This window comes from Streptomyces indicus, assembly GCF_900100315.1.
Taxonomy (GTDB): Bacteria; Actinomycetota; Actinomycetes; order Streptomycetales; family Streptomycetaceae; genus Streptomyces; species Streptomyces indicus.
Map to the genome: position 1 here is coordinate 513,854 of NZ_FNFF01000002.1, position 56,552 is coordinate 570,405.

Here is a 56,552-nt window from a genome sequence, read left to right on the forward strand (position 1 = left end):
CGCGTGCGTCGTCATGATGCGGGCTACTTCGGAGCCGACGACTCCACAGCCAAGGAGCGCCACCTTCAGCGGACGCGTACGCATCATCCGACCTCGATTCCCATCAATTTCTGCGGTTGGTCCAGTCTCACCCACCGGACCGGGGTTTCCGGCCCCGGTCCGGATGGTGAGACGTCGATTTCATTTCAATGAGAGCCCCTCGCGGGAAATCCGCCGCCTCCGGCGCCGGACGCGAGGAGTTCTCGTCAGCCGACGTCCAGCGCGAGAAGATCCTCTTCCGTCTCGCGGCGGATGATCACCCGCGCCTCGCCGTCGTGCACCGCCACGACCGGCGGCCGCAGCGCGTGGTTGTAGTTGCTCGCCATCGAGCGGCAGTACGCGCCCGTCGCCGGCACCGCGATCAGGTCGCCCGGGGCCAGGTCGGCCGGCAGGAACGCGTCCTTGACCACGATGTCCCCGCTCTCGCAGTGCTTGCCGACGACGCGGGAGAGCATCGGCTCGGCGGTGGAGGTGCGCGAGACGAGGGCGACGCTGTACTCGGCGTCGTAGAGCGCGGTCCGGATGTTGTCCGACATGCCGCCGTCGACGCTGACGTAAGTCCGCAGTCCCTCAAGGGGCTTGACCGTGCCGACGCGGTAGAGCGTGAAGGCGGTCGGGCCGACGATCGCGCGGCCGGGCTCCACGGAGATACGGGGCGCGCGCAGGCCCGCGCTGTCGCACTCGCGCGCGACGATCTCGCTCAGCGCCTTGGCGATCTCGTGCGGCTCGCGCGGGTCGTCCTCGCTGGTGTAGGCGATGCCGAGGCCGCCGCCGAGGTCGATCTCGGGGAGCTCCACGCCGTGCTCGTCGCGGATCGCGGCGAGCAGCTGCACCACGCGGCGGGCCGAGACCTCGAAGCCGGCCATGTCGAAGATCTGCGAGCCGATGTGGCTGTGGATGCCGAGCAGTTCGAGCCCGTCGAGCTTGAGCGCACGCCGTACGGCCTCCGCGGCCTGGCCGCCCGCGAGCGCGATGCCGAACTTCTGGTCCTCGTGGGCCGTGGCGATGAACTCGTGGGTGTGCGCCTCGACGCCGACCGTCACGCGGATGAGGACGGGCTGGACCTTGCCCAGTCGCTGGGCGATGTGCGCGACGCGCACGATCTCCTGGAAGGAGTCGAGCACGATGCGGCCGACGCCGGCCTCGACGGCCCGCTCGATCTCGGCCTCGGACTTGTTGTTGCCGTGGAAGGCGATGCGCTCGGCGGGCATACCGGCGCTGAGCGCGGTGGCGAGCTCGCCGCCGGAGCAGACGTCGAGGTTGAGCCCTTCCTCGTACAGCCACTTCACGATGGCGCGCGAGAGGAAGGCCTTGCCCGCATAGAACACATCGGCCTCGGTGCCGAAGGCCTCGCGCCAGGAGCGGCAGCGGGCGCGGAAGTCGGCCTCGTCCATGAAGTACGCGGGGGTGCCGAACTCCTCGGCCAGGCGCGCCACTTCGATGCCGCCGACGGTCAGCGCGCCCTGCGCGTCGCGCGTGACGGTGCGCGACCAGACCTTCGGGTCGAGGACGTTGAGATCGGCCGGCGGGGCGCTGTAGTGCCCCTCGGGCAGCACGTCGGCGTGGCGGGGCCCGGCGGGGTGGGCGGAACGGCTCATGTCGTCTGTGTCTCTTTCAGAGGTGTTCGGGAGCGCTGATGCCGAGCAGGGACAGGCCACCGGCGAGCACCGTCCCGGCGGCTTCGGCGAGCGCGAGCCGGGCGCGGTGGGCGGCCCCGGGTTTCTCGTCGCCTTGCGGGAGCACGTCGTACTGGAAGTCGAGCAGTGCGTCGGCGACCACGGCGAGGTGGCGCGCGAGACGGTCGGGGGCGCCGTGCTCCGCGGCCTGGGCGAGGATGCGGGGGTATTCGGCGAGGGCTGCCTGGAGCGGCTTTCCGCTCTCCGCCGGTACGGGGCCGGGCTCGGCGGTGCAGCCCAGGTCCGCGGCGTTGCGGGTGAGGGCGTGGGTGCGGGCGTGGGCGTAGCGGACGCGGAAGAGCGGGTTGGTCTCGATCTGCACGAGGTGCTCGTCGGCCGTCAGCCGCGGGCGGTCGTGGGCCGCGGGGTGCAGCAGGGCCCAGCGGGTGGCGTCCGGGCCGAGCTCCACGGTCTGCTCCGGGGCCGGCACGGGGGCGGTGAACGGGAGGCCGGGGGCGGGCGGGGTGCCGTACGCATCGATGTGCAGACCGAGCGGGGCCCACGCTTCGGGGACCCGTTCCTCGCAGGTGGTGCGGACGAGGGCGCCCTGGGCGCGCAGGATCCGCCGCAGCGCGTCGCACCAGACGGCCGCGCGCAGCTCGCGGCGGAAGTGCAGCTGGAAGACCTGCCCGGTGGGGTCGGCGGCGTGCCCGTAGCGGAGCCCCGCGGCGCGGATCTCCCGTACGACCGACTGATCGTCCTCGAGCGTCAGGTTCAGGAAGCCGGGGCCGGTGATCTCCACCCCGGCGATCCCCGGTTCGCGCACGAGTCCGTCGGCGAGCAGCCGCGCCACCTCGTGCGGCGGACGGCCCGCTGGCCGCGCGAGCTGCAGCGCGGCATTGGTCGCGTAGTCCCCGCGCCCGCCGGGCCGCGGCCGCTCCACGACGATCCGCTCGGGCACGTCCCCGCGCAGCTCCCCCTGCTCGACGGCGCGGCGCACGACGCGCAGCACGGTGCGGGAGAGATCGGCGGGGGTCACGGGACAAGCGTAGGGGAGGTGGGGGGTGGGTATGCGAGTCGGTTTCGTATAGGGAGACGGGAGACAGGGCGGTGCGCGGGGAGCCGGGCCCGTGCGTACGGCGGCGGGCCGGTGCGCGCTGCGGGGCGCGCGAGGGCTCAGACCTCGCCGCCGTCCGTCTCCATCGTCATACGGGCCACGTGCAGCGCCAGATACGAGACCTCGTCCTCGCTCAACTGCTGGCCGAGGCGGAGCTCGACGATCGTGGCCAGCTTCTGGGCAGTGGCCGTGGCCTGCGGGTAGTGCTGGCGGATGCCCTTGCCGATCGTGGACTCGTGGCCCTTGAGCTGCCGGTGCTGCTGGATCCGTACGAAGAGGTAGCGGACGTGGGTGATGAAGCGGGCCGCGTTCATCGACTGCTGCGAGACGTCGACGCCGTACTGCTCCCCCACCACGGCGAGCATCTGCTGGATGACGCCCGTCATCGTGTACGTGAAGGACAGGTCGCCGGAGGCGAAGCCCGCGTTGACCAGGTGCAGCGCGAGGGCCGTCGCCTCGGAGTCGTCCAGCTTCGGGTCCACGCGCTCGTTGATGGCCGCAAGGAGCTGCTCGGCCTGCCGGTACTCGGTCGCGTACAGCGTCTGCGTCTCGGCCTTGAGCGGGTACTCGACGACGATGCCGCGCTTGGCGCGGTCGAGGGCGCCCGCGACGTGGTCGGCCACGGCGATCGCGAGCGTGGGCCGGGTGGACTCGCGCCCCTCGATCCCGGCCTCGCCGAGGGCGATGACCACGGCCCGCAGGACCTCCTCGTCGATGAGCGCGAGGGTCTCGGCCACATGGTCGGGGTCGCGGCCGTCGGCCGGGACGAAGACCCGCACGATCAGCGCGGGGTCGATGGGCTTGCCCTGGCGGGAGCTGAAGCCGATGCCGCGCCCGGTGAGGATGACCTCCTGGCCCTTCTCGTCGCGCGCGAGGACCACGTTGTTGTTGAGGACACGCAGTGCCTCCACCGGTGGCCTCCTTTCCGTCCGTGGTCCTGGTCCGTCCGTACGATCCGTCCGCGGACGGGTGGCCGTCGGAGGCGATCCGTACGGACGGTCTGTCCGAATGATCTCTTATCGGGGCCCCGTCCCGCTCGGGTCGAAGGGCCCCCGTTCACCGACGCGGCGTGCGCGCCCCGCCCGCGTGAGGGAGGACGCGCACGCCGCGTCGGCGCCGGGTGCGGTTACCGCCGTACGGTCACCACGGGCGCGCCGGCCGTGACGACCTGCCCGATGTGCGGCTCGACGGCTGCGAGGTCCGCGGTGTTGGTGACGGTCATCAGCGTGACGGTCGAGTGCTCGGCGGCGCGGATCGCGTCGAGGTCGACCTCGGCGAGCAGGTCGCCGGCGGAGACCTTCTGCCCGGACTCGACGCGTACGTCGAAGCCCTCGCCCTTCATCTGCACGGTGTCGACGCCCACGTGGACGAGCACCTCGACGCCGTCCGTGGTGCGGATGCCGAAGGCGTGACCGGTGTCGACGACGGTGACCAGCTCGCCGTCGACGGGCGCGACCACGTGCCCGTCGGCCGGCTCGATGCCCACGCCCTCACCGAGCGCGCGGGAGGCGAAGACCGGGTCGCCGGCCTCGTCGAGGGAGATCACGCGGCCCGCGACCGGGGCGGTGAGCTCGATGCCCGGACCGGCGGCCTTCACCGGGGCGGCGGCCTGCGCGGAAGCGGCGGCCTTCGCGGGAGCGGCGCCCTCGCCGGCGGCAGCAGCTGCGGCACCGACGGTGACGAGCTCGCGCTCCTCGGCCGGAGCAGCGTCGCCACCCGCAGCGGCGGCCTCGGCCAGGTCACGCTCGGCGTTGACCTCGGCGCGCTCCTCCTTGGTGCGGAAGTCGGAGAAGTAGACCAGGGCCATCGCGGTGAAGAAGGCGGCCGCGATCGCGATCACGTACACGACCATCGGGTCGAAGACGGGGATGGTCAGGAGCGAGGTGAAGGCGAAGGCGTTGGTGTCCACGCCGCCCAGGACGCCGACGATGATGCCGCCGACGAGGCAGCCGACCAGCATGCGCGGGTAGATCCGCTTGAAGCGCAGGTGGATGCCGTAGAGGGAGGGCTCGGAGATACCGCCGAAGAGGCCGGCCGCCAGCGCACCGGTCGCGGTCTGGCGCATCTCCTTCTCGCGGTGGCGCAGCGAGAGCAGCAGCACACCGGCGGTGGCGCCGAAGCAGGCGAAGTTCCACGCACCCATGGGGCCCTGGATGAAGTCGTATCCGAGGGTGTTGATGTTCTGGAGCATCAGCGCGTTCAGCGGCCAGTGCAGACCCAGCGGCACCAGGAACGGGTAGATCAGCGGGATCATGATCGCGAAGACGATCGGGGCGTTGTTGTTCAGCCAGGACAGGCCCTCACCGAGGCCGTTGCCCGCCCAGATGCCCATGGGGCCGATGAGGAACGCCGTCACCGGGATCATGATCAGCATGCTGAAGAAGGGCACGAAGACCATGTGCACGGCCTCCGGGAAGATCTTCTGCAGGCCCTTGTAGACCAGGGCGAGCACGGCGACCATCACCAGCGGCACGAAGACCTGGCCGCCGTAGTCGTTCAGCTGCATCGGCAGGCCGAAGACGTGGGCCACGGACTCGGAGGTGCCGAGGGTCTCGTTGGTGGTCGTGGTGACGCCGGGGATCTTGGAGTTGAGCATCCCCGTGAAGTTCGGGGTCATCACCGCGGCCATCACCGCGGCGCCCACCCACGGGTCGATCTTCAGCTTCTTGGCGGCGTTGTACGCGACCATGATCGGCAGGAAGTAGAGCACCGAGCGCCACATGGCGTCGACGAACACCCAGGTCGCGGACTTGTCCTCGGCCCGGAAGTCGACGAAGCCGAGGGCGTCGAGCACCGAGGCGATCGCGATGATCAGCGAGGAGCCGAGCAGCACGCCCATGAGCGGGCGGAACGAGTCCGAGAGGTACTCGAAGAAGTTGTCCACGAACGCGTACTTGCCGCGGCTCTTGGCCCGCATCTCGGCCTTGACGTCGGCGTCCGACTTCTTCTTGGCGGAGCCGGCCATCGACGGCAGGTTCACGATCGCGGAGTGGACGCGCGCCACGGCGCCGCCGATCACGATCTGGAAGCGGTCGCCGGACTGCGGCACGGTCCCCATGACGCCGTCGAGGGCGTCGAGGGCGGCCTGGTCGACCTTGGACCCGTCATGGAGCTGGAAGCGCAGCCGCGTCGCGCAGTGCGTGAGGCTCTCGATGTTCTCGGGTCCGCCGACGCCGCGGAGAATCTTCTCCGCGAGCACGTCGGTGCCCGACGCGGGTGTGCTCATGATGCTTCCTCGCATCCTCGGGATCTTGCTTGCTTGCTGTCTTGCTCGGTCGGTGACCGCTCCCGGCCGAGCCAGGCCATCCGCCCGAAACGGGACGAACCACCTGCTTCAGGGCAACAAAAAAGACCCGGGCCACGCCGGACATACGGCGTTTCCCAGGTCTTGCCTCCACTCGACGACTTCGACATCGGCATCGATGTCTGTGTCGCCCGAGGAGTAACAACCCTGTTGATCGGGATCGATCGGCGTCACTGTAACACCACGGGTGGCGTACGGCGCAAACTGCTGTTCGTATCGCTTCGCAGCGCTTCGTATCGCTTCGTATCGCTTCGCATGGCTAGGGCACCGAACTCTGCGTCCCTCCGCCTGCTCCGGATTCTTGCGGTGGCGCCTACCCCGAGTCCTTACGGTGGTCGGCGTCCGCCCGGCGGTTGGCGAGGTAGCGGGCCTTCTTCTCGCGGTTCCCGCACGTGTTCATCTCGCACCATCTGCGGGTGCGGCTGCGGCTGGTGTCGAAGAAGGCGGCCCGGCAGGTCGGCGAGGCGCACAGCGCCAGCCGCCCGTCCCGCTCCCCCGCGATGATGCCGATCGCGTCGGCGGCGATCACCCCGAGCGCGTCCTCCACGCTCGACGGCGAGCTGAGCCGCCACTCCCGCTCCCCTTCGGACGTCAGAACCGCCACGGCCCGCCCCTGCGCACTGCGCTCGTTGATGACCCGTACCGCATCCGCCGGCAGCGGCTCCCCGCTCGCGGCCGCGGTGGCGGCGGCGTGCACCGCCTCCCTCAACTCCTTTGCCAGACCGAGCTGTTCGGCGGTGCAGGAATCCACCGCGAGACCGCTCACCACCAGCCAGTCCACGAGCCGTTGCGGGACGGGGATGCGCTCCACGGGGTGGCCGTGCCGCTCCGAGAGCGTCCCCGTGAAGCTGGTCGCCAGCACGGAGCCGAGGCGGAATTCGGGGTACGCGGCGGCAGGCATGGAACCACCATAGCCGGTTGCGATGCTCCGCGGCCGCCTGCTACAACCGAAGTGGGAACCGTCATTGCCGGTTCCACTCCCGTACGCCTCGTACGCCTCGTACGTCCCGTACGCCCATCGAACCCATCCGCCACCCCATCCGCCCGTACGCCCGGACCGATCGCGACGGCCAGGAGGCCCTCATGCCCCGCCCGACCACCGACGCACGAGCCGACACCGACACCGACACCGACACCGGCGCCGACACCGCCACTGACGTCGACGTAGCCCCCTTCTCCTCCCGCGCCACCGACGCCGACCTGGACGACCTGCGCGCGCGGCTCGCCGCGGCCCGGCTGCCCGAGCCCGAGACGGTGCGGGGCGCCGCGGCCGGCCCCCGCCGCTGGGACCAGGGCGTCCCCCTCGCCGACCTGACCGACCTCGTGCATTACTGGCGCACCGCGTACGACTGGCGGGCGTTCGAGCAACGCCTCGACCGGCTGGGCCAGTTCCGTACGACCATCGACGGCCTGGGCATCCACTTCCTGCACCGGCGCTCCGCACGCGCGGACGCCACTCCCCTGCTCCTGACGCACGGCTGGCCGGGCAGCATCGCCGAGTTCGTGGACGTCATCGAAGACCTGGCGGACCCGGAAGCCCCCGACGCCCCGGCCTTCCACGTCGTGGCCCCTTCGCTCCCCGGCTTCGGCTACAGCGACAAGCCGTCGACCACCGGCTGGGGCACCGAAAAGATCGCGGCGGCCTGGGTGGAACTGATGGGCCGCCTCGGCTACGACAGGTTCGCGGCCCACGGCGGCGACTGGGGCGGCAACATCACCACGGTCCTCGGCGGCCGCTTCCCTGACCAAGTCCTGGGCATCCACACCCTGTTCGCGGAGGCGCCACCCGGACTGAGCACCGACGGTCTGACCCCGCTCGAACGCCAATGGGCCGAGGAGACCCGCCACTTCTGGCGGCACCGCGCGGCGTACGCGAAACAGCAGGCCACCCGCCCGCAGACCATCGGCTACGCACTGGTCGACTCACCGGTGGGCCTGCTCGCCTGGCTCCTCGACAAGTTCGCCGAATGGTCGGACACGGAGGACAGCCCGTTCGAGACCCTCTCCAAGGACCGCATCCTCGACGACGTCACGCTGTACTGGCTGACCCGCACGGGGGCGTCGGCGGCCCGCATCTACTACGAGAGCCACAACTCCCTGGACCCCGACCTCCGCGTGGACGTCCCGTCGGCCGTCACGATGTACCCCCGCGACATCGAGAAGTGCCCGCGCCCCTGGGCCGAGCAGCGCTACCGCAACATCGTCCGCTGGAACTCCCCGGCCAGGGGCGGCCACTTCCCCTCCCTGGAAGTCCCGGACTACTTCGTCGGGGACGTACGGAAAGGCCTGGCGGCCGTACTGGCATCGGCCTGACCTCATCCCTGAAACAAGTCCCCTCCCCCAACTCCCCCTAAACTCGGCCCGTGCCCATGCCCAGGACCGACCGCGCCGAACGCCTGATCGCCGCACCCCGGACGAGGGTCTACGACGCCCTCCTGGACCGAAACTCCCTCGAGACCTGGCTGCCACCGGCCGGCATGAGCGGCCGCATCGACCAGTGGGACCCACGCCCCGGCGGCGGCTTCCGCATGGTCCTCACCTACCTCGACCCGTCCGACAGCCCGGGCAAATCCTCGGACGCAACGGACGTCGTCCACGTCCACTTCGCCGACCTGCTGCCCCCGGAACTCGTCGTCCAGCAGGCCGTCTTCACCTCGGACGACCCGTCCTTCGCAGGCACGATGACCATGACGTGGCACCTCACGGCACCTGACGCCGGCTCAACCCACGTCACGGTGACGGCCACGAACGTCCCGCCCGGCATCGACCAAGCGGTCCATGAGGCGGGGATCGCTTCGTCGTTGGGGAATTTGGCGGGGTTTGTCGAAGGGGTGGGCTGAATCATGGACCACAGCGCCAAGAGGCATCAATCTGTTGGGAATCCGGCAGTAGCGCCGGTCTCGACCCGCTAGGCGGGTCTTGAAGTCACTCTGCCCGCGCCGTCCACCACCTCAGCGAGCCGGGTAGCCGATCTCCGCGATGTCCTTTGCGAGTTCGGCCAGAGTGATCTCCGGGTTCAAGGCGGTGACTACAGCCTCGGTCAAAGGCCGGGAATCGAGGATGTGGGAGACGGCTTCCAGTGCGATCGGAACCTCGTAATAGTCCTCGGCCCACCGCTGGAACGCTTCTGGTGTGCGGTCCGTGAGGAGCTGGAACAGGTACTGGGCGCCGTCCGGATCGCCTTCCGGCACCTCAGGAAAGTCGATCGCCCCGGTCTGCCAACAGCCGGCGTCAGCCTCGCGCCACATGCACGCCGTGACGACGGGCATGCCGTCCTCGTCCGAGAACGCAGGCTCCTCGACGTACGCCTGAAAGCAGGCGGGAACCTCGTCCAGCACGCCAGGCCAGAGCCCATCCGCCACGTAAGGGCTCATGGGCGACTCGTGAGCAAACCCGCGAGCATAGGCGCCGGCCGGTGAGAAGACGATCGCGTACTCGTCTCCCGAACCGTCACGCATCGACGCCATGGCTTCGGTCTCAGACCATCGGTGGTCGAACGAGTGGTACCGGTCCTCCCAGTCCGGGCTCAGCACTGCGTCCAACATGGCAAGGGATCGACAGTGCTCACGGAGCACCGCTATCTCGGGCAGCTGCCGAGCGACGTCTTCGATGGTCATGCACACATCCAAGTGCACGCCTCTGACAATGCGCTCGCTGTGCTGATGCAGCGGGCGCGTGACCACGCCGCGGACTGCGAGGGCCCAGGTCGTCCACAGCTCCCGGCCAAACGGTCGCGTCGGCGACACAGAGCCGCACAAGGCCGCAAACGCAAGAAGACCCCACCCCCAGCATTTCCGCTGGTGACGGGGTCTTTAGGCACCTTCTGCGAGGTGCCCCCGGCGGGGGACACGGAACATGGGGACACGGGAAGCCGCTGGTCAAAGGTGGGCAGCTGGTGATCCAGGCCGTCCTCCAGGCGAACCGGTAGGCCTCTCACCCGGTCCCTGTGTCGGTGCGGTCAACTGGTGCGCAGCGACGGCCCCATCGTGGAACTACCGGACAGGGGAACTAGACGTTGAAGCGGAACGCCGACAGCGCGCCAGTCACCGCGCAGACACCATGTCCGGGTATGTAGTCGGCGGGTTCCCTACCAGTCGTCACCGATGTCGAAGTTAGAGGCGATCGGCATACCGGCCTCCTCGAACACGATCAGCAGATAGCGACCCAGGCCAGCGAGATGCGCATACAACCGCTCCGCCACCTGCCAGGTCTCGAGGGAGTCCGAACGCGACCAAACGGTGAGCATCGCGGGAACCTTCTCCAGCGGCCAGCCAGGCTCACCGTCGTCGACGAACAACGACACAAGCCATGCATCGTCGTCGAATCCGTACAGGTAGCCATCCGGGCCGGACGGTTCAGCATGACTGTTCGCGAACGAGACACCCAGAAAATCCCCTACGTCGGCCCACAGGCGGTCACCAAACTCGGCACTGTTCCAAGCCCCCTCCGCAAGACCGACCCTGAACTCGAAGTCCCGCTTTCCGCCACCGTACTGCTCGAACGATTCCATATTTCAGTTTCCACTCTCGCCACAACCGTGCCGGGTGCCTGGGACGGATCGCCCCAGGCACCCGGATTCTTAGTACGCTACAGGTCTTCCTCGATCATGTAGCCCCTGCCGTAGATCACGACCTTCTGCACGTTCTCGGGGGCGCGGCTCCTGGTGAATTGGCGAATTCCGTCCCAGGCGTCGTCCTCGTCCATTCCGCCCTTGCGCAGATCGATGACCACCATGTCCACCTTCTGCTTCTGGTCCGCCTTCTTCAGGTGGTCTCTGAGTCCGTCCGACCGCAAGCTCTTCATCTCCTTGAAGTCCGCCCGCATCTCGTCGACCCAGGCATCGCCCGCGTGCGGGGGCTTCTGCCGGTCGTTCCTGGACATCACCTTGTGTCCGTGGATGGCCAGAGTCAGCGCAATCTGGAATTCCTCGTCCGTATCGAACCCGAAAACGCTTTTCTTGCTCTTGTTGGGGTACTTCCAGGACTCATCGATGCGCTCCATGATCTCTTTGGCATCGGCCTCCTCGTCGGTGGTCAGCCAGTCCTGGATCGCACTGCCCAGCTTGAAGGCCGCACACCCGTCGCGGGCGCCCCGCTTGCAGTTGTCGTCCATCGCCTCCTCGAGGGCTTCCTCCTTGTAGTTCGTCAAGTCGAACTTGCCGTCCAGGATCTGCTTGACCCGTTCCTTGCGCAGCTGAGCGGCGATCTCCTGGTTGGTGAACAGGATCGCCTCCATGGCCCGCCCCATCCTCGGGGATCCCGGGGCAGCGCTCCCGGACCTGCCGTTGTTGTACACAGGCGCGGTGCCACGACTGTTCCGCTGCGTCTGGGCCGCCTTCCGCTCGCGCTCCTCCTTGGTGTCGGGAATGCCTCCAGTGCAGGAGATCAGCCCTTGCAGACACTCGGGCACCGCCATGCCTGTGGGGTCGCTCAGGGTGGCCGGGTTGTTGTTGGCGTAGCTGTAGCCGTTGAGTGACTGGTGCTGGTCCAGGGTCAGCAGCGGGTCGACGCTGATGAACTGTCCGGTGCTGGAGTCGTATTCGCGGGCTCCGACGTGGGTTAGGCCGGTGCCGCTGTCGACGGACTTGCCCAGGAATCCCTTGTCGTCCGGCCAAGTGCCGACGGCGGTGCCCCGGTCGGCACCGAACGGAGTGGTGTAACGCTTGCTGAGCTTCTGCGTGCTGTCACTGGTGACGGCGGTGCCGGACGTCCCGTGGTGGTCGGCGGAGAGGAACGAGAGAGTCTCCGTACCGGACTTGTTGCTCCGCACCGCGATCGTCGAACCCGCTGCGGAGTAGCGGCGGTCAGCCCACTTCTTCCCCGACTTGAGGTGCACCTCGGTGGCGCCCAGGTACAGAACTGTCTCGCCGGCGGACGCGGTGTCCCGGCGGATGAGGAGTTCTCCGTCGGCGTCGTAGAGGTAGTTGGTGTCCGTGCCGGCTTCAGTGAGCTTGGCGAGCTTGCCTTCCTGGTTCCACTTCAGCGCCTGGGCCACTGTCGAGCGGGCCTTCTCGGCCCTGGTTTCGGTGTTGCCCGCGTTGTCGTAGGTGTACTGCGCCGCTGCCGTGTCACAGGCATCCGCCGCCGTCGACGTAACGATCGCCTTCAGCCGATGCTTGCGCGTGGCGTCGTAGCAGTAGGTCGAGGTGACCGGGGTGGCAGTGTTCTGCTTCTCGGTCTTGCGCTGACCTGAGTCGGTGTAGGTGTAGCTCGTCCAGTAGGCGGCGGGGCCGCCCAGGTTGGCGACGGTGCGGCCGGTGGGCGAGCAGTCCGCGGACTTAGGCGTCCACGCATCGGTCAGCCGGCGTTGGCCGTCGTAGCTGAAGCACTGCTGGTCGGCGCCGGCCCCCGTGTCGGCACGGTCGAAGATCGACGTGACATTGCCCGCCTGGTCGTAGCCATACTGCAGGTCCTGGATCGGCCCACGGGTCTGGTCGTCGGTGGACGAGGTGAGCAGCCGCCCTGTTCCCGGCTCATAGGTGCGGGAGATGAACACCCTCTTTGCCGAGGCCGAGGTGCCCAGCTCCAGCTGGTGGACCTGGCCTATGGCCGAGTAGTCCACCCCGAGCAGGTAGCCGGAGATGCCAGACTGCTGTGTGGGCAGGCCTGCGTCGTTGTACAGCGTTTCGACGGTCTCCGCCGGGAGGCCGGCCGCCGCGGGTTCCTTGGTGTTGTTCAGCGTTCCGTCGAGGCGGTACGCCGTTCCGAAGGTCGTGGTGGCGGTGACTGCACCGGAGGTGACCATCGGGTCGTCGGACGGCAGAGTCAGGGTCGTGGTGGTGGGACGGCCCAGCGAGTCGTAGGCAGTGACCTCCTTGGTGTAGGCCTTGCTGTTGGTCTGGTTGACGCCGTTCTCGTAGCGAACGGACTTGTCCGGCAGGCCCTTGAGCAACCCGTCGAAGGTCCACTCGGCGAGCTTGTTCGCATCCGTACGGCTGGTGTGCCACAGACCTGTCTTACGGCCCAGCTCGTCGTAGCCGAAGTAGACCAGCTGCCCTCTCGAGTCCTTGGTGTAGTCGACCTGGTCGAGGGTGGTCCAGCCGGTGGTGACGGTGCCCTTGTCCGGATCGGTGGAGGAAACCTCCCGGCCGTACAGGTCGTACACGTGCGACCAGACAGAGCCGTCGGGTCCGGTGACCGTGAGCGGCTTGGCGTCCCGGGTGTAGGTGGTGGCGACCCGTGTGTACGAGGTGCCGACCGTGGCACCGTACGCCGTGTCGTCGGGCAGCGGTCCCGCGTAGGTACGCGTCTCCGTCGTCCGGCCGAGCGCATCCGTGATGACCCGGGTGGCAGTGCCGCCCTCGACCGCGCTGGTGGCGGTGGAGTCACCGGTGTAACTGGTCGTGGTGTCCCACTTCTTGGTGCCCCACGACGACAGGGTCGTCTTCACGGAGCGGCCGGCTCCGTCGTACACCGTGTCGTTCTGTACGGGGGCCTGTGCGTAATCGACGCCCATGTACGTGCTGTTGGGTGCCTTGGAGCTGTCGTACGCGTCGGACTGTGTTCTGACTGCCAGGCCGCGTGCGTCATAGCGGGTGTCGGTCAGGATGCGCCCGCCGTTGGCCCCCGGGGTCTGGGTCTGGATCTGACGGGCCAGCGAGTCGTAGAGCGTGTAGCTGGTGCTGTAGCTGGTGCCGTCGGCCTTGAGCTTGGCGACCGAGGTCCAGGACGGGGCAGTCTGGCTCACACCGTAGGCAAAGGTGGCCGAGGCGCTGTCACCCCCGGCTTTGGACCGGTTGGGAAGCCAGGTCGCGGTGATCCGGCCGAGCGCGTCCCGTGCGTATTCGGTGCGCTTGAGGTTGGCGTCGAGTGTGTACGTGACCGAGCCGCGCGTCGCGTCGAAGTACGTGTAGTTCTTGTGGGTCTGGCCGTTGGAGGACAGCTTCGGGAGTGTGACGATGACACCGGTCAGCGGCCCTGCTGCGGCCGGGTAGTAGGTGGTGGTGGTGACCCTGCCTTCAGCGTCTGTCACCTTCAGCGGGCGGCCGAGCTTGGCTGTGTCGGTGTCGAACGTCGTCGCGGCGACCGTCCGCCAGGATCCGGCGCCGGGGTTCCGGTCCGCCGTGCCGTTCGCCGCCGGGTATCCGGTGGGCATACCGGTCCATGTGGGCAGCCCCAGGACCGGAGTCTGGTCGGCGGTCCAAGCCGTCGCCGAGGGGTTGTCGAAGACGGTGGCCGCGTCGGACAGCACATCTCCGCGGGTGGCGGTCGAGGTGGGCAGCGTCAGCTTGTCGTCGGTGTCCGCGCAGGATTTGCCGACTGTGCGGGTACGCGAAACCAAGGAGGTCAAACCCTTGGCCTCGTTGCGCGCATACCAGGTGCGCGTGCAGGTCTCGTCGCCCCCGACGCCCCACTCACCGTGGTTCTCGGTCTTGGTGACCATGCCATAGGTGGGGTCGTACGTATGCGAGGTGGCAGCCGTCCGCCACTTCTTCGGGACGGTCAGCCAGGTGTGCTGAAACGTCCGCGAGGTGCGCACGAAGTAGGCCTTGGTGTGTGCGTACGACTTCTGCTGGCTGGCGGTCTGCCGGTCCCACAGGTCGTTGACGCTGAACGAGATCGCGGTGGCCCCGTCGTACGTGACCTCCTGACGCAGTTGGCCCGCGTACTGCTCGTGGTCGGTGACCGTCGGCACGGTCGCACCGGGCAGCGTGACCGGCGCGACGCTCGCACTGCGGGTGGACCCGTCCTTGCGCTTGTCCCCGTGCATGCCCAGGTGGAAGACCTTCACGGTCTTGGAGCGGGTCGCGCCCGCCTCCCCGGTGTACGCGGTGACCTTCTGGTAGCCGCGCCAGACCGACCAGGTGCGCTCCTTCTCCTTGGTGAAGGGGTCGTCGCTGTAGTGCCAGCCCGGCCCGTCGTAGACGTAACCGCTCTCGACAGCGGGATTCTTACCGGTCGGATCACTCGCGATGACCGACGTCACCCGGTACTTGTGGAACCAGTCGAGTGCCGTGTCCCCGCCATTGATCTTCCAGTTCACCGGGTAGCACGACAGGTTGTTGTCGTCCTCGGCCGCAGGCATGGTCGTGCCGCGGACGCATTCCGGGTTGGAGAGCACGACCGTCGTGATCGCGCCCGTTTCCGAGGTGATGGTGGACATGCGAGGCCGGGTCAGCGGCAGGATGTTCGCCCCTCCCGGCTGGGTGCCGCCTTCGACGCGGTTGGGACGCTGCTGGTAGGTGAAGCCGACCGGTGGCAACGAGATGGCGGTGCCGTCGAGGCCGGTGCGCTTGAGCGAAGTCAGGGTGAGGACCTGGTCGGAGCTGTTGCCGATGTCCTGCCCGTCGAAGAACTCCTGGGTCAGCGCGTAGGCATCGACCGGCTTGAACGCGTCCGGCTCAGCAGCCGTGGACCACGCATATGTCTCGATGCCGGTGAGCCGCTTGCGCGTGAAGAACGACGGTCCGGTGGAAAGACAGTCGGTCTCGGTGGCCGAGCAGATGCCGTCGAAGGGGACGTCAGGCCAGTTGTCCGCCGTGTCCTTGTTGAGGGTCTCGCACGACGAGGCGGTGCAGCGCTCCTTGTACGAGAACCCGACCTTCCCCGACGGATTTCCGGTGAACAGGCTCTCCACGCGCTGGCCGTACCGGATCTCGGTCGGGTGACCGCCACGGACGTATGAGGCGAGCTTCTGCTTGTCGCCGTTCTGCGCGTAGTGGTTGGTCTCCTTTGCGTACCAGTACGTGGAGGCGTTGCCGTGCACGTCCTGAACGAGGTCGAGATTCCAGCGCCACGCCTGGGTCTTGGCACGCCCCGCGAACGTGGTGCCCGACGAGTAGCCGGGCTCACCGCTGTCATCGCCGAACACCGGCACGGTCCAGGTGGAGTTCGTGCGCTGGGTGTCGGCGCCGGGGAGTTTGTTCAGACCGAAGGTGTACGTGGTGCCGTCGCCAGTGACGACCTTCCAGTACTCACCCTTGCCGTCGCCCTTGCCGTCCTTGATGTCGTCGCCGTCATCGCCATTGTCCGCGCCGGTGACATGGAACACCTGCGAAGCGTCGTCGTTCTTCAGCCGCCACTGACCGGTCGTGTCGTCCTTGACGAGTTCGGTGGAGGAGCCGTTCAAGACCAGAGAGGCGTTCTCGTACTTCCAGCACTGGTCGGACTTCTCGCTCTGCCCGTCGTCCTCGCAACTGCCGTACTTGCGCTCTATGTACGACTCAGTGAGAGAGAACCCTTCACCGATTAGCGAGCCCTGGTTGTTGGTGTTGGCGGTCCGGCCGTCGATACTGCCGGAGTCGTAGGCCAGGTTCAGCGGGGGAACCGGCCCGGCCACCGCCGGAGGCACGGTGATGGGGTACGACCAGGTGAACGAGCCCGAGGATGCGCCCGCTTCCCACGTCGCGGATGCGGTCAGCGGGGTCGCCTGGTGATCGCCGGCGCCGGTGGGGGACGTCGTGGTGGAAAGCGCCGAGACCGCCAGCACAGTCGGCGCATCGGCAGCCGAGAGGGTCGTACGGGCGGTGACTTCCTCCGCCCGTACGTCATTGACGGACCCCAGCGGCGTGGTGGTGCGGCAGGTCTCCTTCTCGGGGGTGGTCAGCGCACAGGAAGGTAGCCTCACCAGTCCAAGTCGAGTAGACCAGTTGCCGCCGATCATCGAAGCGAACGAGCTGTAGTCCACTGTGACTTCGGCGGCACCCTGCTGCTCGGCCCCTACGGTGAACAGCACACCCGTGATGCCGACCCGCTCGGCGGCCCGCTGATCCAGGACCCGGATGCTCGCCGTCCCGGAGGCCACGGCGCGCGCTTGCCTGCGGGTGGCGTCCTGCGACTCGGCGCTGACACCGATCAACGCCGAGCTGTCGGCATGGGTCGTGAGCTCGGCGCGCGACACAGCGGCCTTGGGCCACTCCGCGCGCCGCTCGCTGCGGGCTTGCTCGATCAGGCGCCGGTTGGCGTCCTTGTCCCTCGCGACGCGGGAGCGGGCTTCCTTCGCGCCCAGGCCCGACAACGTTCTGACTTTGCTGACCCTGCTGTTGGCAGGTTCAGGGGCAGTCGGGGCACTAGCGGCAGCGGCCAGTGACGGCAGGGACGCGGGGACGGCCAGGGCGAGAAAGAGCGCGCCGACCACTGGCAGTCTGCCAAGGCCGCGTCGGTCTCCCGGCGGTCGTGATCTCAACACGGTGTGCCAACTCTCCAGGAAATAGGCAGGGCGGAGCGGCGGCCCGGGGACCGGGCCGCCGCGGAACAAATGAACCGATGGGCCCGGGCGCGGACGGAATCCCCTCCGCGCCCGGAATCGCTCACGCGACGCTGCGTGAGCGGCTGGGCTCAGTCACCGACTACTGCGGACTTGTGGTGGGCGCTCTGCAGTGCGCCCGCCCAGAGCCGGATGCGGTCGACACGGCCGGGCACAAAGCTGGTCCAGGCGCTGTTCAGCCAGCCCTTGCCGACGGCCACACCACCGGTACCCGCCTCAGCGGTGAACTCGGTGGGCTGCCCCTGCCGGTCGATCAGGAACAGGCTGACCGTGCCTGCCTGCGCGTCGTACGAGCCGACCAGTTGAACCTCGGTGCCGAGCACCGCGGCCTCATCGCTCTGCACCGACGTGCCGGTACCGTCAGCGGTGAGCCGCCCGAAGTGCCAGCGCCCCAGGGCCCAGGTCTCCGACTTTGGCTCGCCCGTCGTCTCGTCGATGATCGGGTCGCCGTTCTCGTCGAGGACCTCGTGCCCGGTCGGGTCGACCCCGGTCTTCTCGAACCACAACCCCCATGATGAACCGGTTGCCGTGCGCTGCCCCAGGATCTGGACCGCATGTCCGTTCGGCTTGTTCGCCAGAGCGGCACCGTCGACGAGAGCATCCACCGCCACGGTGAACGAACCGGTCGCGTCGACGAGCGGCGTGTCGGTGAACTCCGCACCGCCTGTGCCGTTCAAGACGACTGATTCGCCGTTCAGGGTTGCTCCGGCTCCGAGCGAGAGGGTCGCGTTGTAGTTCGTGGTGGTGTCCTTGACGGTGGTGCCGGAGGCACCGGACGCGTTGAGGTCCGCGACCAGTTCGAGATGCGGCAGACCGGAGCCGTCCGGGCCGTCCGTGAGCTTTGCCTCTGTGGCGATCTCATCGGCGGACTTAGCAGCCTGCCAGACCACCATCTCGTCGATCTCGCCGGGGAAGTGGTCGACGTACGTGCCCTTGTACTTCACCCGACCCACCTGGAAACCGCCGTTGGATGCCCAGTTGCTCGTGATGGTGTCGGTGCCTTGGAGCTGCCCGTTGACGTAGAGCGACATGACGTTCTTGTCATGGTCGACAACCCCCGCAAGGTGCGTCCAGACCTTGGCCTGCGCCGGGGACTTGCTGTTCACTCGCTGGTTGTCGAGAGCAGTGGCCGCCACGTCCGCGTCCGCCAGCCGCAGGCACCACACCTTCGCGGTCTCGCAGTACCCGAGGAAGAACGGGCTGTAGTACGTGCCGTCCTGCCCAGCCACCGTGAAGTTGTGCCCAGTGGCATCCATCCGGACCCACGTGGACACGGTGTACGAAGCCGCGGTCTCCAGAACGGGTTTGGTGGAGGCTGCATAGGCCGAGTTCTCCAGCCACAGCCCTTGGTCCTGGCCGAGAACTGCCGGTGTGGTCTCAGTGGCCGGAGTCTTGACGATCTCGCCACGGCGCCCGTTCGGGGTACGTGCTGCACCGGACAGGGTCAGGTCGTTGCGCAGAGCCGGGTCCGTGGTCGACCTGTCTACGGCCGCACCGCTGGTCTCGTCGAAGTTCCAGCGGCCGATGGCCTGCGGCCCCTCACTGACCAGGAAGCGGACGATCTGCTCCTCGCCGCCCAGCGGGTACGCGGCGGACTTCGCCTGAACGTGCAGAAGTTTGGTGCCCGACGAGGGCGGGGTGATGGTCGCCCGGTACGTGGCACCGTTCATCCACTGCGACCAGGCCGCATCGGTGGAGAGCTTGTACCGGTAGCCGGTGTTGGTGCTGGTCTCACCGGCAGCGGGGCCGAAGAGGACGGTGCCCGGCTTGCTGGGCCCGCCGCCGGCTGTACAGGTGCCGCCGGAAACGCATTCGCTGTAAACCGTCCAGGAGCTGACAGTCGGCTTCTGGGGGGCCTTGCTGTCGACCAGGAAGTAGCACCACGGAGACGCGGAGCTGCTGAGATGGCTCGCATCACTGTTGTAGAGAGACCAGGTGTAGGCCGCATAGCGATAGAGCTTGCCGTCGACGAGTGGGGTGTCCCAATCCTTTGTCTGCTCCGGGAAGTTCTTCAGGGTGCTGCTGTAGGAGACATAGCCGGTGGTTGGCTTGAGTGATCCGGTGGTCGGTGGTGGGGCATCCGCCCACGTCGTTCCGTTCTTGACGTCGATGTCGAAGTAGACGCGCAGCCGCCCCTCCGCCTCACCTCCCGACGCCGTCTCGGGTGTGGCCAGGAGGTCCGGCTTGGGATCGGTGATCACACTGGGTGCCGTCTCCGACTTACTGCAGACACGGCTCGAACCGGCCTTGATGCCGTACGCACTCGGCACGGCGGGCAGGCTGACGTAGCTGACCTTCAGGACCGCGTCGTCATCGAACCGCTTCCAGGCGACGGTGTCGCTCTCGTCCTTGGCCATCAGCATCAGCGTGAGCCGGGGGAACTTGCCTGCTGCGAAGGACTTGACCGTCGCCGTGAGGTTCTCGTCGGTCTCTTCAGGGTTGTCGTTGAAGTTGATGGGTGCTCTGGGCTGGGACGGAGAGCAGTTGGAACCTCGGCCGGCGGACACGTAGCGGTCGCCCATCTGGTCCAGCTTGGTCGGTCCCGGCCACTTGGATGAGGAGGAGATGTTGTTGGTGCGCTCCAGGTCGACCCAGCGCGCGTCGCACGAGAACGACCAGGTCTCCGTGACGGAGAAGGTGGCGTCGAGGACATGCTTGCCCTTGAGCTTGTCCGGAGCGAACTCGAAGTACATGCGGTTCACATAGCCGTTGCCGCAGTAGTACGAGACCCCACCGATCACCGCGGTACCGCACTTGCCGACGCTCATGCCGTTGGTGCCGCCGGAGAAGTTGTAGAACACGTCCCCGTCCGAGGACAGGACCGTACGCTCGGACTCGTTGAGTTCGACGGACGGGTCTATGTAGAGCGGCAGATCCGCTTCCGCAGTCCGCGCGACGAGTTCGGCGTCCGGGGTCACCTTGACGGAGTCTGCGTCGACGGAGACATCCATGACGGCCGACTCATCACCGGCGCCAGGGCCGTCCAGCGGTTCCCCCTCTTCCGGAGGGGCCACCGCCACCGGTTCACCGGCGTCAGCCGCGCTGGCGCCGAGGGCCCGCACTCCGTCGGTCTGGGGCGCCGGACCGGGGTCTGTGCTGTCACCTGCGGAGTTCCACATCTGCGCGCTCGGCGAGCGGAACACCACTTGGCCGTTGCCGTCAACCGCTTCCATGCTGCCCGCAGCACCCGATCGCACCGCCAGCCCGTCCGCGTCGAGTGCATACTCGATACTGCGCAGTCCGGGATCGGCGGCGGCTTCGAGCGTCTCGACCTCCAGGACCTGCCGGAAGCCCTCGGCCGTCGCCGTCAGGATCAGATTGACGTCAGGACGCACGTTCTCGTAGATGGCGCGGGAGCCGTCCAGTTTGGGCGCAGGCAGCTTGCCCGGCCAGCCCATGGTGACCGACCGGCCCTTCTCGCCGATGGTCACGAGGTTGCTGCCGGCACCGCCTCCTGAGAAGACAACGTCGACAGCCGCTGCCTTGGGAGCAACCGACCCGTCGGCACGGCTGACCAGCGTTGCGTCCGGGGTGGTCCAGCCACCGTCGACTGTGGCCACACGGATCGGGACGATGGACTTCTCGAGCGTGAAGGTCTCACCGTCAGGATTGGCGAACACCGTTTCCCGCTCGGTGCGTTCATCGACGACCTCGACTCGGGCCCCGGTTTCTTCGGCCTTGGCCAGGGCAGCTTCGGACGAAGTCTGTCCGACGCTTTCGGCAGCACGCGCGGATTCGGCCATGGCGGGCGTCACCTGGAGAGTCAGCGCAGCCAACGCCAGGACTGCCAGCGAACCGGACAGACGGGAGGTGCGCCCTCTTCGGGACTTCATGAAAGGCCCTCTTGGCACAAGGCCATCAGGCCAATGGGCAGGGACTGCAGCGTTGACATACAGAAACCGTTTCGCGTGAAGCCGCCAGGAGTTCAGCCCAGGCGGGCAAGAAGAGTCGTACGTGGGGACAGGACGGCCGAGACGGCTGGCGTAATGTGCGCAAAGCCCTGCATGCGAGCATCTCTGCTCGCGCCCGGGTGAAGACGGGCTGTGGTGACTGCCTCGTCCGGGCAGCTTCAGATGCTCTCGCGTCGGCCGGCGTCCGACTGATGCGGACGAGCCTCAGGTCACTCGGCCGGATCCGAGCAGCGAAAGACAGCGCGCCCAGGCCAACTCGGCACGCGCAAAAGCCCCCCGACCCACATGTTTCCCCCACCCCTGAGTCACATGATCTTTACAGGTGGAGCGAGTTAACGTCGGAACGACTTCGGCCGTCAACGTGACGCGCGCCACATCTGACCCCTTCGACAACCCGCTGAACAGGGACTATTTCCGAACCGGAGGTCATCGCTCCGAGATGTCGCCCAGGACAGGCGCAGAAGCGGAATCCACCAACTAGGCGTCGGCTCAAGGAGGTTACGAAGAGACGGGTCGGCAAGTCATCGACGCGCGGCAGCCCCACCAACCCGGGACATGTCCGGCAGCGCCTTCCCCGAGGACTCGAACCCATCAAGACGCATGCGGGACGTTCGGCCGACTCGGTTCCACACCCAACAAGGTGCCGGCACACCTCGACAACATCAGGCAGCAGGCGGCCTATTGAGGGCCGGATCCAGAATCAATGCGCTTGCAGCAGCAATTCGCAACCGCAGCGCGCCGCGCAGCGAGATTCCAACAGGTGCCCCAAATAGGCGCGCTGAAAAACCATCAGGCCATCATCCAACTCGAATGCAACACGGGACACGAAACGGCCGCTCCCCCACTGAGCGGTGTGCAAGCTGAAGTTGCTGGTCACGGGTGTGGTGTGCGTGGGGCTCGGCGTGGTCGTGCTGGTCGGGGGCGGGTGACTTCAGTGATGATCGTCGGTCATCGGGAGACTTCGCGGTTGGTGAGGACCAGCAGGGCCCTGACCAGTGCGGTCGCCCATGTCGGGTCGGTGCGGAGCATGCCGAGCACCCGCCAGTTCTTCAGGTGGGCGAAGCCGTGCTCGACCGGGGCCCGGACGGCGGCGAGGGCCTTGTTCGAGAGCTTCTGCCCTCGGGTGAGGGGCCGGTTCTTCGCGGCCTTGTAGCCGGTGATCACCGCCGGATCGGCGCCGGGATCGTCGATGTCGTCGAGGCCGATGAATCCCAGGTCGGCGATGGCTGCGAGGCCGGACGCCCGCAGCTTGGCGGTGAGTTTGTCGTGACGGCAGGCGGTGATCTCCGAGGTGCGGCCGGGCCGGGCGGCGGAGACCCAAAGCAAGCGCCCGCGGTCGTCGGTGAGCGCGATCACGAGCAGGCCGTGGCATTTACTCTTGCCGGAGTAGTGCTTGCGGTTGTCGCTGCCGGTGCGCCTGCGGGTGCGGATGAGTGAGCCGCCCAGGAGCACGATGCCGCCGCCCTTTCGGGCGATCATCTTGCATGCCCAATCCAGCCTGGGGGCGCGGGCGGCCAGCAGGCCGACGACCTCGCGGACCCAGCGGGTGACGGTGGTGCGATGGATGTTGTTGCCGCCGGCCAGGTCGCCGGGCCGCTGGTCACAGCGCAGGACGGCGAGCACGATGGTGGCGATCTTCCCGGCGGGCAGGGCCCGCCAGCGCGAGCCGATCTTCTTCAGGTGGCCGCGTATCAGCTCGGCGAGGTAGTACAAGGTGGCGCTCGACAGCGGCAGGCGGGCGGTGTAGACAAGGCCGTCAGGGCCCTCGACGGCGTGGTTGTTTTTCTTCACACCAAACTCAACAGCCGCCGGGGGCCCGCCAGTTACGCCCGGTCGCGCCCCTTCCTCCGGCGCGGCCTATGGGCGGACGGTGAACTTCCCGTCGGGCCGTTTGTGCAGCCAGCCTCGATCGGCGAGCTTGGTCAGCTTCGCCCGCAACGGCTCCAGCTTCCCGCGCACCGCCACCTCCAGGCCGAGTTCCTCGCCCACCGCCTTGACCTGCACCGGGCCGTCGCCAGCCCGCACAATCGCCAGAATCCTGCGGTAGTCGCCGGGCAGCGCGGCCTCGTCCGGATTCTCCCTGCGGTACGGGATCAGCAGCACAGCCCGCCCGCCGACCTGCACGGGAACGGCCGCGGGCGCCTCGGCAGCCACCTGCTCGGCCAGCCGCCGCAACACCTTCTCGGCCACCGCCAGTTCCTCACGCTCCGCCCGTAACTCCTCCAGCTGCCGGGCCAACTCCTCGACACGTACGTCCAGCTCGGCCCTGCGGGCCGTGATCCGCTCCAGCATTCCCGCCCCTCACCCGACACCACGCAACCTCGGACGGATCGTAGGAAGCGCACGAAGAGCAGCGGACGAAAACCCGGAAAGCCGCACGGAACCGCAGGACAGACGATCTAGACCGAAGTCACCCGCCCCCGACCAGCACGAGCATTCCGAGCCCCGCGCACACCAGACCCGTGACCAGCAACTTCAGCTTGCACACCGCTCAATCAGAAGCGGAGTTCGGGTTGACGAGCTGATGAACAACGGACTTTCCGCAGCGCACTGCGGCAACTCCTGACGCGAAGGCATTGCAGCACCACACAAGCACCACATAGGTTCACGAGGCTTCATTCCGCGGCGCCCACCAGCGACTTCCGCGTGCAAAAGGATGCAATGAGCCGCGCGTCTTTCAGCCCTCGAACGTCCGTCGCTGCGGCCGCCGCAGGTGCCTTCGCTCTCATCACGGCCTCGATCTTGACGAGCGCTGATCGAGCCGACCCCGCCCCGAAGGCCCGACGCACCTGCACCTCGTCCATCGCGTACACCTCGGGCATCGGCGGCTATGCCACGTATCGCATACCGGCCATCGTCCAAACCCGCGAGGGCGCCTTGCTCGCGTTCGCCGAAGGCCGCACCGATGGGGCGGGCGACAGCGGCAATATCGACGTGGTTCTCAGACGCTCCCACGACGGCGGCTGCACCTGGGAACGCCTCCAGGTCGTGGCAGCCGGCAACGGCCACACGCGCGGCAACCCGGCACCCGTGATCGACCCGCGCACCGGCCGCGTGGTGCTCGTCACCTCCTACAACGCCGGGAATGTCACCGAGACCCAGATCCTGCGCGGTGAGACCACCGCCGAACAGAGTCGCCGCGTCTTCGTACAGACCAGCTACGACGACGGCCGCACCTTCTCGCGCCCCCGCGAGATCACATCGGCCGTGAAACGTCCCAACTGGCGCTGGTATGCAACCGGCCCCGGCCACGCCATCGCCCTCACCAGCGGTGTGCACGCGGGCCGCCTCGTCGTACCGGCCAACCATTCCACCGCTCCACCCCCAGGATCGCCGGACAGCGGCCAGGAACCCCATTACTACGGGGCACACGCCATCTACAGCGACGACGGAGGCCTAACCTGGCAACTCGGCTTCACCGATGACTCCCACGAAGGCGCCAACAACCCCAACAAGTCGACTGCCGCCCAACTCCCCGACGGCAGGATCTACTTCAACGCCCGCGATCAAAACGGCACCAGCCAAGGCAATCGGCTCGACACATACTCCTCCGACGGCAGCACGGCCGAGCGGGCCTATCGCACCCAACCCACGCTCGACGATGCACCCGTTGTCCAAGGCAGCACGCTCCAACTCCGCGGAGAACACGGCAAGCTCCTGTTCTCCGGCCCGTCAGAGCCGAACGACCGAGTCGCAATGGCCATCTGGAGCAGCTCGGATGCGGGCCGCACCTTCACCAAGGAACTCGTCCTCTCCCCCAAGAAGGCCGCATACTCGACCTCGTCCAGCCCGACGCCGGAACGGTCGGCATCCTCTACGAGACCGGCACGACCGCATCCCACGAAACCATCGTCTTCCGCCGCATCCCACTGCAAGCACTGAGCCGATGACCACCCGCCCGCCTCCGTTCTCCGCGCGCGTCATGCTCATGTCGCCGTCGGACGACGCGACGCCCGCTGTCCGACAGGACTCTGGAAGCCCTAGTCGATCGCGCAATTGCCGTCCGCCTTCGCGCACCAGGCAACCAGGCCAGCCCTCAGCAACTGCCTCTGGACTGCACCGCGAAGTCCACGATCTTCACCGTGCCGCCGTCTGCCGGCGCCTTTGTGCCTGTGTCGAGCGTGTCCGACGGGAACGTGCCCCGCCGAACGGCAGCGCCAAGTGCGTGTGCATGTCGAATACGTGGTGCTCCACAACCCGCGGACTTCGCCCCGCCCGGCAGTAATGCGACGTGGCGATGGATGGCGGCGAGAACTGCGTCCCGGTGCGGGTCGCCGCGGGCGATCAACATCGGCTGCCGCCAAAAAGCCAGCTGCCGATACAACGTACGGCGAGCCATGCGACCCTGGCGGGGCAGTCACCTCCGGCGCAGTAGGCCGACCAGCGAGAGACACAGACGGACACCGGCGCAACAGCGTTCCCATGCTCCGGGTGCCCCACGGGCGCCCAGGGGCACACGTACCTGCGCATCCGTCCGCATCGGGTCTGACCTGCGAAAAGACAAAAAGACCGAGGGCCAGTCAGTGAAATCTGACTGGCCCTCGACGAACGGGTCGCCCCGATTAGTGCACTGACCTGCGAAAACTCTGCGCAGGCTGGTGCCCCCGGCAGGATTCGAACCTGCGCACACGGCTCCGGAGGGCGTGTGGAACCCAGGTGTTCGCACAGGTCAGAGCGCTGAATGGTGATCGAGGCCCCAACCGTGTCCACAAGTAGTCCACGGATAAGCATGTCTGACTGTCAGTGGGATCTTCTACGATCCCTGCCATGACGCTACGGGGCTTCCTGCATGAGGTTGGATCCACCTACGACCGTACCCACGGCACAAGTTCACCAACTGCACGGCTACTGCGCTCAGCCCCAGCCACCTTTGAACCTTATGTACCCGGCGGCCACCAGGTTAAGGGAAGCGCCGGCGCGGGAGCGGGGGCGTTCTGCCCATGGGTTGCCTTTTTCGACCCAGACGAGACAACCACGGCCACTCGAGGGATGTACCTGGTCTACCTGTTCGCGGAGGACATGAAGACTGTCTCTCTGAGTTTGAACCAAGGAGTAACCGAGCTGCGAGAGGCTTTCGGCGCAGCGAAGGCCGAACACCGGCTACGCGAAGAGGCGGCAGCCATTCGGGAAGCATTCCCAAGTAATTCCGTAGCGGACCTAGAGAACACCATTCACCTCGGCGGGCGGCCTGGATTGCCGCGAGCATATGAGGCAGGAAATATCCTTGCCATCCGCTACGAGATCGATGCGCTACCAAGCGAAGAAAGCTTGAAGACCGACCTTCAGCGAATGCTTCAACTGTATCAGGACGCTCTTGCTCTACGTGAAGAATTGCGTAGCACCACGCGCGACCTAATTACAACGGTTAAGCAGAAGGAACAAGTTGCCAGCGATCCCCTGCTCCACTTCGCACCAAAGAACGACTCCGAGTACCTCCAAAAGGTAACCTCAAGGACACTCAAGAAGACGCGCAAGCATGAGACATTGGTTGGCCGCTACGGCGCATTCCTGAAGAAGGCTGGATTTACCGCGGGCACAAACGTTCACCCGCGCGATATCGTCGCTAGGCGCGACGGCCACGAGTGGCTAATCGAGGCCAAGGTGGTTCGACGCGGCAACGCCACCCACGCCGTAAGGGAGGCCATCGGACAATTGGCAACCTATTCCTTCTTGCTATACCCAGCCGGCTCCCCTCCGTTGCGCATGGCCCTTTTCACAGAGTCAATCGGGGACGTCTATATGCGCCTCCTAAGCCACTATGGGATCGCATCGGTATGGCCTACAGAAGAGGGGTGGGAAGGGTCACCTGAGGCAGTCGCCGCCGGCCTCGCGGATCGGCAGTTCTCACAGGAGGGAACCGACTAGGGTGGAACCAGAAGTCCTTGCAGCGATAATCAGCACGCCACTCGCCTCCTGGGCAGGGTATGCCGCAGGTAGAGCCCAGGCCGCGGCTGGCCGAGCGCAGGCCCAAAGTCCCCTTGAGGCCATGCGCATACAGGCACAAAAGGAAGCATGTTTGAGCTTAATTGAAAGCTCCCACGCGATGCCCGAAGCGGTTTATCCGGCACTAATACACCTACTCCGGAACGGAATCTCAGAAACACCCCCAGATTTTCTGAAGAACGAGCGAGCCGCTATCCGATCTGCGGTTTCCCGTCTAGAGTTGGAGGGACCCACCGAACTCATTCCACTCGCTCATAGAATCCTGGATGAAGCTGCCGGCATAGACGAGACCTGCATGATGCAGATTCCCGCATTAGAAGCGATATACCACCTCGCTGGCGGTCTCGTCAGAAAGTCGCGTTTCTTCTCCTTCTCGACTCAATGGGCCGAATCGTGCAGCCTCGAAGCGCTCACCCTTGACGAAATACGCTACACCGTAGTTTACAGTGAAGATGCTGCAACCATCTTGGAAGCGCTTCGACCACTCGTCTCCGGGGGCTATCTTTCACAATTTGACGCCCACGAAATCTCAACCTGCGACTGGGATTTCCTCGTAGGAGTAGACGGCGGTATTCACTGCTACCTAGACGATGCCCTAGAAGAATTCACGAAAGCCGCACACTCGTACGTGGTGGAGAGTTCTCGACTTCAGTTTTCGGATCAGAGACGTACTCGATATCGCCTGGCTTTCTGGCGCCGACAGGCGCACGGTGGACGCGATGGTGGAGTTCCTGGGAGTGACTGGCGGACCTCGACTGGACCCGAGTCAAGCGCGAGAAGATGATGCCACGCTGTCGAGCTGTCACAGCGGTTTGGTCGATCTCCAACAGGCGAGCGCACCGTCTCGAGCTCGAATTCCCGTGGTATCTCCCCAGGTGCTGACCGCGGCCTCGGGTCTCCGAGCTGGCGGATCAGCCAAGTAGGCATTCATGCGGGGCCAATCACGCGCTTCGCTAGGAAGCCGCTCGTACCAAGCCACACCGCGGAGGTTGCAGGTCCTGCAGAGCAACCCTCGCACGCAGCGACCGCACGATCCCGCCATGTCACAGCAGGAGTGATCGTGATCCACATGCCAATAGGAGACTCCTTCCATTCCACCGTCTCCCGGATGCAGGCCGCATATGGCGCATTCATCATCCTGCACGCGTAGGATTGCATTCATTTGCCAAATGGTGAGGCCATAGCGCCGAGCTTGCCGATAGGCCACTGTGCAGGTACTGCAGTGCCCCTTGGCCCTGCGAGAACACTCAAAATCAATCGGATCGTCACAAACCTCGCACCAGTACGCATCGTCCATCGGATCTATCTCGCGCCTCTGAACCACAGAACTACCTACCTACGACTGACCGGTCGCTCTATTTCCGGAACCAGAGCCTTCATTTTGCTGCACTTCCGGAGGCTGTTCTAGTTGCAATTCTCGCTTTCGTTGCTCCTCCTTGATCCTCTCGATCTCTTCAGCGAACGCCGCAGCGGCCTGCTCAGGAATAAGATTCTTGTAACGCCGAATACCTAGGTTGAAGGCTTGAACCTCCTGATCAATGCTATCGGCAGTTTGCTGGAGGTTCGTACTCCGCTCTCGAAATTTGAAATAGGAGATGACACCTGCCGAGATACTCACAATGGAACTGAGACCCACGGCGAGCCAACTCCACACCCCCTGCTCGGCCGACGCCGTCGTGGCAACAGAGGTGAGAATAGAGCCAACTATGACTGAAATTTGAAACAGATTGTGTCGGGACCTGTACTTTTCCGCAGCCCGCCTATATCCATCAAGAAGGTGCGGAATGTCATCTCTGTAATCCCGAAATGCCACGGAAGGCAGCGGGCCGGTTTCTTCCGCTCGCGGCAGGAGCTTTTCCCTAAGAGCTTGATGTTGCTTTAGCTCTACTTGCGTGGAGCGCAGATAGTCCCGAGCTGTCCACCAGCAGGGGGGCGCAACTAGTGTGCTGATAATGAGGGCGATAGATAGTGGGTAGTTGAGTGCGCCTCGCCCATTACCGGGCTTCGAAAAATCGATGAGTACGTTTCCGGCGACTAGCGCCAGTATCATGAGTGGGATTAGCCCGAAGAGCCATATCCTTGCCAGTCGCCTCAGAAACATCCTGAGTTCAAGGTCCGACTCGTACTCGATGATTCGCTGCTCTATGTCGATCAGCGTCAGTGTTTCCCTGGTTTCCTTGGCCATGATCACCCCCAATCGGGAAGATTAGCAGCGCTGTAAGGCCGGCGGAGGGGCTTTGGGCTGGAGCTGCTTTGGGGCGAGTGATCATGGCCCCGTAAGCTCATCGCGAGTCGGGCAGTCTGTGGACCTGCCCGTTAAAGCACGACGTTGGGGCCATGATCTTCGAGGCTCGCCCCAAAGTGGCTGCGTAAAGCCGTGGAGCCGGCCGCCCCCGCCGATGGGCAACGACCATGGAAGCGGGTCCGTCGACATTGCACCGCGGCCGCGATCCGGCCTTAGTCGAAGCACAACGCGGTTTTGACCTGCACGTATGGCGCCCCCTTGCCCCCTGTGACCATGTGTTTTCGCCCCCTTGCGGGCGCGGTCGGGCGCCGACGCGCGCCCCCACTGGCGTAGACATGGTGGAGGGCGCGCGTCGGCGCCCGACCGGCGCCGCCGCGCTGTGCGCGGCCCCAATCCTCTGGATTGATCCCTCGGATTTGGATCTACTTCGTTAGTCCTGGTGGTACTTGGGGTTCCTGGGGTCCTGCCTGCACTTTGCCCGGCGAGATCAACCCACGCTCTTCTCTTCTTCTCTCTCCCAGGCCGGATCGCGGCGGCGGTGCGATGCCGACGCGCACGCGTTGCCATGGGCGTCATCCTTCAGGCGGGGTCGGTCACGGCATCCGAGGCGTGTCCACGGACCTTCGGCCGGCGAGCGAAGCGAGCTCTTGATGATGTAGGGAAAGTTTGTCCGCGCGGCTGCGCCCGGGCCTCTCGGGCTGTCGGTGCTCGGATCTGCTCGGCTACGGTGAAGTTCATGCCCACTGCACTGGATACGCCTCAAGGCGCCGCCGCCCTGGCTGAGAGTCTGCTGCCGCCCCTCGGGAACCGCTGGCTGCACACACAGGCCGTGGCCGCGAAGGCCCAAGAGGTGTCCTCAGCGGTGCCGGAGGACGAACGGGATCTCCTGGTGGCTGCGGCTTGGCTGCACGACCTGGGTTACGCCCCTGAGCTGAGGGACACGGGCTTTCACCCTCTGGACGGTGCACGGCATCTGGCCTCGCTTGGGGCGCCGGATCGGCTGGTCCGGCTCGTCGCGCACCACTCCGGCGCGGTGTATGAGGCGGAACAGCGTGGTCTCTCTGCCGAGTTGTCCGCGTACGAGCGTGAGGACTCGCCGCTGCTCGATGCTCTGATCTACGCCGACATGACCACGGGGCCGGCGGGGCAGCGCTTCGACTTCGATGCGCGCATGGATGAGATCCTCGATCGCTACGAGCCGGGAAGCGTGGTGCACACCGCGATCAGCAAGGCCCGTCCGTACCTCAAGGACGCGGTCTCGCGGACGCTGAGTCGCATTGCGGCCACATGATCACCCGATGTGGGGTTCGTTCCTGCCGGACAGGCCGTGATCAATCCGCATGCGCATCGACGGGTGGATGTTCAGTTCGTCCAGCCGGCTCGGCGCGACGAAGGCAACCTCCTTGCTCTCACTGCTTGTTCGGAGCTCGCCGCCGGTGATCCGGGCTGTGAAGCAGATCGAGAACTGCTGGCGGACCTCGCCATCGTCGTACGCCATGACGTGCGCGGGGTTCGTGTAGAGGCCGACCAGGCCCGTCACCTCGACGTCGAACCCGGTCTCTTCTTTGGTCTCCCGAACTGCCGCGTCCGGGGCGGATTCGCCCACATCGACGCCACCGCCGGGAAGGGCCCAGAGATCGTTGTCGGTCTTGTGGATGAGCAGGACCTCGCCCGCCTCGTTGAGCGCGACGGCCGTTACGGACGGGACGATGCTGTTCGCCTTCGGGGCGTTCGGGTCGTTGAAGTAGTCGATGCGGGCCATACCTCTAGCCTCGCACGATCGCGGGATCCTGCCCTCAGGTGAGCCGTGCCCGCTCCCAGGCGTAGTCGAAGCTCTTCATGTAGTGGCGAAACGTGCGGGCTCCGGGGATGTACCGGAAGTGCATGACCGGGTTCTGCCCTGCGGGCGCCCCGAGTACGTGCGGGTTCACCAGCACGTCGTCGTCAAAGCGGTAGATCGAGTTGTAGAGGATCGTGTCGTGTAGCCGTAGTTCGACCCCGGGTGTCCCAAGGGCCGGCTCAAGGTAGCGGCGCGTGATCCGGGCTCGGGCGGCCAGATCGCCCCCGATGCCCTCTTCTTCACCTCGCTGCCGGACCATCTCCGAGTCAGGATCACCGAGCAGTACGCGGACCTCGGCGCCGCTCTTCGCCTTGGCTGCCAACTGATCAGCCAAGTCCGGATGGCTGTCGAAGAGGAACAGACCGGCGTACACCAGGATCTCGACGTTGCTCTTGGCGCCATCGATCAGCGAGGACCACAAAGCTGCCGGTACGGCGCCCCTGTGCGGGTAGTACGTGATGAGCTCGGACGTGCTAGCAGTCTCTGCCTGCTTCTCGGCCGCCGGCCAGAGGTAGACCTCGTCGACGCCGAGGAAGGTCGCAGCCTTCCAGCGGTGGCCGCGGTGGGGCGTGCGGTTCGTCGTGATCCACCGCTCTACGGTCTTTGGATCTACCTCAACATGGCTGGCGAGAGACTGGATCGTCTCGCCCTTCACCGAAATCGCCGCGCGCAGACGTTCGTTCGCCATTGGCTGGCCTCTCCCAGGGACGACCGGGGACGTTTTGACGGTAGCGAAGACGTCCCCAAACGTCCATACAGGCCGTGATGCGTCCACTACTTCTCGCGGTTTTCTGATCTCACCACCACAACGGTGGCGCCAACTCCCTGCAAGATCAGGAGACAAGACGATGCGTCAGATCCCTGTGGACACCAGCGCAATGACCGTGATGCTGATCCAGGCCCCGGAGGCGAAGGTCAAGAACCGGGAGACCGGCGAGATCGCGACGGACCGGCAGTCGGGCAAGACCCTGTTCAACGTGAACGTGGCGGTGATCGTGGACGGCCGCCCGGACGCGCTGACCGTCGTGGTGGCCGAGGACGGCATCCAGCTCGACCTCGTGCCGGGTATGCCGGTGGAGTTCCCCGGCCTGGTCGCCCGCCCGTGGGAGAACGACTTCGGGCACGGCATCAGCTACCGCGCGATTGCGGTCACGGCAAAGGACCTCACGCTCGCCGGCTCGAACGGCAAGGCCTGATCGCCATGTCGCTGACCGAGCTGCTTCTACTCGCGTTCGTGCTGACGGTGTTGGCGCTGGTGACCCGGGTCAAGTTCCCGGCCGCGTACTGGTCACTGTTCGGCCTCCCGGCCGCCCTGTACCGGGTGTGCGCCGCGTACCGGCAGACCATGGAGGCCTGCGAGCTGACCGTGTCCCCGCCGTGGTGGAAGGTCTTCGCGAAGAAGGCCATGGGCAAGGAGACCGCCCGCCCGGGAATCCCGAGGATCCGCGCGATACGCCCGACCACCACCGGGCTGTGCCTGCGCCTACGCCTCCCGGCCGGATTGGCCCCCGAGCACGTGGTCAACTCTGCCGAACGCCTGCGTCACGCTTGGGCCATGCACTCCGCCCACGTGTCCGAGGTCAAGCCCGGTGTCGTCGACCTGCGGATGACTGGCATGGACGTCCTCGGCACGGTACGCATGCCGCGCCGGCTGGTGCCCGGACCGCTGTCCGCGGTCGTCGCCTTGCGCGAGGACGGTCAGCCCTTCGTCCGCAACTACCGGGAGGTTCCTCACGCGTTGACCATGGGCGCCTCCGACTCCGGCAAGTCCATGTATCAGCGCTGCCTGATCAAGGCACTCGCCCCGCTGGAGACGGCCTTGGTCGGGATCGACTGCAAGCGCGGTGTCGAGCAGGGCCCGTTCGCCCCTCGGCTGTCTGCGTTGGCCACGAACCCTGATCAGGCCGAAGGGCTGCTGGACGCGCTCGTGCAGGAGATGGAGGAGCGCTACGACCTGCTCTGCCTGCACCAGGGGATCTCGCCAGACACCCCGCTGGAGGACATCACCTCGGACATCTGGGGTCTGCCCGCCAAGCTCCGCCCGATCCCAATCGTGGTCCTGGTCGACGAGGTCGCCGAACTGTTCCTGATCGCCTCTAAGGTCGACGCACCACGCCGCGACCGGATCGTCACGCAGCTCCTGCGCCTGGCCCAGCTCTCCCGCGCGGTCGGGATCTATCTGGAGATCGCCGGGCAGCGCTTCGGTACGGATCTCGGCAAGGGCGCGACCGCGCTGCGGGCTCAACTCACCGGTCGGGTGGTTCACCGCTGCAACGACAAGCAGACCGCCGAAATGGGCCTGGGTGACATCAGCGACTTGGCCGTGCCCGCCGCAACCGCCATCGCCCCGGAACGTCGGGGTACCGCGATCGCTGGGGACACCTCGGGCGGCTGGACTCGCATCCGCACCCCGCTGACCACGTTGGGGGAGGCGGCGGCCGAGTGCCGCAAGTACGCCCACCTCACCCCGAACATCCCGGCCCTGGAGCCCTTCCGCCCGGTCGCCTTCGAGGCACCCGCGCCGGCTCCCGCCTCGTAACACCCCCGCACCCCTCGGTCGGCGTGACCGCCTTCGCGCCAGTTCCCTACCCGCGCCATGCCCGAAACCGGAAAGGACGGCACGTCATGTGTGATCACTGCGACGACCTGAACCGCACGGTGCTGATGCTCGGCTTCCTCGTCATGTACGCCGAACGGCCCGGTCATGACGAGCAGTTCGCCGACATCGTGGGCGGCGCTCTCGCCACCTCGCTCCCGCTCGACGACGCGGCCTCGACGTACGGGCTGCCGCCCGAGCCCGGAACGGAGTGGTGAGCGTGGCCACTGCCCGCAAGCCCCGCCCCCGCAGCAGGCCGACTCCTCCGCAGTGCAAGCCGTGCGAGGGCACCGGTGAGGTCTCCCGCACGGTCCGTGTTGGCCGCAAGCACCGCGAGGTCGGCGAGCAGACCGGCATCTGCCTGAACTGCTTCGGCACCGGCCAAGCCCCCACCGCCTGACCCGTCGTCGCCGGGCGGCCGGACCTCGATCCCCGCCCCGCGACGGCCCAACCCCTCTGGAAGGAGGACGCGATGCGCTCGCCGTTCCGACTCGATTTCGTCCTGGTTCAGGCCGTGATCGCCGGGGCCCTGTCCTTCGCCCACCTCCACGACATCGCCCACGCGGCTGGTCAGGATGGCTGGAAGGCCTGGGCCTATCCCGTCTCCGTCGACCTGCTCCTTGTCGCCGCCTGGCGCCGACTGCGCACCGGTCAGACACCGCGACTGGCCTGGTCCTGGTTCCTCGTCGCGCTCGTCGCCTCGCTCGGGGCGAACGTCGCCACGGCCGGATTCCTCGACCTTGAGCAGCCGCCCGCGTGGCTGCGGTTCCTGGTCGCCGGCTGGCCCGCGCTCGCGTTCCTCGGCGGCACCCTCCTGGCCCACACGCCTGGCAGTGAGGTAAAGCCCGAGCCGGTTCCGGCTGCTGTCGCGGTCGAACGGGACGCGCCGACTCCTCCACCGCCTGTGGACACCGAGCCCGAGCACGGCGAGTCGACTCCCGTTCCAGAGCTGCCGCCCGCGATCCCCGTGCCGGATGCACTACTCGCCCAGGCCCGCAAGATCGCGGACTCACACCGTGCCACGACCGGCAGCGCGATCGACGCCGACACCCTCGGCGCCCGCCTGCGCGTCCCCGCCCCGATGGCCGCCGCCATCACCGCCCACCTCGCCTGAAAGGAACCGGTCTCGTGTCCGTCCCGCTGTGGCTCTTCCTGCTCGTCGTCGGCTGGCTCGGCGTCAAGCTCTTCCGCCCGCCCCTGTGGCTCGTCGCCGTGCTCCTGCTCGGCGGCTACCTGCTCGCCGACACCTTCCTTGCACCCGCGATCGAGTCCGGAGCCGAGACCGGCACGTCCGTCGTCAACGACCCGCCCAAGTGACCTTGCTCAGAGAGGAGAAGGCCCGTGATCCGCCCCGATGCACAGCTCCGCGCCGGCCACATCCCGGCCGACTTGATCCCGCCCGGCACCGACCCCCGCACGGTCGTGATCGTGCACACCGCGCCCCGCTCCTACACCGGTCCGGTGCTGCTGATCCTTGCGGGCACGGTCGGCGTCGGCGCCACGGTCTACCTCGTCACGGCCGCCGTGCTGTCCCTGCTGCAAGTGGCTGCCACGACTGCGCTCGCGCTCAAGGCCGCGATCCCGGCCCTGATCGGCGGCGGAGGACTCATCTCCTTCGCGATCAAAGCGCCGAAGTCCAGCGGCAAGTCCCTGCCCAAGAAGCGCTGACCGGCCCCCGGAGCGGCCTCAACCGCCAAGTATCCGCCGCCCCGGACGGCCAGCCCCTACCCGACTACGTGAACCGGAAGGACCACCCATCATGCCCGAGAACACCCCTGCGCCTGCCCGGATCTGCCCGGACTGTGACGGCTTCGCCTCCGTCGCGATCACCCTCGGCGGACGTGACCGGAACGGCCACCTGCGCACCATCACCGCCCACTGCAAGACCTGCGAGGGCACCGGCACCCGCCGCACGTCCCGGGCGCTGGCAGGTGCGCGATGATGCGGCGCTCCGCGACCTCCCGCCCGACCTCCATCCACCTGTTCTGTGGCGCGGGCGGCGACTCCGACGGGTTCCGCCGCGCCGGCTTCGACGTCGTGCTCGGCGCCAACCACTGGGACCGGGCGGTGGAGACGCACGCGGCGAACTTCCCCGAGGCCGAGCACCTGTGCGTGGACCTCGACCACTACGACATGCGCCAACTCCCGAAGGCCCGGGTCCTGGTGGGCTCCCCGATCTGCACCGAAGGCAGCCCCGCCGATGGCGTGGCCCGCCCCAAGCCTGCGCCCACGGCTGGGCAGTTGGACTTGTTCGAGGAGGGACCGATCGCCGATGCGGCCTGGGAGCGCACCCGGGCGACGGCGTACGACATCCTGCGCGCGGCCGAGGTCCACAACTTCGATGCGGTGGTGTGCGAGAACGTGCCCCGCTTCGCGACCGCCTGGCCGTTGTTCGCCTGGTGGCTGCACGGCATGGAAATCCTCGGCTTCCGCCACCAGATCGTCTCCGTCACGGCCGCGCACATCGGCGATGACGGTAACGAGCACGCTCCGCAGTGGCGGGACCGGATCTTCGTGGTCTTCACCCGCCGCGAGATGCGCGCCCCGAATCTCGATGTGTGCCCGCCGGCCTGGTGCCCGGTGTGTGAGCAGGACGTCTTAGCGGTGCAGTCCTGGCGTATCAACCGCAAGACGAAGCGGGCGCACACGATCGGCAAGTACCGCCAGCAATACGACTTCCGCTGCCCCAACCAGGCATGCCGTCACCAGGTCATCGAACCGTACGTGCGTCCTGCGGCGACCGCGATCAACTGGACCGATCCCGGCATCCGCATCGGTGACCGCGACACCCTGGGCATGCGCCCGCTCGCGGCCTCCACGCTGCGCAAGATCCGCCTCGGACTGGCAAAGCACCGCGTCCCGATGATGGTCACGGTCAACCACAGTGATCAGCACGACGGCCGCGCCTTCCCCGCCCACGCCGCACCCCTGCCGACCCGCACGGTCCGAATCGGTGACGGCATCGCCGTGCCCCCGCTCCTGGTCCCGGTCGGCGGAAGCTGGAACACCACCGCTGCCTCGGTCACGGGCCCGATGCGCACCCGCACCACCCGCGAGAGTGAAGCGCTCCTGGTGCCGGGCGCGTTCATCACCGAGCACCGCGGCGGCGGCTCCACCACCCGCGCCATCGCCCATCCGCTCGCCTCGATCACTGCCGGGGGCAACCACCACGGCCTTGTGATCCCCTACCGCAAGGGCGGGCCCAGCACGACGGCCGTGCCGCTGCACACGGTCGCCACCCGGGAATCCGCCGGTGTGGTGCTCGGTGCCGACGCGGACCCGGCAGAGGTCGCCCTGGAGGACTGCTACTTCCGGATGCTGTCCCCGCGCGAGCACCTGCGCGCCCAGCGCTTCACCGACGACTACACCGTCCTCGGCCACGGTGGCGAACAGACCAAACAGGCAGGCAACGCCGTACCCGCGAACGTCGCCCAGTGGATCGCCTCCCGCCTGCTGGAGGTGCTCTGATGACCGCACCCACCAAGCCCGCCGCTGAGGTCCGTGGGCTCACGCTGTGGCAACCCTGGGCGTCCGCCGTGGCCTACGGCACCAAGCGCGTGGAGAACCGGCGTTGGGCCACCGACTACCGGGGCTGGGTCCTGATTCATGCGGGCCTGAGCACCGACCGCTCAGCATGGGATTTGCCGCTCGCCCGTCCGTTCCTGAAGCGTCCTCAACCCCGGGGCGCGATCGTCGCTGTGGGCCGGCTCGTCGACTGCCACTCGAGCGACGGCTACTGCACTCTGTGGTCCGCCCCCGGCCAGTGGCACTGGAAGTTCACCGACCTGCGCACCCTGATCCGACCGTTGCCCTGGTCCGGTGCACGCGGACTGTGGACCCCCACGCCTCAACTCGTCGCCTCCGTCCGGGAGGTGATCACCCATGCCTGACACGGCCAACCTGGATCCGGTCGTCCTGGCGGACGTGCTGCGGGTCGCCTCAGCCCCGGACTTCGAGCAGTGGCGCGAGCAGATCCACCGCACCGGAGGCTGCTCGAATCCGATCCACCTGACCGGCTGGTCCGTCGTCAAGGACAAGACCACGGGCCAGGTGCTGCACCACACCGACACCGGGGAACTGCCCGGCGGCCGGCTCCGCGTCGCCTGCGGAAACCGCCGCGCCTCCCGCTGCAAGCCCTGCGCCTACCTCTACGCAGGGGACGCGTACCGGATCATCCGCGCGGGCTTGTCCGGGGATGACGCGATCGGCATCCGCGAGGAGATCCGGGAACGCCCGCGGGTCTTCCTCACCCTGACCGCGCCTTCGTTCGGCCGCGTCCACAACATCCCCGACACCGGGGCACGTTGCCGCTGCGGAGTCCACCACGCCAAGGACGATCCGGCCCTCGGATCCGCGCTCGATCCCGCCTCGTACGACTACGCGGGGGCCGTGCTGTTCAACAACCACGCCGGCGAGCTGTGGCACCGGTTCCTCAACCGGCTCCGCCGTGAACTCGCGCTCCGCGCCAGCCTCACCCAGACCGCATTGCGCGAGTCAGCCCGCTTGTCGTTCGGGAAGGTCGCCGAGTTCCAGGACCGTGGCGCGATCCACTTTCACGCCGTGATCCGCATCGACGGACCCGACGGGCCCGACACTGCCCCGCCCTCGTGGGCCACCCTCGACCTGCTCACCGAGGCAATCAAGGCGGCACGCAAGCACCCGTACACGACCGTGACTGTGCCGGCCAAGGCCGATCAGCCGACCCGCGTCCTGCGCTGGGGCATCAGGGACGACGTCCGGCCGATCAAGGCGTTCGGCGACGATGACGTGAGCGAAGGCAAGGTAGCGGCCTACGTCGCCAAGTACGCCACCAAAGCTGCTGAGATCACCGGTGCGCTCGACCGCCGCATCGGCGAACTGGCCGAACTCGACCGCACCCACGTACCCGAGCACGCCCATCGGCTGATCCGCGCCTGCCACGACCTCAACGCGCTCTATCCCGAACGCAAGCTGTGGCAGTGGGCCCACATGCTCGGTTTCCGAGGCCACTTCCTCACCAAGTCCCGCGCCTACTCCACCACCTTCGGCGAACGCCGGGGCGTCCGTGCCGACTACCGCGCCGAACAGCAGCGCCAAGCCCTCGGCCTCCCCGAACCGGACACCACCCTGGTCCTGGCCCACTGGGCCTACGCCGGCCACGGCCACACCCCCGGCGAATCCGCCCTCGCCGCGAGCATCGCCCACGACATCGCCCTCAACCGCGACACCGCCCGCGAAGAGCGCCAAGACCTCCCCGGACCGAGGAGGAGTCAGCCGTGAAGGATGAGCTGATGACCGTGCCCCAGGTCCTTGCGGAACTCGGTGGGGTCTCCCGCCGCACCTTCTACCGCTGGCGTGAGCTCGGAGAAGGGCCGGCCGCCTTCAAGCTGCCCAACGGGGAACTCCGCATCTGGCGCAGTGACTTCACGGCCTGGCTTCGCAACCTGGAGGGAGCCAAGACATGAAGTCCCTCGACGTGCGGATCTGGGGCATCCGGAAGCGCCAGACCAAGAAGCCGTCCTTCGATGTGCGCTGGACCGTCGCCGGTCAGGTCTTCTCCGAGTTCTTTCGCACGAAGGCCCTGGCCGACAACTACCGCTCCAAGCTCCTGCGAGCGATACGAGACGGCGAGGAGTTCGACACCGAGTCCGGGCTTCCCGAGTCGCTGGCGGAGCAGAAAGCATCTCTGACCTGGTACGCCTTCGCCCTCCAGTACGTCGCGATGAAGTGGCCGCACGCGGCACCGAACTATCGCGACTCGATCAGCGAGAGCCTGACGTCGGTCACGATGGCCATGCTCAGCGAACGCGCCGGCCGCCCCTCGGACAAGCTTCTGCGGCACTCGCTGCGCAACTACGCCTTCGTGCTCCCGGGACCGGAGGACGCGGACCTGCCCACCGAGGTCGCGAACGCTTTCCACTGGGTGGCCAAGGCCTCGCGGCCGCTTTCCGATCTCGCTGAGCCTGCGGTCGGGCGGATGGTGCTTGACTCCCTAAAGCTGAGGCTCGATGGGTCCGCTGCCGCTGCTGAGACCGTGCAGCGCAAACGACGGACGCTCGTCAATGCTGTGCACTACGCCGTGGACCTCGGGGAGTTCAAAGAGAACCCCATCACTGCTGTGCGCTGGAAGCGACCAAAGGTCTCCAAGGCAGTCGATCCGCGCGTGGTGGCGAATCCGGAGCAGGTCCGCGCCCTGCTCCATGCTGTCTCGTACGTCGGCGGCTATAGGCGCGCCCGCGGTCGGCGCCTGGTGGGCCTCTTCGCGTGCATGTACTTCGGGGCCTTCCGGCCGGCTGAAGCCGTTGCCCTCCGGGAAGCGGACCTCAAGCTCCCCGAGCTCGGCTGGGGTGTCGCCCTGCTCAATCGCACCCGCCCGACCGCGGGCAAGCGCTGGACCGATACCGGCGAGACGCACGACGACCGCGGACTGAAGAACCGGCCCACCGAAGAGGTGCGCCCCGTGCCCATCCCTCCGCAGCTGGTCACCATCCTGCGTGATCACCTGAAGACCTTCGGCACGGCTCCGGACGGCCGCCTGTTCACGAACGAGCGTGGCGGGCTCGTCGGCTCCTCCACGTACTACCGCGTCTGGCAGGAGGCTCGGGTGCTGGCGCTACCGCCAGTTGCCGTAGCTTCCCCGCTCGCATCCCGCCCGTACGACCTGCGGCACTCGGCCCTCTCGACCTGGCTCAACGCGGGCGTGGACGCCACCGAGGTAGCGCAGCGGGCAGGCAACAGCGTCGAAGTGTTGCTGGGGCGGTACGCGAAGTGCATCGACGGCCGCCAGGAGATCGCGAACCGCAAGATCGAGGAGCTGCTGCGGGAATACGAATGATCACGCGGCCCATATGCGCTCATACTTCGGGGATGGACCTGTCCGCTGAAGGCGACGAGCTCGATCCGCGGTGGGGCGAGGTGGACAGCAACGTGTACGGCACGGTGCACGGTCAGCGAAGCGCCTCACCCGTGGCCGAGTGTTTCGTCCGGGCCGGCTGGAGGTCGCGGTCATCCTCATGGCATGGCTACGAGGTGGGGACCCGTTGGTGCGAGGTGGAGCTCGATCCCAGTGAGGACGGCATCCTGCTGCACGGGGTTGTCGACCCGCTTCGGTTTGACGAGCTCGTCGACCTTCTCGGCCGGTTCGGGCTGACCTACTCGCTGGAGCTCTACGACGAGGCGGGCACTCTGCTTCGTGACGTCAGAGCCTGATGGGGTGAGCGCCCCGCTCACGGCCCCTGGATTCTTCCGGGGGCCTTCGCCGTTTTCAGGGTCTGACCTGGGCTGATGCTTCAAGATCCTGTCCACAAATAGTCCACAGACCCCGACATAGAGCCGCTTTGAGCGGCCTACAGCTGCACAAGCCTGCAACGCAAGAAAGACCCCGGTCTCAGCGTTTCCGCTGGTCACGGGGTCTTTAGGCACTCCATAAGGGGTGCCCCCGGCAGGATTCGAACCTGCGCACACGGCTCCGGAGGCCGTTGCTCTATCCCCTGAGCTACGGGGGCGTGTCGGGCGCCCTGGGGCGGTGACGGGTAGAACCCTACCAGCTCTTCGGGGGTGGGCATGAACAGGTATTTCGTGGGGGCCCTTGGGTGGAAGTGGGGAAAAGCCGGACGCGGTGGGTGGGGCGGACCTACCCTCGATTTGTGCCAGGGGCGTCGGGCCGGGTCCTTGTCGTGGACGACAACAAGGTGATCCGGCAGCTGATCAGGGTCAACCTCGAGCTGGAGGGCTTCGAGGTCGTGACCGCGGCCGATGGTGCCGAGGCGCTGGACATCGTGGAGCAGGTCGGGCCCGATGCGGTCACCCTTGATGTGGTGATGCCGAGGCTCGACGGGCTCAGGACCGCGGCCCGGCTGCGGAACGATCCTCGGACGCGTGAGCTGCCGCTCGTCATCGTGAGTGCCTGTACTCAGTACGAGGTGGAGAGCGGGCTCGAGGTCGGGGTGGACGCCTTCTTGGCGAAGCCCTTCGAGCCGGCGGAGCTGGTCGCGGTGGTTCGGGGGCTGGTTCAGCAGCGCCATGACGGGTCTTTGAAGAAGGACGTCAGATCTTTGAAGACGGACGTCAGGGAGCAGGCCGGGCGTGGGCAGCGGTAGGGCCGCCGGGGAGCGGTAGGGCCGCGGGGCAGCCATAGGGCGGCCGTAGGGACGCCGGGCGGTGGTCCTCGGTGAGGGTGTGTGCCGTACCTATGCCCGGTCGAGTAGGCGTACGGATATCGCGGGTGGCGCGGGCGGCGCGACCCTCAAGGCATGAGTTCTTACGTGACGCGTCCCGGGCCGGTCGGCCGGGTCAAGTGGGCCCTGATGAGGGGCCTGTTGGGGAGTGTCGGGCGACTCAGCAAGGGCGTCCGCATCGGGTATCGGCATGGGTTCGACAGTGGGGTCATGCTCGATTACGTCTATCGGAACAAGGCTCAGGGGATCGCCGGGGTCGGGTGGGTCATCGACCGGGTGTTCCTCGGCGCCGTGGGGTGGCGGGCCATTCGGGCGCGGCGGGCGTTGCTGCTCGCGACGCTCGATGAGGAGATTCTGCGGCGGGCCGGGAGCGGTCGCAGCGTCTTTCTGCTGGATGTGGCCGGTGGGCCCGGGCGGTATCTGCAGCAGCTGATCGGCGGGCATGCGGCGGGCCGGGTGCGGGTCGAGTGCCGGGATCTGGCGGAGGACGGGCTGCGGCTGGGTGAACGGCTCGCGCGGGAGCGGGGGTTGGGGCCCGAGGTCATCGCGTACGAGGTGGGGGACGCGCTGGATCCGAAGCCGCCGGCGTCCGGGGCGCCGGATGTGATCGTGGTGTCCGGGCTGTACGAGCTGCTGCTCGACGAGGAGGTCATACGGGCGTCGGTGGAGCGGCTGCGGGGGCTGCTCGCGCCCGGCGGGACGCTGGTGTTCACCACGCAGACGCGGCATCCGCAGCTCGACTTCATCGCGCATGTCCTGCCCAATCGCGAGGGCAAGCTGTGGGAGATGCGCTGCCGGAGCGTCGAGGAGGCCGAGGGCTGGGCGCGGGCCGCCGGGTTCGATGAGGTGGAGAGCGCGATGGAGGCGGTCGGGTTGTTCGCCGTCACCACCGCGCGGGTCACGACGATGAGGTGATGCGCGGGGCCGCACCACGGCAGCGAGCGGCGGCCGGCACGGCGCGGTGACGGCCGCCTCCACACGACCGCCTCCATACGACCGCCTGCACGCGGCCGCCTCCACGCAGCCGCCTCCCGTCAGGCCGAGGCGCGCTTGCGCGGAGTCGCCTTCTTCGCCGTCGACTTGGCCGACTTGGCGGTCTTGGCTGTGGACTTGCTCGCCGACTTCGCCGTCGATTTCGTCGTCTGCTTGGCTGCGGTCTTCGCCGTCGATTTCTTCGCCGTCGATTTCGTCGCCGTCTTCGATGCCGTCGACGTCTTCTTCGAGGTCGACTTCTTGCCACCCACCTCCTTCGGGGACGCCGCCGCGGCCTTCTTCGCGCGGCGGGGTTTCAGCGGGGTCACCTCCGCGACCTCCCCGTCGTCGGAGGACGAGTCGGAGGAGCCCGAGGAGTCCGAGGAGTCCGAAGAGGATTCGCCGCGGGCTGCCTGGGCCGCCTTGACGCTGTTCTCCAGGGCCGCCATCAGGTCGATGACCTTGCCGCCGGCCGCCGGCTGCGCGGGGGCGGGGGCGACCGTACCGCCGCCCGTCTTCGCGGCGATCATCTCCTCCACCGCGATGCGGTAGTCGTCGTGGAGGGTTTCGATGTCGACCTCGCCAAGGGTGTCCATCAGGGCGTCCGCGAGGTCGAGTTCCGCGTCTCGGATCGTGACGTGGGTGTCGGGGGCGGCGTCCTCCGCGGCGCGGATCTCGTCGGGCCAGAGCAGGCCGTGCATGGCGATCGCGTTGTCGACGACCCGGAGCATGCCCAGGCGTTCGCGGCCTCGCAGGGCGAATTTCGCGATGGCCACCTTCTGGCTGCGCTTGAGGGCTTCGCGGAGCAAGGTGTACGGCTTGGCTGCCGGGACTCCGTTCGCGGCCAGGTAGTACGCCGTGTCCATCTGGAGCGGGTCGATGCGTTCGGCCGGGACGAAGGCGACGATCTCGATCGTCTTGGCGGTCGGGATCGGGAGCGACGCCAGGTCCTCGTCCGTGATCGGGATGATCGAGCCGTCCGCGTCCTCGTACCCCTTGCCGATCTCCGCGGTCGTGACCTCCTTCTCCTCCAGCTCGCACACCTTGCGGTAGCGGATCCGGCCGCCGTCGGCGGTGTGGATCTGGCGGAAGGAGACGTTGTGGTTCTCGGTGGCGTTGACGAGCTTGATCGGGATGCTGACCAGGCCGAAGGAGATGGCGCCGTTCCATATGGATCGCACGTTTTGCCCCTTCCAGAGCGATACGAGGGGTGTATGCGTGTTCGCGTGGGATTCTTATCGTATGACGCCGATCACAGAGGTGGAGGGGCGGCGCCTCGCGCTCTCGAACCTGGAGAAGGTGCTCTATCCCGCGCACGGCTTCACCAAGGGCGAGGTGCTGCACTACTACGCCGTGACGGCGGGCTCGCTGCTCGCGCACCTCTACAACCGGCCCGTTTCCTTTCTGCGCTTTCCGGACGGGCCCGATGGCCAGCGGTTCTTCGCGAAGAACGTGCCTCCGGGGACGCCGGCCTGGGTGCGGACCGCCGAGGTGCCGAGGAGGAGTGAGGGACGTACCGCCAAACAGGTCGTCGTGCAGGACCTGGCCACCCTCATGTGGGCCGCCAACCTGGTGACGGAGTTCCACACGCCGCAGTGGCAGGCCGATGCGCCGGGGCGGGCGGACCGGATGGTGTTCGACCTCGATCCCGGGGAGCCCGCGACCATCGTGGAGTGCTGCGAGGTCGCGCTGTGGCTGCGGGAGCGGCTGGAGGCGGACGGGCTGCACGTGTACGCCAAGACCTCCGGGTCGAAGGGGCTGCATGTGCTCGTACCGCTGGAGCCGACGCCTTCGGAGAAGGTGTCCGCGTACGCCAAGGAGCTGGCGGTCGAGGCCGAGCAGGAGCTGCCGGGACTCGCGCTGCACCGGATGACCAGGGCGCTCAGGCCCGGCAAGGTCTTCGTCGACTACAGCCAGAACGCGGCCGCGAAGACGACCGCGGCGCCCTACACGCTGCGGGCGCGGGCGCTGCCGACCGTGTCGGCGCCCGTCACGTGGGAGGAGATCGAGGGCTGCGAGGAGCCGGGTGACCTGGTGTTCCTCGCCGACGACATTCCGCCGCGGCTTCAGGAGTACGGGGATCTGCTCGGCCCGCTGATCAACCTCAACCGGGCCGGGAAACTGCCCAAGGGGTTCCGGTGAACGCGGGTAGGGGGCTGCCGTGCGGCCGCCCGTGAAGGTGGCGCTCGCCGAGTCGGTGAGTGCGCTGCCGCCGGCGGCCGGCGGGTGGGCGTACGAGCCGAAGTTCGACGGGCACCGGCTCGTGGTCTTCCACGTGGGCGGGCGGGTGCAGCTCCAGGCGCGCTCGGGACGGATCGTGACGGGCTCGTTCCCGGACATCACCGAGGCGGCGCGGGCGCTGCCCGAGGGGACCGTGGTGGACGGCGAGGTCGTGGTGTGGACGGACGGGCGGATCGACTTCGCGGCGGTGCAGCAGCGGGCCATGTCCACGCCGGCGCGGGCGGCGGAACTGGCGCGGACGCTGCCCGCCTCGTACGCGGCGTTCGATCTGCTGTCCGTACGCGGCGAGGATCTGCGCGCGGCCCCGTACACGCGGCGGCGCGAGGAGCTGGTCGCGCTGCTCGCGCCGCTCGGGCCGCCGTTGCAGGCCGTGCCGATGACCACGGACCGTGAGCTGGCGGAGAGCTGGTACGAGGGGCTTCGGGACACCGGCATCGAAGGGCTGGTGGTCAAGCGGCTCGACCAGGGGTACCGGGCGGGCCGGCGGTCCTGGCTGAAGCTGCGGCACAGCGATACGCGGGACGCGGTGGTGGTCGGGTTCACCGGGGCGCCTGCGCGGCCGCAGGCGCTGGTGCTCGTACTGCCGGACGACGACACACCCGTGCTGTCCAGCCCGCTCGGCCCCGGCCTGCGGGCGCGGGCGGCCGAGCTGCTGCCGCCCGCCGAGGGCACGGGGGAACTGAACGCGGTGGGGCTCGGGGACGTGACCTATCGGACGGTCGGGGGCGGGCTGGTGGTGGAGGTACGGCAGCAGGCGACCCGGCATCAGACGGTCGGAGTGGTGCGGTTCAAGTAGGGGTGCCGGCAAGGGGGTTGGGGGGGCAAGGGGGTTGGGGGGGCAAGGGGGTTGGGGGGGCAAGGGGAAGGTGGTTACGTGCGGAGCCAGGTGCGGCGGTCGCGGGCGTGGGCGTACAGCGCCTCGATGTCCGTCGGCTTGTAGACCCCGCCCAGCGTGGCGAAGGACGGGATGCCCGTGTCCTCCACCACCTGGACCTCCCTGAGCGCACCTCGTAGATCCACGGCGGTCGCCGCGACCACCGCGAGGACTGGGCGCACCTCCGTCGTCAGGGCCAGGCAGGCCCGGTCGGCCTGGTGCCGGAGGCTGCCGAGCAGCGGCTCCGGCTGGGCGCGGCCGACGGCGACCTGGGGGTCGGCGACGCGGACGCGGTGCTTGGTGGCGTGCAGGGCGTGGAACGCGAAGACGCCGCCCGGGCCGATGAGGAGATGGTCGAGGCGGCGGCCGCCGGGCAGCGGCAGGGAGTGCAGCACCCGCCAGCCCGCCGGTTCCAGGCGGTCGAGGGCCTCGCCCACCGCCTGCTGGGCCAGCAGGTCGCGGCGGCGCCGGTCGGTGCGCAGCCGGCGCACCGGGGTCGGGTGGCGGTCGAGGGCGATGAGGAGGGCCTCGCCTGGGCGGTTCGGCGCCAGGTCGTCGTCGGGGTGCAGGGCGAGGCGGGCCAGCTCGGCGCCGGTCGGCACCGGTGGGGCGCCCACCGTGACCGGTCCGGTCAGATAGGGCGCGAGGGCCGCGAGCACCTCCTGCCTGCGCTCGTCCTTGAGGAGGTTGACCCGGCCGGCCTCGCGGTCGTACCAGGCGATGTTCCTGCCGTCCGGGAGGAGTACGTAGTAACGCTCGTGTCCGTGTCGCCACGTGGGGACGACCCGCAGTCCGGTCATGCCGCATCACCCCACGACCATGGGAACAGCTCGCCGTGGCCGCGGCAATAACCCGGTCGGGCCCGGAGGTGTTCGAACGTTCCTACGTTGGAAGGGACTTGGGCAGGGGACGGCCCCGAGGGCCTCGGGGCGGGGCTTCCAGGGAGGGGTGTGCCGCATGCAGACACGGCGGTCGTTCGCGGAGGTGCCGGAGCCGCGGCGGCGGTGGGACGAGATCGTGCCCGGCCTGACCATGGGCGGGCACGAGGTGCGGGGCGAGGGCGGTCCGGCCGAGCCCGTCGTCGTCGGCGCGGAGTTCGACGTCGTGTGCAGTCTCCATACGATCCCGGGTCACGGGCCCTCCCCCGGTGTCGAGCACCACGTGCTGCGGATCCCGGACGCCGCGCTGAGCGAGGCGGAGCTCGTCGAGGTGCGGCGGATGGCACGGCTCGCGCATGCCGCGTACGCGGCCGGGCGGTCGGTCCTGGTCCGGTGCTTCCACGGCTACAACCGCTCGGGGCTTGTGGTGGCGGGGGCGCTCGTGCTCGACGGGTACGCGGTCGACGCGGCGATCTCCCGGATACGGGAGCGGCGATCGCCGTATGCGCTGCACAATCCGCTCTTTGTGGACTACCTGGTCAATGGGTTGATGAGGGAGTGAGCGGACTCTGGGGCGGGCGGACTGCCGGACTCCGGGGAGCGGGCGGACCGCTGGGCTTCGGAGTGGGCGTCCTGCCGACTCCGGGACAGTTGAAGGCTGGATAAGTAACGGCTCTGTCCGGACAGCTATGGGCCGCTGTTACACGGCTGCCGAATGGCCGCAACGGCGGACCCATAGCGTCGTATACGCCGGAAATCGGCACATGCCCCGAAGTCAGAGCCGGAAGGACCCCTTGTGAGCACCTCTCGTCGCAGCCTCGTCCGCACCCTCGCCGTCTCCGTCGTCGCGGGCGGTGCTCTCCTGATCCCGGCCGCCTCCTCCTTCGCGGCCGCGCCCGCCGTCGAACCGGTGCGCCACGAGTCGCCGGTCCTGCTCGCCGCGGGCGGCGGCGTCGCAGCGGCCGGCGCCGCAGGCCTCGGCTTCGCGATGGTGCGCCGCGGCCGTACGGACGACTGACCCGGAGCACCTCAGAACCACCTGCCCCCCACTGGAGCCCCTCATGACCACCCCCACCCTCCCCCGCACCCCCCGCCGCGCCACCCGGATAGCCGCCGCGTCCGTCCTGACCGTCTCGCTCGGGGCCGGGCTCATGGCCTGCGGGCAGGGCGCGCAGCCCGGGCCCGACGTGAAGGTCGCCAACACCGCGACCGCCCAGGCCAAGCAGGCCGCCCAGGCGATGCAGCGGTCGAAGCCGACCGGACTGAAGATCGAGTCGGCCGGTGTGGACGCCACGTCGATGCTGGACCTGACCACCGACTCCACCGGTGAGCTCCAGGTGCCCCCGGCGGACAAGGCGGAGCTGCCGGGCTGGTGGCAGGACGGTCCGACGCCGGGCGAGAAGGGTGCGTCCGTCCTGGTCGCGCACTACGACACCGCCAAGGGCCCGGCGCTGATGAAGAACGTGAAGGACATCAAGATCGGCGATGCGGTCGAGGTCAAGCGCGCGGACGGCACGACGGCGCACTTCAAGGTCCGTGAGATCGAGCAGGTGAACAAGAAGGACTTCCCCACCAATAAGGTGTACGGGGAGACGAACCGCGCAGAGCTGCGGATCCTCACCTGCGGCGGCGGCCTGAAGGACGGCCACCGCACGGACAACATCATCCTTTACGCCGATCTCGTGCAGTAGCGCGCCCGCGTCGCGGCGGTAGGCGTCGCCTCGCGGCCGTACGCGTCGCGTGGCGGCCGGTACGCACCGCAGCACGGCCGTACGCAGCGCATCGCGGCCATACGCGCCGCGCTCGCCGGCCGTACGCGCCGCGCCCGCAGCCGCACGCGCCGCACCGCGGACATGCAGACCGGCACGCGAGACCGACCCGGAGTGCCGATGACCCGTTCCGCCCGCGCCGCCCTGGTGCTGCCCGTCGTGGCCCTGCTCGCCGTGTCCGCGGCGGGCTGCGGCAGCGCGGGCGGTCTCAAGAGCGCGGGCGCGACGCCGAGCGCGGTCGGTCCGGCGCGGCTGTGGCCCGAACTGCCGCCGGCCAGGAACGACACCCAGGAGGACCTCGGGGACGCCACACCCGAGGTGGTACCGGGCATCAAAATCCCGGACGGCGATCTGCACCGCGTGAACGCCCTGGCCGTAGTCCAGGCCGAGGTGCGGGCGCATCCGGGCGAGGAGACCGGCCAGGACGCGATGCCCGCGGAGATCGCCGCGAAGATCCTCGCGTGCGAGGGCAGGGCCGGGGACAAGGGCTGCCCGGTGATGACCGCGTACTACCGCGATCTGACCGGCAGCGGCAAGGACGAGCTGATCGTCGGGATCGACCTGGGCGACCGGGACCAGTACGGGATCGGCATCCGCGTCTACACACAGGACGACGGACGGCTCGTACGGATCATGTCGACCACCCAGCCCGTGATCAGCGCGGAGCTGGCCGGGCGGGATCTGATCGTGCGCGCTCCGGCGCAGTTCGCGGGATACGAGTTCCGCGACGTGTGGTCCTGGGACGCGAGGGCGCGCTCCATGCTGCCGACGCGGATGGAGATCGTGCGCGCGCCCGGGCCGAGCGGGGAGCCGCGGTCCCCGCGCACGCCCGAGCCGTCCCCCGCGCCGACCGCCACGTCGACGCCCTCCGTACACAAGGAGACACAGACGCAGACACAGACGCAGACCGTCGTACCCGCGCCCGACGCGCCGACCGCCACCCCGGTCTCGCCCACCCCCGAGACCTCCGCGGCGGCCGCCCGATGAGACCTCGCCTGCCCGCCTGGACCGCGACCCTGACCTGGAAGGCCGCCGTCTTCATCACGGTCATGTGCTGTGCGCTGGCCGCGATGCTCGGCGCGTTCGTGCATGTCGCGGTCACGAACCAGACCGTGGGGAACGCGCGCGAGAAGGCGCTCACCAAGCTCGAGGACGTCACCCGTTTGTACGAAGCGGGCGACCGGCTTCCGCCCGACTCCGGGATCGACCCGCCGGGCCTGCCCGCCTCGCTGCGCGAACTGGCCCTTCAGGGAAAGCGCGGCACGATGGTCGCCGAGCACGAGGGGCGCCCCGTGATGTGGGCGGCGGGCCCCGCGGACGACCACCGGGTCGTGACCGCGGGCATCGACTACACCCAGGGCGCGCGGACCATCGAGGGCCTCGACCGCGCCATCGCGGTGTCCTCGGTGCTCGCCATCGGGGCGACGCTGCTCGTGGGCGCGTTCGGCGTGACGCGCGTGACGCGGCGGCTGCACCAGACGGCCACGGTCGCGCGCCGGATCAGCGCGGGCGACCTGGACGCGCGCGTCAACGATCCCCGTACGAAGGATCCCGACCGCGCGCAGGACGAAGTGGCCACCGTGGCAGGGGCGTTGGACACCATGGCCTCCTCCTTGCAGGGGAAGCTGGAGAGCGAGCAGCGGTTCACGGCCGATGTGGCGCACGAGCTGCGCACCCCGCTGACCGGACTGCACGCGGCGGCCGAGCTGCTGCCGCCGGGCCGGCCCGCCGAGATGGTGCGCGAGCGGGTGCAGACGATGCGCACGCTGACCGAGGACCTGCTGGAGATCTCGCGGCTCGACTCGCGGCGTGAGGAAGTCGACCTGGACACCCACCAGTTGGGGCCGCTGGTGCAGCGTGCCGCGCAGGGCACGGACACGCGGGTGGAGGTCGTACGGGACGTGTGGGTCGAGACCGACCGGCGGCGTCTGGAGCGGGTGCTCGGCAACCTGATCGCCAACGCGCACAAGCACGGCCGCCCGCCGGTCGTCGTCACCGTGGACGGCCCTTCGGTGTCCGTGCGCGACCACGGCGAGGGGTACCCGGACTACCTGGTGGAGCACGGGCCGCAGCGCTTCCGCACCGAGGGCGGCGCGAAGGGGCACGGACTCGGGCTGACCATCGCGGTGGGCCAGGCGCGGGTCCTGGGCGCGAAGTTGGGCTTCACGAACGATGCCGGGGGCGGTGCGGTGGCGCGTCTGACGCTGCCGTACGAGGAAGGCAGGGCGGTTCGCGAGGAGGGGTGAGGCCGGGTGCGGGGCAGGGGTGGGCGCCGGGGCGCGAGTAACCCTTCGTCCCTTTTGCGAAGTCTCAGGGCTGCTCCTAGCGTGATCACCACTTCGGATTGGCACGCCCCTTTGAGGAGGCCCCCATGTCGCTCCGGTCCACCGCCCTTCGTCTGGGCATATCCGCCGCGGTCGGCGCGCTCTGCGTGACCGGGGCCGCGGTTCCGGCATCCGCATCCACACCTGCGCCCGCGTCCGCGCCCGCATCCGCGCCCCTGAACGACACGGAGCGCGGCACGTCGGCCGCCCCCGGCAACAACAACCCGCCCGTCTACAAGGGCCGGGTCTCCGCCCGCAACGGGCTGCTCCTGCGCGACTCCCCCACCCGCGGCGCCCGCATCGTGCGCACCGAGCCGTACGGCGCGTACGTGCACATCTTCTGCAAGACCCGCGGCAGCAGCGTCGAGGGCAACGACCGCTGGTACCTGCTGACCGACGGCACCTGGGCCTGGGGCGCGGCGGCCTACATCGACAACATCGGGCCGGCACCGCGCTGGTGCTGAGGGGGCGCGCGGCACGTCGCTGGCACTGAGGGGCGCGCGGCAGCGCGTCGCGGCGTTGTCAGTGGGCGCCGATAGCCTGGAAAGGGCTTCGGCCCCCGGGCGGGAGGGGACTGTTACCGGGGCCCCGCGCACTCACCACCACCCCCACCCCCCTTCGTACGACAAAAACCTTCCGACATCCCCGTCCGACATAACGGGACATCCCCTGCCCATTGCTACCGTCCGCGCATGACCGGATCGACGGCGGACACCCAGGGCCAGCGCGGCTTTCAGGGCTATCAGGACCTTCCTGACCTGGCGGAGCTGACCGGGTCGCAGGACGCCGCGGTCGCCGGGGCCGGGCCGGCGCGGCGGCGCGGGGTCGAACTGGCGCTGCTCGTGCTGGCCGTGGGCCTGAGCGTGTGCGGCTATCTGTCCGTCGGCCTCGCGCGGCACGGCACCGTCCCGCCGGGCGCGGCGGGTTACGGGGCCGGGCTCGGGGTGCTCGCGCTGCTCGCGCATCTCGCGGTGCGGCTGCGCGCGCCGTACGCCGACCCCCTGGTGCTGCCGATCGCGGTGCTCCTGAACGGGCTCGGGCTCGTGCTCATCTACCGGCTCGACCAGGAGACCCCGCACGACCAGGCCGCACTGGCCCAACTGGTGTGGTCCACCGTGGGTGTCGGGCTGTTCATCGTGGTGGTGCTCGCGCTCAGGGACCACCGGACGCTCCAGCGGTACGCGTATCTGTCGGGGCTCGCCGCCCTCGCGCTGCTCGCCGTGCCGATCTTCTTCCCGCCCGTGAACGGGGCGCGCCTGTGGGTGCAGATCGGCGGACTGTCACTCCAGCCGGGCGAGTTCGCGAAGATTCTGCTCGCCGTGTTCTTCGCGGCCTATCTCGCGGCGAACCGCAGCGCGCTCGCGTACGCGGGCCGGCGGGTCCTGTGGATGCGGCTGCCGACCGGGCGGGTGCTCGGGCCGGTCGTCGTGATCTGGCTGGTGAGCGTGGGGGTGCTCGTCCTGGAGCGGGACCTGGGGACCTCGCTGCTGTTCTTCGGGCTGTTCGTGATCCTGCTGTTCGTGGCGACCGGCCGCAAAGGGTGGCTCGCGGTCGGGCTGCTGCTCGGCGGCGCCGGGGCGTACGCGGCCGCGCGCTTCGAACCGCATGTGCACACCCGCGTCGCGGACTGGCTGCACCCGCTGGCCTCGATCGAGGCGGGCGAGGGTCCCAATCAACTCGCCCAGTCCCTCTTCGCGTTCGCGGCCGGCGGGATGCTCGGCACCGGGCTCGGCAAGGGCGAGTCGATCCTGATCGGGTTCGCCGCGAAGTCCGACTTCATCCTCGCCACGGCCGGCGAGGAGCTGGGCCTCGTGGGCCTGTCGGCCATCTTCGTCCTGTACGCGGCCCTGGTGGCGCGCGGCTACCGGGCGGGGCTCGCGCTGCGGGACGCGTTCGGGCGGCTGCTCGCGGTCGGGCTCGCCTCGATCCTCGCGCTCCAGGTGTTCGTGATCGCGGGCGGCGTCACGGGGCTGATCCCGCTGACCGGTATGGCGATGCCCTTCCTCGCGCAGGGCGGCTCGTCCGTGGTGACCAACTGGATCATGGTGGCGCTGCTGATCCGGCTGAGCGACTCGGCCCGTTCGCTCCAGGAGTCGGACCGTTCGCAACAGGAAGACATGGTGCCGTAGATGACCCGACAGATCCGCTGGGCCGCGGCCTTCTGCCTGCTCCTGACCGTGCTGCTGCTGCTCAACGCGGCACGCATCCAGCTCGTCCAGTCGGCGACGTACGACGACAACCCGGCCAACCGCCGCAAGGACATCGCCCGTTACGCACAGCCGCGCGGCGACATCTTCGTGGACGGGCGGCCGGTGACCGGGTCGAAGGACACCGGCGAGCAGCTGCGGTACGAACGCACGTACAAGAACGGCCCGTTGTACGCGCCCGTCACCGGCTACGCCTCGCAGGTGTACGGCTCCACCTTCCTGGAGAACACCGAGGACCGGATCCTCTCCGGCACCTCGCCGCTCCTGTCGCCGCTGCCGCTGATCGGGGATCTGACGCGCGAGCTGGAGCCGGGCGGGCAGGTGCACACGACGATCGTGCCGCAGATGCAGCGGGCGGCCTACGAGGGGCTCGGCGGCAAGCAGGGCGCGGTGGCCGCGATCGAGCCGGCCACCGGCCGGATCCTCGCGCTGGTCTCGACCCCTTCGTACGATCCCGAACTGCTCTCCGGGAACGGCATCCGGGCCGCCCGCGACTGGTCGCGCCTCAACTCCGCGGCGAGCAAGCCGATGCTGAACCGGGCGATCCGGCAGACCTATCCGCCGGGTTCGGCGTTCAAGGTGGTCACGGCGGCCGCGGCGCTCGACGCGGGGGTGATCGGCGATGTGGACGCGCCGACCAAGTCCCCCGATCCGTACCGCCTGCCCGGCACCTCGACCTCGCTCGGCAACGAGGTCGAGGGCTGCGAGAACGCCTCCCTGCGCTACGCGTTCACCTGGTCGTGCAACACGGTCTTCGCGCGGCTCGGCGTCGAGGTCGGGCTCGGGTCGATGGCCGGCACGGCGCAGCGGTTCGGCTTCAACACCCGCGGTCTGCGCATCCCTTCGCCCGTCGCCACCAGCACCTTCGACACCTCGATGGACCAGCCGCAGCTCGCCCTGTCCTCCATCGGGCAGTACGACACCAGGGCCACCCCGCTCCAGATGGCGATGGTGGCCTCGGCGGTGGCGTCCGGCGGCGACATCAAGGCCCCCTATCTGGTGGACCGTACGGCGGACTCCTCGGGGGACACGGTGGGCCTGACCCAGCCGCGGTCGCTGCGGCAGGCGTTCAACCCGCGGACGGCCGCGCTGCTGCGGGAGATGATGGTCGAGGTGGTCGAGAAGGGCACGGGGCGCAACGCGGCGATCCCCGGTGCCGTGGTCGGCGGCAAGACGGGCACGGCGCAGCACGGCTTCGGCAACACCGGTCTCCCGTACGCCTGGTTCATCTCCTGGGCCCAGGCGCAGGATTCCGCGACACCGGCGGTGGCGGTGGCCGTGGTGGTCGAGGATGCCTCGGCGGTACGGGACGACATCAGCGGCGGCGGCAGCGCGGCGCCGATCGCACGGGCCGTGATGGAGGCGGGGCTGGTGCGGGCCGCGGAGCGGGAGCCGCAGGGGTGGCAGCAGCAGCAACCGGAAGGCTGGCAGCAGCAGCCGCAGGGCTGGCAGCGGGAGCAGAACGGGTGGCCGGGGGCGCGGGGCCGCCGCTGAGGACGGCACGCCCCGGCTTCCAGATCACGACTCCCGGCTCCGAGCTCCCGGCACTCAGTTCTCAGCTCTCGGCCCCCTGGGCGATCGCCTCGCCCACCTCCTCCACCCGCGCGGCCTCCTCGGCCGCGAACCGCTCCGCGTCCAGCTTCTCGGCGATCTCCTCGTCCTGGGCCATGAGCTGGTCGAGGTTCTGATTGCCCATCTCGAAGACGCCCATGTCCACGTACGCCTCCTGGAGGCGCTTGCCCCACAGGCCGATGTCGCGGACGCACGGAACGATGCGCGAGAAGAGCAACTGGCGGAACAGGGCGAGGAATTCGGACTGCTCGCTGTACTCCTCGGCCTCCGCCTTCGGGATGCCGAAGTTCTCCAGGACCTCCACCCCGCGCAGCCGGTCGCGCATCAGGTAGCAGCCCTCGATGACGAACTCCTCGCGCTCGCGCAGCTCCGCGTCCGTGAGCTGCTTGTAGTAGTCGCGCAGCGCCATCCGCCCGAAGGCCACGTGCCGGGCCTCGTCCTGCATCACGTACGCGAGGATCTGCTGCGGCAGCGGCTTGTCCGTGGTGTCGCGGATCATGCCGAACGCGGCCAGCGCGAGGCCCTCGATGAGCACCTGCATGCCCAGGTACGGCATGTCCCAGCGCGAGTCGCGCAGGGTGTCGCCGAGCAGGGACTGGAGGTTGTCGTTGATGGGGTAGGCCATGCCCACCTTGTCGTGCAGGAAGCGGCCGAAGATCTCCGCGTGCCGGGCCTCGTCCATGGTCTGCGTGGCGGAGTAGAACTTCGCGTCCAGGTCGGGGACGGACTCCACGATGCGGGCCGCGCAGATCATCGCCCCCTGCTCGCCGTGCAGGAACTGGCTGAACTGCCAGGAGGCGAAGTGCTGCCGGAGCTCACCCTTGTCCCGTTCGGTGAGCTTGGCCCAGTGCCGGGTGCCGTACAGCGACAGGGACTCGTCCGGGGTGCCGAGCGGGTCGTACGGGTCCACCTCGATGTCCCAGTCGATGCGCTTGGCACCGTCCCACTGCTTGTCCTTGCCCTTCTGGTAGAGCGCGAGCAGCCGGTCACGGCCGTCGTCGTACTCCCAGCTGAAGCGGGCGGCACCGGTGGCGGGCACCTGCCACTGCGGCTCGGCGGGCGCCTGGATGTAGCGGTCGTACGTGGACACGGGCGGCTCCTTCGCCTCGTACACAGGGTCGCGGCCGACCCCGACTCGCCTTGCAGACCGGATGGTTGGCAGATTCACACGGTGGTAGACGCACGGTCAACAACGCGGCCCGACAAGTCGCGCCAAGTCCTGCGCAGAGGATTGACGGGCTTGCTGACGCGCAGTCTCATAAGAGGTGACCCCCGGTAACCGAGTCACGAGGTGACAGCCGCCATGACGATGACGGAAGCGGGCACGCACGCCGTCCTGCGGGACGCGCTCGGCCTGCTCAAGGACCGCGAGCAAGTGGCCGAGCGGCTCCTCGAGTCTTCCGCCAAGCACTCGTTCGACCCCGACAAGGAGCTGGACTGGGACGCTCCGGTCGAGGAGGGCAAGTGGTTCTGGCCGCCGGAGCTCGTCTCGCTCTACGACACCCCGCTGTGGAAGCGGATGTCCGAGGAGCAGCGGATGGAACTGGCCCGGTACGAGGCGGCCTCGCTCGCCTCGCTGGGCATCTGGTTCGAGATCATCCTGATGCAGCTCCTCGTGCGGCACATCTACGACAAGCCGATGGACAGCGCCCATGTGCGCTACGCCCTCACCGAGATCGCGGACGAGTGCCGGCACTCGATGATGTTCGCCCGCATGATCAAGAAGGGCGGGGCGAAGGTGTA

52 protein-coding genes, 1 tRNA gene and 3 pseudogenes (2 of these 56 running past the window's edge) are annotated in these 56,552 nt (G+C 68.2%); 33 read left to right on the forward strand and 23 right to left on the reverse strand.

The genetic code is table 11. The features are described 5' to 3' along the window. The 6 genes from BLT97_RS08860 to BLT97_RS08885 all read right to left on the reverse strand — a co-directional run. Window positions 1-87 carry the 5' portion of a homoserine dehydrogenase gene (locus BLT97_RS08860; protein ID WP_176953702.1) on the reverse strand. The gene continues 1,206 nt to the left of window position 1, outside the view, so only the first 87 of its 1,293 coding nucleotides appear in the window; the start codon lies at window positions 85-87; the stop codon falls past the left edge of the window. Window positions 88-245: 158 nt separating this feature from the next. Further along, on the reverse strand, window positions 246-1,637 hold the full coding sequence (gene lysA, locus BLT97_RS08865) for a diaminopimelate decarboxylase (protein ID WP_093608214.1): 1,392 nt from the start codon (window positions 1,635-1,637) through the stop codon (window positions 246-248). 16 nt (window positions 1,638-1,653) lie between these two features. Next, window positions 1,654-2,694, reverse strand: coding sequence for an ArgS-related anticodon-binding protein NrtL (gene nrtL / locus BLT97_RS08870; protein ID WP_093608215.1), 1,041 nt, complete (start codon window positions 2,692-2,694; stop codon window positions 1,654-1,656). A gap of 137 nt (window positions 2,695-2,831) precedes the next feature. Beyond that, entirely contained in the window at window positions 2,832-3,683 is an 852-nt protein-coding gene (locus BLT97_RS08875; protein ID WP_093608216.1) for a PRD domain-containing protein, read from the reverse strand. Window positions 3,684-3,898: 215 nt separating this feature from the next. Beyond that, a complete protein-coding gene (locus tag BLT97_RS08880; protein ID WP_093608217.1) occupies window positions 3,899-5,998 on the reverse strand; it encodes a glucose PTS transporter subunit IIA in 2,100 nt (699 codons plus the stop codon). Between the two features lie 391 nt (window positions 5,999-6,389). After that, window positions 6,390-6,977 (reverse strand): CGNR zinc finger domain-containing protein, encoded by a 588-nt coding sequence (locus BLT97_RS08885; protein WP_093608218.1) that lies wholly within the window; start codon window positions 6,975-6,977, stop codon window positions 6,390-6,392. A gap of 182 nt (window positions 6,978-7,159) precedes the next feature. On the opposite strand from BLT97_RS08885, the gene BLT97_RS08890 reads away from it, so the two are divergent. Then, window positions 7,160-8,389 carry an epoxide hydrolase family protein gene (locus BLT97_RS08890; protein ID WP_093608219.1) on the forward strand — a complete coding sequence of 410 codons (1,230 nt, stop codon included), beginning with the start codon at window positions 7,160-7,162 and terminating at the stop codon, window positions 8,387-8,389. Between the two features lie 56 nt (window positions 8,390-8,445). After that, window positions 8,446-8,916 carry an SRPBCC family protein gene (locus tag BLT97_RS08895; protein WP_093608220.1) on the forward strand — a complete coding sequence of 157 codons (471 nt, stop codon included), beginning with the start codon at window positions 8,446-8,448 and terminating at the stop codon, window positions 8,914-8,916. 111 nt (window positions 8,917-9,027) lie between these two features. Here the strand turns inward: BLT97_RS08895 and BLT97_RS08900 are convergent, their stop codons facing one another. The 7 genes from BLT97_RS08900 to BLT97_RS08925 all read right to left on the reverse strand — a co-directional run bounded on the left by BLT97_RS08900 (window position 9,028) and on the right by BLT97_RS08925 (window position 23,484). Next, window positions 9,028-9,693 (reverse strand): hypothetical protein, encoded by a 666-nt coding sequence (locus BLT97_RS08900; protein WP_093608361.1) that lies wholly within the window; start codon window positions 9,691-9,693, stop codon window positions 9,028-9,030. 470 nt (window positions 9,694-10,163) lie between these two features. Next, window positions 10,164-10,586: a hypothetical protein gene (locus BLT97_RS08905; protein ID WP_093608221.1), complete on the reverse strand. Its 423-nt coding sequence runs from the start codon at window positions 10,584-10,586 to the stop codon at window positions 10,164-10,166. Between the two features lie 77 nt (window positions 10,587-10,663). Then, window positions 10,664-17,203, reverse strand: a complete 6,540-nt coding sequence (locus tag BLT97_RS08910) for an RHS repeat-associated core domain-containing protein (RefSeq protein ID WP_425442669.1) — start codon at window positions 17,201-17,203, stop codon at window positions 10,664-10,666. A gap of 149 nt (window positions 17,204-17,352) precedes the next feature. Beyond that, window positions 17,353-21,024: a laminin G domain-containing protein gene (locus BLT97_RS08915; protein ID WP_245769215.1), complete on the reverse strand. Its 3,672-nt coding sequence runs from the start codon at window positions 21,022-21,024 to the stop codon at window positions 17,353-17,355. A gap of 868 nt (window positions 21,025-21,892) precedes the next feature. Then, entirely contained in the window at window positions 21,893-22,069 is a 177-nt protein-coding gene (locus BLT97_RS37810; protein ID WP_176953703.1) for a hypothetical protein, read from the reverse strand. 71 nt (window positions 22,070-22,140) lie between these two features. Further along, window positions 22,141-22,983, reverse strand: coding sequence for a transposase family protein (locus BLT97_RS08920; RefSeq protein WP_093608224.1), 843 nt, complete (start codon window positions 22,981-22,983; stop codon window positions 22,141-22,143). A 66-nt stretch (window positions 22,984-23,049) separates the two neighbouring features. After that, window positions 23,050-23,484 carry a hypothetical protein gene (locus tag BLT97_RS08925; protein ID WP_093608225.1) on the reverse strand — a complete coding sequence of 145 codons (435 nt, stop codon included), beginning with the start codon at window positions 23,482-23,484 and terminating at the stop codon, window positions 23,050-23,052. Between the two features lie 369 nt (window positions 23,485-23,853). Between BLT97_RS08925 and BLT97_RS08930 the strand changes: the two are divergent. Then, a pseudogene (locus BLT97_RS08930) lies at window positions 23,854-25,082 on the forward strand (sialidase family protein). Window positions 25,083-25,175: 93 nt separating this feature from the next. Here the strand turns inward: BLT97_RS08930 and BLT97_RS38435 are convergent. Both BLT97_RS38435 and BLT97_RS38975 read right to left on the reverse strand, forming a co-directional pair. After that, window positions 25,176-25,368: pseudogene (locus tag BLT97_RS38435) on the reverse strand (dihydropyrimidinase); the annotation flags it as partial. A 34-nt stretch (window positions 25,369-25,402) separates the two neighbouring features. Beyond that, a pseudogene (locus BLT97_RS38975) lies at window positions 25,403-25,543 on the reverse strand (IS630 family transposase); the annotation flags it as partial. A 416-nt stretch (window positions 25,544-25,959) separates the two neighbouring features. Between BLT97_RS38975 and BLT97_RS08940 the strand changes: the two are divergent. After that, the gene (locus tag BLT97_RS08940; protein ID WP_093608226.1) at window positions 25,960-27,057 is read left to right on the forward strand and encodes an MrcB family domain-containing protein; all 1,098 of its coding nucleotides are present in this window, start codon (window positions 25,960-25,962) and stop codon (window positions 27,055-27,057) included. 121 nt (window positions 27,058-27,178) lie between these two features. Then, complete coding sequence (locus BLT97_RS37520) at window positions 27,179-27,919, forward strand: hypothetical protein (protein WP_143041321.1); 741 nt, start codon at window positions 27,179-27,181, stop codon at window positions 27,917-27,919. An 18-nt stretch (window positions 27,920-27,937) separates the two neighbouring features. On the opposite strand, the gene BLT97_RS39080 is transcribed toward BLT97_RS37520, so the two are convergent. Both BLT97_RS39080 and BLT97_RS08950 read right to left on the reverse strand, forming a co-directional pair. Beyond that, window positions 27,938-28,432, reverse strand: coding sequence for an endonuclease domain-containing protein (locus BLT97_RS39080; RefSeq protein ID WP_093608362.1), 495 nt, complete (start codon window positions 28,430-28,432; stop codon window positions 27,938-27,940). A 39-nt stretch (window positions 28,433-28,471) separates the two neighbouring features. Then, a complete protein-coding gene (locus tag BLT97_RS08950) occupies window positions 28,472-29,320 on the reverse strand; it encodes a DUF4231 domain-containing protein (RefSeq protein WP_143041322.1) in 849 nt (282 codons plus the stop codon). Window positions 29,321-30,116: 796 nt separating this feature from the next. On the opposite strand from BLT97_RS08950, the gene BLT97_RS08955 reads away from it, so the two are divergent. Continuing rightward, window positions 30,117-30,671: an HD domain-containing protein gene (locus tag BLT97_RS08955; protein ID WP_093608227.1), complete on the forward strand. Its 555-nt coding sequence runs from the start codon at window positions 30,117-30,119 to the stop codon at window positions 30,669-30,671. On the opposite strand, the gene BLT97_RS08960 is transcribed toward BLT97_RS08955, so the two are convergent. Both BLT97_RS08960 and BLT97_RS08965 read right to left on the reverse strand, forming a co-directional pair. Further along, window positions 30,672-31,142: an NUDIX hydrolase gene (locus tag BLT97_RS08960; RefSeq protein ID WP_093608228.1), complete on the reverse strand. Its 471-nt coding sequence runs from the start codon at window positions 31,140-31,142 to the stop codon at window positions 30,672-30,674. Between the two features lie 34 nt (window positions 31,143-31,176). After that, window positions 31,177-31,908 (reverse strand): XRE family transcriptional regulator, encoded by a 732-nt coding sequence (locus BLT97_RS08965; protein ID WP_093608229.1) that lies wholly within the window; start codon window positions 31,906-31,908, stop codon window positions 31,177-31,179. A 160-nt stretch (window positions 31,909-32,068) separates the two neighbouring features. Between BLT97_RS08965 and BLT97_RS08970 the strand changes: the two genes are divergently transcribed. The 14 genes from BLT97_RS08970 (at window position 32,069) to BLT97_RS09035 (ending at window position 41,004) form a co-directional block, all read left to right on the forward strand. Continuing rightward, window positions 32,069-32,416 (forward strand): SCO3933 family regulatory protein, encoded by a 348-nt coding sequence (locus tag BLT97_RS08970; protein ID WP_093608230.1) that lies wholly within the window; start codon window positions 32,069-32,071, stop codon window positions 32,414-32,416. A 5-nt stretch (window positions 32,417-32,421) separates the two neighbouring features. Next, a complete protein-coding gene (locus tag BLT97_RS08975; RefSeq protein ID WP_093608231.1) occupies window positions 32,422-33,759 on the forward strand; it encodes an FtsK/SpoIIIE domain-containing protein in 1,338 nt (445 codons plus the stop codon). A gap of 86 nt (window positions 33,760-33,845) precedes the next feature. Further along, complete coding sequence (locus tag BLT97_RS08980; RefSeq protein WP_093608232.1) at window positions 33,846-34,034, forward strand: hypothetical protein; 189 nt, start codon at window positions 33,846-33,848, stop codon at window positions 34,032-34,034. A 2-nt stretch (window positions 34,035-34,036) separates the two neighbouring features. After that, on the forward strand, window positions 34,037-34,216 hold the full coding sequence (locus BLT97_RS08985; protein WP_093608233.1) for a hypothetical protein: 180 nt from the start codon (window positions 34,037-34,039) through the stop codon (window positions 34,214-34,216). A 72-nt stretch (window positions 34,217-34,288) separates the two neighbouring features. Further along, window positions 34,289-34,930: a DUF2637 domain-containing protein gene (locus BLT97_RS08990; protein WP_093608234.1), complete on the forward strand. Its 642-nt coding sequence runs from the start codon at window positions 34,289-34,291 to the stop codon at window positions 34,928-34,930. Window positions 34,931-34,944: 14 nt separating this feature from the next. Next, window positions 34,945-35,133: a hypothetical protein gene (locus BLT97_RS08995; RefSeq protein ID WP_093608235.1), complete on the forward strand. Its 189-nt coding sequence runs from the start codon at window positions 34,945-34,947 to the stop codon at window positions 35,131-35,133. A gap of 24 nt (window positions 35,134-35,157) precedes the next feature. Continuing rightward, window positions 35,158-35,484, forward strand: a complete 327-nt coding sequence (locus BLT97_RS09000; RefSeq protein WP_093608236.1) for a hypothetical protein — start codon at window positions 35,158-35,160, stop codon at window positions 35,482-35,484. Between the two features lie 91 nt (window positions 35,485-35,575). Then, entirely contained in the window at window positions 35,576-35,758 is a 183-nt protein-coding gene (locus BLT97_RS09005) for a hypothetical protein (protein WP_093608237.1), read from the forward strand. Continuing rightward, window positions 35,755-37,284: a DNA cytosine methyltransferase gene (locus BLT97_RS09010; RefSeq protein ID WP_245769216.1), complete on the forward strand. Its 1,530-nt coding sequence runs from the start codon at window positions 35,755-35,757 to the stop codon at window positions 37,282-37,284. Before BLT97_RS09005 ends, BLT97_RS09010 begins: the two co-directional genes overlap by 4 nt. After that, window positions 37,284-37,706: an ASCH domain-containing protein gene (locus tag BLT97_RS09015; RefSeq protein ID WP_093608239.1), complete on the forward strand. Its 423-nt coding sequence runs from the start codon at window positions 37,284-37,286 to the stop codon at window positions 37,704-37,706. The genes BLT97_RS09010 and BLT97_RS09015 overlap by 1 nt, the downstream gene beginning before the upstream one ends. Continuing rightward, window positions 37,699-39,075, forward strand: coding sequence for a replication initiator protein RepSA (gene repSA, locus BLT97_RS09020; protein WP_093608240.1), 1,377 nt, complete (start codon window positions 37,699-37,701; stop codon window positions 39,073-39,075). Before BLT97_RS09015 ends, repSA begins: the two co-directional genes overlap by 8 nt. An 11-nt stretch (window positions 39,076-39,086) precedes the next feature. After that, window positions 39,087-39,260 (forward strand): helix-turn-helix transcriptional regulator, encoded by a 174-nt coding sequence (locus BLT97_RS09025; RefSeq protein WP_176953718.1) that lies wholly within the window; start codon window positions 39,087-39,089, stop codon window positions 39,258-39,260. Further along, window positions 39,257-40,630, forward strand: coding sequence for a tyrosine-type recombinase/integrase (locus BLT97_RS09030; RefSeq protein ID WP_093608242.1), 1,374 nt, complete (start codon window positions 39,257-39,259; stop codon window positions 40,628-40,630). Before BLT97_RS09025 ends, BLT97_RS09030 begins: the two co-directional genes overlap by 4 nt. Before the next feature lie 32 nt (window positions 40,631-40,662). Beyond that, entirely contained in the window at window positions 40,663-41,004 is a 342-nt protein-coding gene (locus BLT97_RS09035; RefSeq protein WP_093608243.1) for a hypothetical protein, read from the forward strand. Window positions 41,005-41,228: 224 nt separating this feature from the next. On the opposite strand, the gene BLT97_RS09040 is transcribed toward BLT97_RS09035, so the two are convergent. Further along, a tRNA-Arg gene (locus tag BLT97_RS09040) sits at window positions 41,229-41,300 on the reverse strand. 141 nt (window positions 41,301-41,441) lie between these two features. Here BLT97_RS09040 and BLT97_RS09045 point away from each other — a divergent pair. Both BLT97_RS09045 and BLT97_RS09050 read left to right on the forward strand, forming a co-directional pair. Further along, window positions 41,442-41,894, forward strand: a complete 453-nt coding sequence (locus tag BLT97_RS09045) for a response regulator (protein WP_245769217.1) — start codon at window positions 41,442-41,444, stop codon at window positions 41,892-41,894. 153 nt (window positions 41,895-42,047) lie between these two features. Further along, the gene (locus BLT97_RS09050) at window positions 42,048-42,887 is read left to right on the forward strand and encodes a class I SAM-dependent methyltransferase family protein (RefSeq protein WP_093608245.1); all 840 of its coding nucleotides are present in this window, start codon (window positions 42,048-42,050) and stop codon (window positions 42,885-42,887) included. 119 nt (window positions 42,888-43,006) lie between these two features. Here BLT97_RS09050 and ku read toward each other — a convergent pair whose 3' ends face one another. Further along, a complete protein-coding gene (gene ku, locus BLT97_RS09055) occupies window positions 43,007-44,125 on the reverse strand; it encodes a non-homologous end joining protein Ku (protein WP_093608246.1) in 1,119 nt (372 codons plus the stop codon). Window positions 44,126-44,186: 61 nt separating this feature from the next. On the opposite strand from ku, the gene ligD reads away from it, so the two are divergent. Beyond that, a complete protein-coding gene (ligD, locus tag BLT97_RS09060; RefSeq protein ID WP_093608247.1) occupies window positions 44,187-45,086 on the forward strand; it encodes a non-homologous end-joining DNA ligase in 900 nt (299 codons plus the stop codon). A gap of 19 nt (window positions 45,087-45,105) precedes the next feature. Continuing rightward, on the forward strand, window positions 45,106-45,981 hold the full coding sequence (locus BLT97_RS09065; protein ID WP_245769218.1) for an ATP-dependent DNA ligase: 876 nt from the start codon (window positions 45,106-45,108) through the stop codon (window positions 45,979-45,981). A gap of 74 nt (window positions 45,982-46,055) precedes the next feature. Here BLT97_RS09065 and BLT97_RS09070 read toward each other — a convergent pair whose 3' ends face one another. Continuing rightward, window positions 46,056-46,859 carry a nuclease-related domain-containing protein gene (locus tag BLT97_RS09070; RefSeq protein ID WP_093608249.1) on the reverse strand — a complete coding sequence of 268 codons (804 nt, stop codon included), beginning with the start codon at window positions 46,857-46,859 and terminating at the stop codon, window positions 46,056-46,058. 157 nt (window positions 46,860-47,016) lie between these two features. Between BLT97_RS09070 and BLT97_RS09075 the strand changes: the two genes are divergently transcribed. From BLT97_RS09075 to BLT97_RS09110, 8 genes are all read left to right on the forward strand, one after another. Continuing rightward, a complete protein-coding gene (locus tag BLT97_RS09075; RefSeq protein ID WP_093608250.1) occupies window positions 47,017-47,499 on the forward strand; it encodes a protein-tyrosine phosphatase family protein in 483 nt (160 codons plus the stop codon). 234 nt (window positions 47,500-47,733) lie between these two features. Then, window positions 47,734-47,955: a hypothetical protein gene (locus tag BLT97_RS09080; RefSeq protein WP_093608251.1), complete on the forward strand. Its 222-nt coding sequence runs from the start codon at window positions 47,734-47,736 to the stop codon at window positions 47,953-47,955. Between the two features lie 43 nt (window positions 47,956-47,998). Continuing rightward, on the forward strand, window positions 47,999-48,628 hold the full coding sequence (locus BLT97_RS09085) for a class F sortase (protein ID WP_093608252.1): 630 nt from the start codon (window positions 47,999-48,001) through the stop codon (window positions 48,626-48,628). A gap of 198 nt (window positions 48,629-48,826) precedes the next feature. Then, window positions 48,827-49,693, forward strand: a complete 867-nt coding sequence (locus tag BLT97_RS09090; RefSeq protein ID WP_093608253.1) for a hypothetical protein — start codon at window positions 48,827-48,829, stop codon at window positions 49,691-49,693. Next, a complete protein-coding gene (locus BLT97_RS09095; RefSeq protein WP_093608254.1) occupies window positions 49,690-50,952 on the forward strand; it encodes a sensor histidine kinase in 1,263 nt (420 codons plus the stop codon). The genes BLT97_RS09090 and BLT97_RS09095 overlap by 4 nt, the downstream gene beginning before the upstream one ends. 125 nt (window positions 50,953-51,077) lie before the next feature. After that, the gene (locus tag BLT97_RS09100) at window positions 51,078-51,494 is read left to right on the forward strand and encodes an SH3 domain-containing protein (protein ID WP_093608255.1); all 417 of its coding nucleotides are present in this window, start codon (window positions 51,078-51,080) and stop codon (window positions 51,492-51,494) included. Window positions 51,495-51,722: 228 nt separating this feature from the next. Beyond that, window positions 51,723-53,159 carry an FtsW/RodA/SpoVE family cell cycle protein gene (locus BLT97_RS09105; protein WP_093608256.1) on the forward strand — a complete coding sequence of 479 codons (1,437 nt, stop codon included), beginning with the start codon at window positions 51,723-51,725 and terminating at the stop codon, window positions 53,157-53,159. Next, complete coding sequence (locus BLT97_RS09110) at window positions 53,160-54,731, forward strand: penicillin-binding transpeptidase domain-containing protein (RefSeq protein WP_093608257.1); 1,572 nt, start codon at window positions 53,160-53,162, stop codon at window positions 54,729-54,731. Window positions 54,732-54,792: 61 nt separating this feature from the next. Here the strand turns inward: BLT97_RS09110 and BLT97_RS09115 are convergent, their stop codons facing one another. Further along, window positions 54,793-55,899 (reverse strand): ferritin-like domain-containing protein, encoded by a 1,107-nt coding sequence (locus tag BLT97_RS09115; protein WP_093608258.1) that lies wholly within the window; start codon window positions 55,897-55,899, stop codon window positions 54,793-54,795. 219 nt (window positions 55,900-56,118) lie between these two features. On the opposite strand from BLT97_RS09115, the gene BLT97_RS09120 reads away from it, so the two are divergent. Continuing rightward, window positions 56,119-56,552 carry the 5' portion of an AurF N-oxygenase family protein gene (locus tag BLT97_RS09120; protein WP_093608364.1) on the forward strand. It continues 496 nt past the right edge of the window, so only the first 434 of its 930 coding nucleotides appear in the window; its start codon is at window positions 56,119-56,121; the stop codon falls past the right edge of the window.

What these genes read in the sequence shown, in the direction of transcription:
- BLT97_RS08885 (WP_093608218.1), bottom strand. Translation starts at nt 6,977, where the DNA reads ATGCCTGCCGCCGCGTACCCCGAATTCCGCCTCGGCTCCGTGCTGGCG.
- BLT97_RS39080 (WP_093608362.1), bottom strand. Translation starts at nt 28,432, where the DNA reads ATGGACGATGCGTACTGGTGCGAGGTTTGTGACGATCCGATTGATTTT.
- BLT97_RS09015 (WP_093608239.1), top strand. Translation starts at nt 37,284, where the DNA reads ATGACCGCACCCACCAAGCCCGCCGCTGAGGTCCGTGGGCTCACGCTG.
- BLT97_RS08900 (WP_093608361.1), bottom strand. Translation starts at nt 9,693, where the DNA reads ATGACCATCGAAGACGTCGCTCGGCAGCTGCCCGAGATAGCGGTGCTC.
- BLT97_RS08955 (WP_093608227.1), top strand. Translation starts at nt 30,117, where the DNA reads ATGCCCACTGCACTGGATACGCCTCAAGGCGCCGCCGCCCTGGCTGAG.
- BLT97_RS09085 (WP_093608252.1), top strand. Translation starts at nt 47,999, where the DNA reads ATGACCACCCCCACCCTCCCCCGCACCCCCCGCCGCGCCACCCGGATA.
- BLT97_RS09100 (WP_093608255.1), top strand. Translation starts at nt 51,078, where the DNA reads ATGTCGCTCCGGTCCACCGCCCTTCGTCTGGGCATATCCGCCGCGGTC.
- BLT97_RS08975 (WP_093608231.1), top strand. Translation starts at nt 32,422, where the DNA reads ATGTCGCTGACCGAGCTGCTTCTACTCGCGTTCGTGCTGACGGTGTTG.
- BLT97_RS09025 (WP_176953718.1), top strand. Translation starts at nt 39,087, where the DNA reads ATGACCGTGCCCCAGGTCCTTGCGGAACTCGGTGGGGTCTCCCGCCGC.
- BLT97_RS08970 (WP_093608230.1), top strand. Translation starts at nt 32,069, where the DNA reads ATGCGTCAGATCCCTGTGGACACCAGCGCAATGACCGTGATGCTGATC.
- BLT97_RS09050 (WP_093608245.1), top strand. Translation starts at nt 42,048, where the DNA reads ATGAGTTCTTACGTGACGCGTCCCGGGCCGGTCGGCCGGGTCAAGTGG.
- BLT97_RS09030 (WP_093608242.1), top strand. Translation starts at nt 39,257, where the DNA reads ATGAAGTCCCTCGACGTGCGGATCTGGGGCATCCGGAAGCGCCAGACC.
- BLT97_RS09090 (WP_093608253.1), top strand. Translation starts at nt 48,827, where the DNA reads ATGACCCGTTCCGCCCGCGCCGCCCTGGTGCTGCCCGTCGTGGCCCTG.
- BLT97_RS09095 (WP_093608254.1), top strand. Translation starts at nt 49,690, where the DNA reads ATGAGACCTCGCCTGCCCGCCTGGACCGCGACCCTGACCTGGAAGGCC.
- BLT97_RS09105 (WP_093608256.1), top strand. Translation starts at nt 51,723, where the DNA reads ATGACCGGATCGACGGCGGACACCCAGGGCCAGCGCGGCTTTCAGGGC.
- BLT97_RS09075 (WP_093608250.1), top strand. Translation starts at nt 47,017, where the DNA reads ATGCAGACACGGCGGTCGTTCGCGGAGGTGCCGGAGCCGCGGCGGCGG.
- BLT97_RS08880 (WP_093608217.1), bottom strand. Translation starts at nt 5,998, where the DNA reads ATGAGCACACCCGCGTCGGGCACCGACGTGCTCGCGGAGAAGATTCTC.
- BLT97_RS08895 (WP_093608220.1), top strand. Translation starts at nt 8,446, where the DNA reads ATGCCCAGGACCGACCGCGCCGAACGCCTGATCGCCGCACCCCGGACG.
- BLT97_RS08965 (WP_093608229.1), bottom strand. Translation starts at nt 31,908, where the DNA reads ATGGCGAACGAACGTCTGCGCGCGGCGATTTCGGTGAAGGGCGAGACG.
- BLT97_RS08890 (WP_093608219.1), top strand. Translation starts at nt 7,160, where the DNA reads ATGCCCCGCCCGACCACCGACGCACGAGCCGACACCGACACCGACACC.
- ligD (WP_093608247.1), top strand. Translation starts at nt 44,187, where the DNA reads ATGACGCCGATCACAGAGGTGGAGGGGCGGCGCCTCGCGCTCTCGAAC.
- lysA (WP_093608214.1), bottom strand. Translation starts at nt 1,637, where the DNA reads ATGAGCCGTTCCGCCCACCCCGCCGGGCCCCGCCACGCCGACGTGCTG.
- BLT97_RS09070 (WP_093608249.1), bottom strand. Translation starts at nt 46,859, where the DNA reads ATGACCGGACTGCGGGTCGTCCCCACGTGGCGACACGGACACGAGCGT.
- BLT97_RS09035 (WP_093608243.1), top strand. Translation starts at nt 40,663, where the DNA reads ATGGACCTGTCCGCTGAAGGCGACGAGCTCGATCCGCGGTGGGGCGAG.
- BLT97_RS08915 (WP_245769215.1), bottom strand. Translation starts at nt 21,024, where the DNA reads ATGGCCGAATCCGCGCGTGCTGCCGAAAGCGTCGGACAGACTTCGTCC.
- BLT97_RS08940 (WP_093608226.1), top strand. Translation starts at nt 25,960, where the DNA reads ATGACGCTACGGGGCTTCCTGCATGAGGTTGGATCCACCTACGACCGT.
- BLT97_RS08990 (WP_093608234.1), top strand. Translation starts at nt 34,289, where the DNA reads ATGCGCTCGCCGTTCCGACTCGATTTCGTCCTGGTTCAGGCCGTGATC.
- BLT97_RS09005 (WP_093608237.1), top strand. Translation starts at nt 35,576, where the DNA reads ATGCCCGAGAACACCCCTGCGCCTGCCCGGATCTGCCCGGACTGTGAC.
- BLT97_RS09110 (WP_093608257.1), top strand. Translation starts at nt 53,160, where the DNA reads ATGACCCGACAGATCCGCTGGGCCGCGGCCTTCTGCCTGCTCCTGACC.
- BLT97_RS08905 (WP_093608221.1), bottom strand. Translation starts at nt 10,586, where the DNA reads ATGGAATCGTTCGAGCAGTACGGTGGCGGAAAGCGGGACTTCGAGTTC.
- BLT97_RS09010 (WP_245769216.1), top strand. Translation starts at nt 35,755, where the DNA reads ATGATGCGGCGCTCCGCGACCTCCCGCCCGACCTCCATCCACCTGTTC.
- BLT97_RS08980 (WP_093608232.1), top strand. Translation starts at nt 33,846, where the DNA reads ATGTGTGATCACTGCGACGACCTGAACCGCACGGTGCTGATGCTCGGC.
- BLT97_RS08960 (WP_093608228.1), bottom strand. Translation starts at nt 31,142, where the DNA reads ATGGCCCGCATCGACTACTTCAACGACCCGAACGCCCCGAAGGCGAAC.
- BLT97_RS37520 (WP_143041321.1), top strand. Translation starts at nt 27,179, where the DNA reads ATGCGCATACAGGCACAAAAGGAAGCATGTTTGAGCTTAATTGAAAGC.
- repSA (WP_093608240.1), top strand. Translation starts at nt 37,699, where the DNA reads ATGCCTGACACGGCCAACCTGGATCCGGTCGTCCTGGCGGACGTGCTG.
- BLT97_RS08950 (WP_143041322.1), bottom strand. Translation starts at nt 29,320, where the DNA reads ATGGCCAAGGAAACCAGGGAAACACTGACGCTGATCGACATAGAGCAG.
- BLT97_RS08925 (WP_093608225.1), bottom strand. Translation starts at nt 23,484, where the DNA reads ATGCTGGAGCGGATCACGGCCCGCAGGGCCGAGCTGGACGTACGTGTC.